Source organism: Pirellulales bacterium, assembly GCA_036267355.1.
GTDB lineage: Bacteria > Planctomycetota > Planctomycetia > Pirellulales > DATAWG01 > DATAWG01.
The window spans coordinates 1-57,671 of record DATAWG010000111.1 but is presented as its reverse complement, the minus strand read 5'-3'; the positions used below and the strand labels follow the sequence as shown (position 1 = coordinate 57,671).

39 protein-coding genes (1 of these 39 running past the window's edge) are annotated in these 57,671 nt (G+C 60.8%); 24 read left to right on the top strand and 15 right to left on the bottom strand.

The features are described from left to right. On the top strand, nucleotides 1-406 hold the 3' portion of the coding sequence (locus tag VHX65_17765) for an RsmD family RNA methyltransferase (protein ID HEX4000403.1). The gene continues 239 nt to the left of window position 1, outside the view; the window shows 406 of its 645 coding nt (coding positions 240-645); the start codon falls outside the window, past its left edge; its stop codon occupies nucleotides 404-406. A 283-nt stretch (nucleotides 407-689) separates the two neighbouring features. Next, nucleotides 690-3,749 carry a hypothetical protein gene (locus VHX65_17760; protein ID HEX4000402.1) on the top strand — a complete coding sequence of 1,020 codons (3,060 nt, stop codon included), beginning with the start codon at nucleotides 690-692 and terminating at the stop codon, nucleotides 3,747-3,749. A 215-nt stretch (nucleotides 3,750-3,964) separates the two neighbouring features. On the opposite strand, the gene VHX65_17755 is transcribed toward VHX65_17760, so the two are convergent. Continuing rightward, the gene (locus tag VHX65_17755) at nucleotides 3,965-4,939 is read right to left on the bottom strand and encodes a hypothetical protein (protein HEX4000401.1); all 975 of its coding nucleotides are present in this window, start codon (nucleotides 4,937-4,939) and stop codon (nucleotides 3,965-3,967) included. Between the two features lie 273 nt (nucleotides 4,940-5,212). Between VHX65_17755 and VHX65_17750 the strand changes: the two genes are divergently transcribed. Then, the gene (locus VHX65_17750) at nucleotides 5,213-5,995 is read left to right on the top strand and encodes a hypothetical protein (protein HEX4000400.1); all 783 of its coding nucleotides are present in this window, start codon (nucleotides 5,213-5,215) and stop codon (nucleotides 5,993-5,995) included. A 37-nt stretch (nucleotides 5,996-6,032) separates the two neighbouring features. Here VHX65_17750 and VHX65_17745 read toward each other — a convergent pair whose 3' ends face one another. The 4 genes from VHX65_17745 to VHX65_17730 form a co-directional block, all read right to left on the bottom strand. Beyond that, complete coding sequence (locus VHX65_17745; GenBank protein ID HEX4000399.1) at nucleotides 6,033-6,920, bottom strand: transglutaminase family protein; 888 nt, start codon at nucleotides 6,918-6,920, stop codon at nucleotides 6,033-6,035. Between the two features lie 167 nt (nucleotides 6,921-7,087). Next, on the bottom strand, nucleotides 7,088-9,658 hold the full coding sequence (locus tag VHX65_17740; GenBank protein HEX4000398.1) for a circularly permuted type 2 ATP-grasp protein: 2,571 nt from the start codon (nucleotides 9,656-9,658) through the stop codon (nucleotides 7,088-7,090). 171 nt (nucleotides 9,659-9,829) lie between these two features. After that, nucleotides 9,830-13,384, bottom strand: coding sequence for a transglutaminase family protein (locus VHX65_17735; protein ID HEX4000397.1), 3,555 nt, complete (start codon nucleotides 13,382-13,384; stop codon nucleotides 9,830-9,832). Nucleotides 13,385-13,619: 235 nt separating this feature from the next. Then, a complete protein-coding gene (locus VHX65_17730) occupies nucleotides 13,620-13,802 on the bottom strand; it encodes a hypothetical protein (protein ID HEX4000396.1) in 183 nt (60 codons plus the stop codon). A 362-nt stretch (nucleotides 13,803-14,164) separates the two neighbouring features. Between VHX65_17730 and VHX65_17725 the strand changes: the two genes are divergently transcribed. After that, nucleotides 14,165-15,100 carry a transglutaminase family protein gene (locus VHX65_17725; GenBank protein ID HEX4000395.1) on the top strand — a complete coding sequence of 312 codons (936 nt, stop codon included), beginning with the start codon at nucleotides 14,165-14,167 and terminating at the stop codon, nucleotides 15,098-15,100. 125 nt (nucleotides 15,101-15,225) lie between these two features. Here VHX65_17725 and VHX65_17720 read toward each other — a convergent pair whose 3' ends face one another. From VHX65_17720 to VHX65_17710, 3 genes are all read right to left on the bottom strand, one after another. Beyond that, entirely contained in the window at nucleotides 15,226-15,456 is a 231-nt protein-coding gene (locus VHX65_17720; GenBank protein HEX4000394.1) for a hypothetical protein, read from the bottom strand. A gap of 161 nt (nucleotides 15,457-15,617) precedes the next feature. After that, nucleotides 15,618-16,745, bottom strand: a complete 1,128-nt coding sequence (locus tag VHX65_17715; GenBank protein ID HEX4000393.1) for a Gfo/Idh/MocA family oxidoreductase — start codon at nucleotides 16,743-16,745, stop codon at nucleotides 15,618-15,620. A 94-nt stretch (nucleotides 16,746-16,839) separates the two neighbouring features. Continuing rightward, nucleotides 16,840-17,235, bottom strand: coding sequence for a hypothetical protein (locus VHX65_17710; protein ID HEX4000392.1), 396 nt, complete (start codon nucleotides 17,233-17,235; stop codon nucleotides 16,840-16,842). A 155-nt stretch (nucleotides 17,236-17,390) separates the two neighbouring features. Here VHX65_17710 and VHX65_17705 point away from each other — a divergent pair, with 155 nt between their 5' ends. After that, complete coding sequence (locus VHX65_17705) at nucleotides 17,391-21,818, top strand: PVC-type heme-binding CxxCH protein (protein ID HEX4000391.1); 4,428 nt, start codon at nucleotides 17,391-17,393, stop codon at nucleotides 21,816-21,818. 101 nt (nucleotides 21,819-21,919) lie between these two features. Here VHX65_17705 and VHX65_17700 read toward each other — a convergent pair whose 3' ends face one another. Further along, nucleotides 21,920-23,068, bottom strand: a complete 1,149-nt coding sequence (locus VHX65_17700; GenBank protein HEX4000390.1) for a DUF3592 domain-containing protein — start codon at nucleotides 23,066-23,068, stop codon at nucleotides 21,920-21,922. Between the two features lie 297 nt (nucleotides 23,069-23,365). On the opposite strand from VHX65_17700, the gene VHX65_17695 reads away from it, so the two are divergent. The 9 genes from VHX65_17695 (at nucleotide 23,366) to VHX65_17655 (ending at nucleotide 41,270) form a co-directional block, all read left to right on the top strand. After that, complete coding sequence (locus VHX65_17695) at nucleotides 23,366-28,573, top strand: bifunctional serine/threonine-protein kinase/formylglycine-generating enzyme family protein (GenBank protein HEX4000389.1); 5,208 nt, start codon at nucleotides 23,366-23,368, stop codon at nucleotides 28,571-28,573. Nucleotides 28,574-28,977: 404 nt separating this feature from the next. Beyond that, nucleotides 28,978-29,427, top strand: a complete 450-nt coding sequence (locus VHX65_17690; protein ID HEX4000388.1) for a hypothetical protein — start codon at nucleotides 28,978-28,980, stop codon at nucleotides 29,425-29,427. A gap of 396 nt (nucleotides 29,428-29,823) precedes the next feature. Then, a complete protein-coding gene (locus VHX65_17685; GenBank protein HEX4000387.1) occupies nucleotides 29,824-30,558 on the top strand; it encodes a DUF1559 domain-containing protein in 735 nt (244 codons plus the stop codon). Nucleotides 30,559-30,610: 52 nt separating this feature from the next. Beyond that, nucleotides 30,611-31,594, top strand: a complete 984-nt coding sequence (locus tag VHX65_17680; GenBank protein ID HEX4000386.1) for a PEP-CTERM sorting domain-containing protein — start codon at nucleotides 30,611-30,613, stop codon at nucleotides 31,592-31,594. 163 nt (nucleotides 31,595-31,757) lie between these two features. Beyond that, nucleotides 31,758-34,448, top strand: coding sequence for an autotransporter-associated beta strand repeat-containing protein (locus tag VHX65_17675; protein HEX4000385.1), 2,691 nt, complete (start codon nucleotides 31,758-31,760; stop codon nucleotides 34,446-34,448). Between the two features lie 255 nt (nucleotides 34,449-34,703). Further along, nucleotides 34,704-35,678, top strand: coding sequence for a GDP-mannose 4,6-dehydratase (locus VHX65_17670; GenBank protein ID HEX4000384.1), 975 nt, complete (start codon nucleotides 34,704-34,706; stop codon nucleotides 35,676-35,678). A gap of 771 nt (nucleotides 35,679-36,449) precedes the next feature. After that, nucleotides 36,450-39,245 carry a magnesium-translocating P-type ATPase gene (gene mgtA, locus VHX65_17665; GenBank protein HEX4000383.1) on the top strand — a complete coding sequence of 932 codons (2,796 nt, stop codon included), beginning with the start codon at nucleotides 36,450-36,452 and terminating at the stop codon, nucleotides 39,243-39,245. Between the two features lie 186 nt (nucleotides 39,246-39,431). After that, nucleotides 39,432-40,307, top strand: coding sequence for a hypothetical protein (locus VHX65_17660; GenBank protein HEX4000382.1), 876 nt, complete (start codon nucleotides 39,432-39,434; stop codon nucleotides 40,305-40,307). Between the two features lie 228 nt (nucleotides 40,308-40,535). Further along, complete coding sequence (locus VHX65_17655; GenBank protein HEX4000381.1) at nucleotides 40,536-41,270, top strand: sulfite exporter TauE/SafE family protein; 735 nt, start codon at nucleotides 40,536-40,538, stop codon at nucleotides 41,268-41,270. A gap of 118 nt (nucleotides 41,271-41,388) precedes the next feature. Here VHX65_17655 and VHX65_17650 read toward each other — a convergent pair whose 3' ends face one another. Next, a complete protein-coding gene (locus VHX65_17650; protein ID HEX4000380.1) occupies nucleotides 41,389-42,117 on the bottom strand; it encodes a PIG-L family deacetylase in 729 nt (242 codons plus the stop codon). Nucleotides 42,118-42,288: 171 nt separating this feature from the next. Beyond that, nucleotides 42,289-43,563, bottom strand: a complete 1,275-nt coding sequence (cbiE, locus tag VHX65_17645; protein HEX4000379.1) for a precorrin-6y C5,15-methyltransferase (decarboxylating) subunit CbiE — start codon at nucleotides 43,561-43,563, stop codon at nucleotides 42,289-42,291. Between the two features lie 244 nt (nucleotides 43,564-43,807). Between cbiE and VHX65_17640 the strand changes: the two genes are divergently transcribed. From VHX65_17640 to VHX65_17615, 6 genes are all read left to right on the top strand, one after another. After that, entirely contained in the window at nucleotides 43,808-44,938 is a 1,131-nt protein-coding gene (locus VHX65_17640) for an ABC transporter permease (protein ID HEX4000378.1), read from the top strand. 180 nt (nucleotides 44,939-45,118) lie between these two features. Beyond that, a complete protein-coding gene (locus VHX65_17635) occupies nucleotides 45,119-47,623 on the top strand; it encodes an alkaline phosphatase family protein (GenBank protein HEX4000377.1) in 2,505 nt (834 codons plus the stop codon). 152 nt (nucleotides 47,624-47,775) lie between these two features. After that, nucleotides 47,776-48,255 carry a helix-turn-helix domain-containing protein gene (locus VHX65_17630; GenBank protein HEX4000376.1) on the top strand — a complete coding sequence of 160 codons (480 nt, stop codon included), beginning with the start codon at nucleotides 47,776-47,778 and terminating at the stop codon, nucleotides 48,253-48,255. Nucleotides 48,256-48,303: 48 nt separating this feature from the next. Next, nucleotides 48,304-48,723 carry a peptide-methionine (R)-S-oxide reductase MsrB gene (msrB, locus tag VHX65_17625; protein ID HEX4000375.1) on the top strand — a complete coding sequence of 140 codons (420 nt, stop codon included), beginning with the start codon at nucleotides 48,304-48,306 and terminating at the stop codon, nucleotides 48,721-48,723. Between the two features lie 149 nt (nucleotides 48,724-48,872). Beyond that, nucleotides 48,873-49,496, top strand: a complete 624-nt coding sequence (locus VHX65_17620; protein ID HEX4000374.1) for a GNAT family N-acetyltransferase — start codon at nucleotides 48,873-48,875, stop codon at nucleotides 49,494-49,496. A gap of 56 nt (nucleotides 49,497-49,552) precedes the next feature. Next, the gene (locus VHX65_17615; GenBank protein HEX4000373.1) at nucleotides 49,553-50,683 is read left to right on the top strand and encodes a CHAD domain-containing protein; all 1,131 of its coding nucleotides are present in this window, start codon (nucleotides 49,553-49,555) and stop codon (nucleotides 50,681-50,683) included. 62 nt (nucleotides 50,684-50,745) lie between these two features. Here VHX65_17615 and VHX65_17610 read toward each other — a convergent pair whose 3' ends face one another. The 4 genes from VHX65_17610 to VHX65_17595 all read right to left on the bottom strand — a co-directional run bounded on the left by VHX65_17610 (nucleotide 50,746) and on the right by VHX65_17595 (nucleotide 53,247). After that, nucleotides 50,746-51,090, bottom strand: coding sequence for a hypothetical protein (locus VHX65_17610; protein HEX4000372.1), 345 nt, complete (start codon nucleotides 51,088-51,090; stop codon nucleotides 50,746-50,748). A gap of 116 nt (nucleotides 51,091-51,206) precedes the next feature. Then, entirely contained in the window at nucleotides 51,207-51,392 is a 186-nt protein-coding gene (locus VHX65_17605; protein ID HEX4000371.1) for a hypothetical protein, read from the bottom strand. 160 nt (nucleotides 51,393-51,552) lie between these two features. Beyond that, nucleotides 51,553-52,026, bottom strand: coding sequence for a hypothetical protein (locus tag VHX65_17600; GenBank protein HEX4000370.1), 474 nt, complete (start codon nucleotides 52,024-52,026; stop codon nucleotides 51,553-51,555). A gap of 177 nt (nucleotides 52,027-52,203) precedes the next feature. Next, nucleotides 52,204-53,247, bottom strand: a complete 1,044-nt coding sequence (locus VHX65_17595) for a polysaccharide biosynthesis/export family protein (GenBank protein HEX4000369.1) — start codon at nucleotides 53,245-53,247, stop codon at nucleotides 52,204-52,206. A gap of 543 nt (nucleotides 53,248-53,790) precedes the next feature. On the opposite strand from VHX65_17595, the gene VHX65_17590 reads away from it, so the two are divergent. From VHX65_17590 to VHX65_17575, 4 genes are all read left to right on the top strand, one after another. Continuing rightward, nucleotides 53,791-55,365, top strand: a complete 1,575-nt coding sequence (locus VHX65_17590) for a glycosyltransferase (protein HEX4000368.1) — start codon at nucleotides 53,791-53,793, stop codon at nucleotides 55,363-55,365. A gap of 260 nt (nucleotides 55,366-55,625) precedes the next feature. Next, a complete protein-coding gene (locus tag VHX65_17585) occupies nucleotides 55,626-55,928 on the top strand; it encodes a hypothetical protein (GenBank protein HEX4000367.1) in 303 nt (100 codons plus the stop codon). Between the two features lie 113 nt (nucleotides 55,929-56,041). Further along, nucleotides 56,042-56,482, top strand: a complete 441-nt coding sequence (locus VHX65_17580) for a hypothetical protein (GenBank protein ID HEX4000366.1) — start codon at nucleotides 56,042-56,044, stop codon at nucleotides 56,480-56,482. A gap of 117 nt (nucleotides 56,483-56,599) precedes the next feature. Continuing rightward, nucleotides 56,600-57,418 (top strand): purine-nucleoside phosphorylase, encoded by an 819-nt coding sequence (locus VHX65_17575; GenBank protein ID HEX4000365.1) that lies wholly within the window; start codon nucleotides 56,600-56,602, stop codon nucleotides 57,416-57,418. The last annotated feature ends 253 nt before the right edge of the window (nucleotides 57,419-57,671 follow it).

The window sequence follows — 57,671 nt, the reverse complement described above, 5'->3', positions numbered from 1 at the left end:
CGGAACCGGCGCGCTTGGTTTCGAAGGGCTTAGCCGAGGCGCGGCTGGAGCGACGTTTGTCGACCGCCATTTTCCGACGGCCGATTTGATCCGTCAAAACGCGGCGGCACTTGAGGTCGCCGAACGGGTTACGGTCTATCCGGCCAACGTGTTGCTCTGGTCCCGTCGGTTGCCGCCGCTTCCTGCTGCGGCCGCGTGGCTAGTTTTTTGTTCGCCTCCTTGGGATATCTACGTCGAACAATCCGAGGCGGTTCTTGGCCTTCTGCAAACGCTCTTGGACCATGCCCCCGCGGCGAGCATATTTGTTGTGGAAGCGGACGAGCGGTTCGACCTCGGATTGCTCCCCAGACCAGGGGAGTGGATGGTGCGAGAATATCCGCCCGCCATCGTGGCGATCCTCGGATAACTTCCGGTCCCCGTGGCACGCCGCTGAGCCCGCTGGGCTAGCAGGAAGCAGACCACTCGGCAGCCCATGATGGCAAATGGCGGCCCGCCTTCGGTCCCGCTTGACCTAAGCTGCCCATCTTCAGCCGGCAGTGCTAGCAACGAGAAAATTCGCAGGCTATTGCTCGAAATCGGGTTCGACTCGCCGGCAATGAATTTCCGATTCCTACGAGATGGAGGAGTCGGGTTCCCGCTACGCTGCTAGCTGTCGTGCCGTCGCTCGGCCGTGGAAGGAGAATGCAACCGTGAGTCAACGAACGCCGATTTGGCCGTGTGTGCTAGTTCTGGGATGTCTGTTCCTGCTAGCGCTGGTTGCTCCGCGGACATGGGACCGACTGAACGAGAGCCATGCGGAACAGCCGTCGGCGACCAATGTCGTTTCGTCGCCGAGCCAGTCGCTGGTCGATACGTCCGGCGACGGGGCCGCGTTGGTGTTGCCGGCCCAGGTGCAGACCGCCGGTTTTCTTTCCCCGACCGACTCCGGTCCCGATTGCGATTCTTCTCAGCCAGGTTCGGACCGGACGAATCGGGTCGGCCTTGCGGACAATTCGACGGATTTGACGGGTGACGGCTGGCAATTCGATGCCGCGGCCGAATTGAAAACCAATCGAACCGCTTCCGACGAACCGAAGCATTTGACGACCGGAACGGCGGAAACATCCGCTGATTCGAACGCGGCAATGGTTTCTTCCCCGGCCGAAAAGGCGGCGGCCCTAAACGCCGCGGCTGAAAACGCGGCGATCGGGACCGAACGCCGACCGGCGCTTCCTGCGGATCTAGCATCCGCTCCGGCTTTGAGCTCCGATTTCGGCAACTCACTGGCGGAAATTCCAGGCCCTGCCGTGTTGGAATTGCACCGCGATGTGTCCGTGCTGGGCGAGACGCTTGCCGGCGAAGTATCGCACACGCTCGAATCGCTTGAGATTCACGCCAAGAAACAATCGCCGCAATCGCTTACGCAAACGCGATCGACCGCAGCGGCCACGGCAAAGCCCCAGCCATCAGAAACGGCTGGCGTCGCGCCGCCAAAGGAGATCCCCGGTTCGACCGCGGCAGTAGAAATTGCGTCGCGAGCAAAAGCACCGGTTTCCACGGCGCTGCCGAAATCCGCGCCGCCGCCTCTCCCGTCGCTCGGCGATGGATCTTTCAAGAAGCCGACCGCGTCTGCGAATGCGAAGTTGTCGTCTGTCGGCAGAGCCACGGCCACCGATATGCCTTCGCCTCTCGACGCAATTGAATTGCCGCCGGCGCCGCATGCCTGGCCGTTGCCCAAGAGTCTGCTCGACGCCTTGCACGCGCTTTCGCAGCAGAACGATGCCGCGCTGCGCGGTTGGGTCGCGGATGCCGACGCCGAAATCAGCCGTCTCAATGCCCTCCAACCGCACGAGGTTCACCAGGCCGCGGCAGTGTTGAAGCAACTTCGCCTCGCGGTGGAGCAAGCGGCCACGCTCGCCGCGCGTGCCGGCAATGTCGCTTCGGCGGCGGCGATCCACCGGGTGCAATATGCGCTGGTGCGCCGGCTCGACGTTTGGGATGTCGTTTGTCAGCAGCGGCAAACCGCCATCGCAGCGAACATCCAGACACCCTTGAATCGCCGGCGGATGGAGCTCGCGCTGGCCGACATAACCACGACTGCCGAGCAAATCCCTGGCGCGACTGGACTGCGCGAACACCTGATGCTCGACACGATTGCGGAATTGACCAAACGCGACGAGCAGGCGAGCGCCGACGAGCGCCGGCACGTCGCCCGGGAGGTGCTTGGCAGAATCGCCGAGCGCCGGCAATCGGCCGGCCATTCGCAAAAAACGGAAGAACGATCGCTGGCGGAATTGGACAAGCAACTCCGCCGCTGGGCGGCAATTTCCGCCGACAATGAACCGGCGATCGGCGAAGATTTGCTGGCCCTCGTGGAACGCTACGAATCCGACGGCCGAGCGGTCGATGCTCGTCGCTTGGCTCTAATGCGCGCCGAACTCGGTCGCTCGGGCACCGCAGCCGACAACGATCTTGGCCGCCGGCTTGACACCCACTATCGCAACGCCAATGTGCGGATCGCCTTGACCGCGGATTTGATCAACCGATTGCTGCCGGAGCAAGCGACGATTGAAAGCCCGGTGAATGAGACGATCCTCGGCAGCCAGGTCCGCGGCCGAAGCAGCACGTCGACGCAACTTGCCGTGCGCCTGTTGCCCAGCCCGACGAGTTGGCAGTTCGCGTTCCAAGCGATGGGCGACGTCGAGTCGCAAACGCGATCGAGTTATGGCCCGGTCACGTTTATGAATCGCGGCACGGCGCAGTTTTGCGTGCAGAAGCGGATCCTGATCGACGCGGCCGGCATACATGCCGAGGCGGCCAAGGCGGCCGTCGACAGCAGCAGCACGGTCGAGGGACTTCACACGGAGTACGACAATATTCCGCTCGTGCGATCGATGGTGCGAAACTATGCCATGTCGCAGCGCGAGCAGAAGCAAAACGAAGCCAATCAGGAAACCGACGAGAAGATTCGTCAATCGGCCTGCTCGCGAATCGATGCTTCCATCGAGCCACGCTTGGCGCACGTCGAGCAGAATTTTCAGGATCGGATCTTGAAACCGCTCGATAAACTTGAATTGAAGCCCGTCGTCGAAACATTGGAGACGAGCGCCGAACGCCTCACGGTTCGCAGCCGGCTTGCGGGCGACGATCAGTTAGCAGCCTTTACGCCGCGTCCCGATGCTCCAGCCAACAGCCTGGCGAGCATGCAAATGCACGAATCGGCCGTGAACAACTTGCTCGACCATCTCGACCTCGCCGGCCGCACATTCACCCTTCCGGCGTTGCAACAGTATTTGAACGAGCGGCTGAGCCGCGCCCCAAAGCCGACGCCGGAAGATCTACCCGAAGGGGTCGAAATCGCCTTTGCGAAAACCGAGCCGTTGCGCATCCACTGCACGGGCGGTCGAATCGAGTTGGCGATCAATATCGCCGAAATTCGACAAGGAAAGCGTCGCTGGCACGATTTCGAAGTACGTGCCGCCTATCGGCCCGACCCGCACGGCCTCGCCGCCGATTTCCAGCGCGATGGATCGATCGAATTGGGAGGCCAATACAAAGGAAAGACCGAAGTTGCACTCCGCGGCATCTTCAGCAAGGTGCTGTCGCGGGACCGCAAAATCAGCTTGCTTCCGACCTCGATCACGACCGACCCGCGACTGGCGAATCTGCAGGTCACGCAGTTGGTGGTCGAAGACGGCTGGATCGGGATGGCAATCGGCCCCACAGGCAGGGTGGCTTGCAAACCGCTGCAATCGGCCCGTCGCTATTGAGCTGCCGCAGAAAATAATTCGGTATTTCGAATTCGGGTGCCATGCCCACGGCTCGGCGTGGGCAGCTTTTCACGGCTACATGCCCACGCAAAGCAGTGGGCACCGCATCCATCCTGCGCCAGCGGCCGAGCATGTTTTCTGGCTGATTCTAAGCGGGGACACCGCGTTGCTTGCCGCCGGTAATTGGGCCGAGGCGGTCTCAATCGAGCGCGTTCTCACCCGGACGCAGCCGGCCCGAATCCCGGCAATTCTTTCTGACGCGGCGGGTTGAGCCGATCGAACAGCCGCTGCCGATAACCGTCGGCCAAATGCATCATCACTTCGACCACCAGCAGATCGGCTCGGGTCATCACATGCCGAGCGCTGCGGCTGCCGAGGCCGCCAACCAATTCCTCGAGCACCTGTAGATGCAGCATCATGGTTTGCTGCGGCGTCACGCCCGCGGCCACCAAGAGCTCCGCCAGCACGCGCATCTGAGAGCCGAGATTGCCAGAGCCCATGATCACGTAGGCTCGCAACAGATCGGCATAGTGGGCGATGAGATTGGCCGGCAGCGGCGATGCGAGCGACACGGTCGCCGAAAACGGAACGGCGGCAGACCGTTTGCCGTTCGCGGGCGGCTCGTCGACGATCTCGATTCCCTCCAACTCGGCGATCAGCCCGCGTTGCTCTGCCAAGAGCCGGTCGGCTTCTTGATGTTCGTATTCCAATCGCTTCCGCTCGGCCAAGGCGAGTCGACGATTCTCTTGAACCAGCCGGCACCGCTCGATCGCTCGGGCTGCGATCCAAAGCAAGGCGCGGGTGGTCGACGCATCGACGCAAAGATAGGCATCGGCGCCGGCCTCGAAAGCTTCGGCTTCGACTTCCGGAGTGAGGGAAGAGCCCAGGATAAGGATCGCGCTTTCCAGGCCGCCGGCTCGAAGGCCTGCGGTCAGTTCCAAGGCGTCGAGTTCGTTCGCTTCGTGGCTTACCAGCACGATGTCGAACAGTTCGTCGCGCAGCCGTGCCGCGCCGGCCGCCGCGCCGACGGTTTCCTCAAGGAGCACCTCCGCCGCGCTATCCACGGCAAGCGCCTCGGCCAACCAACCGCCTGTGCGACCGCTGCCGGTGATAAACAATGCTCGCATCCGTAGCGGCAGTCCGCCCCAATGAGCGGTTGTCTGCGGCAAATCGCGATCCGCTGTCGCCATGGTCGGAAACCGGAGTTTGAATTGCGCGAGCCGCGGCCCATGCCTTTCGAGGGCGATACTTTAGCGATGTGCGTGGCAAGGGTCAATCTCGCGATGCTCGGTCGCAGGAAATTATCGCCAGCTTGCGAGAATCGGCGCCAAGCTATGACGACTGCAATGCTTGACAGTGGGATCGATTGCTAGCGACAATCGCGGTTGACGTTGCTTTTCGGGATTTCACTGCCGTTGGGACACGCACCCCGGATCGATCGTGACGGAGCGAATAGGTTTAAGATGGCCGAGATCGTAAGAGGCCGATGGCGGTTGCAAATCGCGGTGTTGGTAATTGTTGCTGTATCCCTCGCCGCCGCGTCCGGATGCGGGTCGAGTGCTTATGGCGAGAAATTTCAGCATCGGCTCGAACAGCTCCGCATCAGTTCGGAGTTCGCCGTGCTCCGCCGCCCCACCGACGACCTGGCGATCAACTTTCGCATTCCTCAATTGTTCAAGAAGGAATTCACTGCGATCTCGGCCGATCCGGAGAGAGAGAACACGCGAATTCTGCGGCAGAAATTCGCGCCGTGGTTCTTGCCGGATTTTCCCGGCTTGGAGAGGATGTTCGAAGGGGATTTCGTCGTGAAGGACACGACCAGTCCGCTCTTTTTGTATATCGGCGAGGGGGACCCGGCGGCGATTAAAGGAAAATTCCCGTATCAAGAATGGCGCGACCGGCTGAAGCGAGCTCGATTCGAGCCCGGCGCCTGGGAGCCCGTCGATGTGCAAACTTCCACCGGCGGCAAGCTTTCCTGGCAGCGGCTGACCGCAAAGGGGAAGTCGGCCTACGATGTTGTTAAGTCCGGCAAACCGGATATTCCGGCGGTCGATACGTTCTTTCAGATGTGGGTTTACGAAACGCCGCAGGCCGTTGCCGTACTCGGTTGGTGGTCGACCGAAGAAGCCCGAGTGCCGAGCGACATCGAGAAATTGGCGTCGCTTACGGCGGGGACGGCGATCGTTTCGTCTTCGGTGACAGTGGCACCGGCGCCTGTTGCCGCCGGAACAGTCAAAAAGAAATGAGCGCTGTGGCGGCGCGGGGACTGTGCCGCGGGGACGACTAGCCTGCGCCATCGGCCGGCAGCGGCATCACGTCGACGGCCACGGTCATGCCGTTGTGCCCCCCGCCGATATAGACTCCCTTGATTGGGCTCACGTCGCTATAGTCGCGGCCCCAGGCCAGCGAAACGTGCTTCAGCGACGGAATCAGATCGTTCGTCGGATCAACGTCGATCCAGCCATGCTCGGGCGAGAATGCCGAGATCCAAGCATGCGACGCATCCGCCCCCACCAGCCGGGGCTGCCCCGGCGGAGGCGAGGTGACCAGGTAGCCGCTCACATACCGCACCGGCAGCCCGAGCGATCGCAGGCAGGCGATTTGCAGATGGGCGAAATCCTGGCACACGCCCCGCCGTAGCCGAAGCACCTCGAGCGGCGACGTGCGAATGTTCGTGGCCGATTTATCGTACTTGAATTCGGAATAAATGCGGCGCGTCAGATGCAAGAGCGACTCGAGCCATGGCCGGCCGGGAGCAAACGATGTCGCGGCATAGGCGGCCAGTTCCGGCGCCGTCGGCACGTGCGGGGACTCAAACGCATATTGATACGCTTCGAGCACTGCCGGGCTGCGATCGATGGCCAATTGATCGCGCACCGCTTCCCACGGCATTTTGCTCGGCGCCAGTTGCGGCAACTCGGTCACGCGAACCTTGCTCAGGGCCGTAACCGATAGCCGCTGGTGCCCCTCCTCGACGGTGAAAAAGCTGACCGAATTGCCGAAATAATCGAGCACGCTTTCGATCCACTTCGGCTGCGGCTTGATGGCCAACCGGTTCGAAATACAACTTTGTCGCAGATGATCGCGCGGCGTGAGGTGAACTTCGTTGTGGCAATACGGCACCGCCTCGGCATAGCTGTAGACGGTTGTGTGCGAGATTTTGTAGTCCAAGGGAGAGGCAACGGTGAGGGTGAGGGTGAAGGGGAACGAAATGACGAAGGTCTAATGACGAATGTCTAAAAAATGACGAAGCACGAATGTCGAAGGGCTTTGCGAACGTTCGTCATTAGGCATTCGTCATTCTTTAGACGTTCGTGCTTCGACATTCGTCATCTTCTTCACATGGGGCTTGGGGCAACGGGGCGGATTTCGGTTAGCTGACGCGGCGGGCCGGCGTGGACCAGATACTTGTGCGTGATGCTGTCGGAGAGACTGCGCAATTGCTGGGCCACGCGAGTCAGCAGACGATCGAGATTTTGCCGATAGCCTTCGCGATCGACCGTCGCCAGTGAATTGATGTCGGCGAGGCGCATGCCGGTAAGCACGGCTAGCATCGTCCGCTGCTCGGTATTGAGCATTGGTTCGCTTTCGTCGCGCGGCAAATGCTCGGCATGATCGGCCAATGCCACGAGCTGAAATCCAACCGAGCGTGGATTCGTTTCGTCGGTCATCAACAGGTCCAACACCGGGGCCAATCGCGGCGCGGTCTGATACCGATTGCGGTAGGTCATCGAGCTATCGGCAATTTCCAGGAGGGCTTCGAGCACCGGGGTTTCGTCGGTCTGCGCGGTGACTAGCGTGCTTCGCAACAGGTTCATCGATTGCAGCGATCGCTCCAAGCGACGACCCATGTCGAGGAATCGCCAGCCCGGTCCGCGCGTCATGCTTTCCATGCCCAAGCCGCTGAACGCGGCCAGATCGACGATCATCGCGTTGAGCATCGCCAAGACGTCGCTGAATTGGATTGACGCCGGTTTTTCGCCGGGCAGAAAATCGTGTTGCACGCGGTGCAGGATCCGCCAACTGTCGAGCGAAATTCGATCGCGGACAATCGACGCGACGTGGTGCATCCGCGTCAACGTTCGCCGCAAGCTGCCGATCCGATTGGGATCGAAAATGAAGGTGAGAATTTCTCTTTCGATCACCGGGATTCGCTCGCCGGCGGCATGCACGACGAATTCCGGCCGAATTTGTCCCTGATCGGCGAGCGCGTGTAGCAGCGGGCTGAGATCCGTGAGACCGCTGGGCTCGGTTTCGCTCGTGAGCCGCAGCACGACGCTTCGCAAGAGGCGAATTGTTCCTTCGGCCCGTTCCACGTCGCGGCCGAGCCAATACAAATTGTCAGCCACACGGCTGGGCAAGTCGTTTCCACTGCGCCTGAGCGGCACCGGTGTTTCCGGCGGGTGAAGCAAACTCACTGCCGCCACCGGCCCCTCGGAGATCACCCACACGTCTTTGCTCCCTTCGCCGGCCAAAAGCGAATCGCCTAAGCGGTCGCCATGGGCCGAGGCCCGCATCAGGCCGCCGGGCATCACTTCATAGGAATCTTTCGTCGCCACGAGAAACGTGCGCAGCGCGACGTGCCACGGCCGCACGCCGCTCGCACAAAGCACCGGGGCCGTCGAGCGGCTGATGAATTGCTGCCCGACGAACTCTCGCGGACGGGCCTTGATCTTGGCGATCAGCTTGTCGCGATCGGCGGGCGACAGTTGGCCGACGAGAGTGGCTTGCGCCGACACGCCGCCGAACGCCGGCTTGATCGCCAATTGTTCGAAATTTTTTAGCACGTGGGTCAGATCGTCGGGCCTGGCGCACCACCAGGTTTTCACCGATGGAATCAGCAACTCTTCGCCCAATAGCCGGCGGCAAAGCTGCGGCAAGAAGCTCAACAAGGCCGACGCTTCCAAAACGCCGCTTCCGAGCGCGTTGGCGACGATCGCATTGCCGCCGCGCACCGCTTGCAGAAGGCCCGACACTCCGGTATCGCCCGGCAATTCCAACGGATCGCAATCTTCGTCGGCGATGCGCCGCAGAATCACATCGCTCTGGATCAGGCCACCGAGCGTTTTGAGATACACGCGGTTGTCGCGCACCGTCAGATCGCCTGCCTCGACAAGCGTGTAGCCGAGATAACGAGCCAGATAGGCGTCTTCGAAATACGTGACGCTGGTCGGGCCGGGGCTCAACAGCACGATGCGCGGGTTTTCGCGATGGTGGGCCGCCAATCCGCGGAGCGTTTCGCGCACCGACATGAAAAACGACGCCAATCGTTGCACGCGGCAATCTTGAAACTTGTTCGGCAACATCCGCGAGATGACGATCCGGTTTTCCACCGCGTAGCCCGCCCCCGAGGGCGCTTGCGTCCGATCGGCCAATACGATCCAGCGGCCATCGTCGGCCGAGCGAGCCAGATGCACCGCATAGAGGTGCAGATACGTGTCGTGCGGCACGCGTACGCGATGGCACGGGCGGAGGAAGTTCGGATGTGCGTAGACAAACTCGGCCGGCAAATCGCCCGAGGCCAGCAGCGTCTGCGGGCCGTAGATGTCGGCCAGAATCATGTTCAGCAGCCGGGCCCGTTGCGTGAGGCCGGCCGCGAGCGCCGTCCATTCGGCGGCCGGAACCAGAAGCGGCAAGGCGTCGAGTTCCCACGGCCGGTCGCGGCCCTGCTCGTCGCCATGCACGTTGTAGGTGACGCCGTTTTCGCGAATCAGCCGTTGGGCGATTTCCCAGCGCCGGCCCAACTCGGGCCGCCCCATCGCGTCGATCGCCTCGACAAACTGCGTCCAATGCGGCCGCACGACGCCCGGAGCGCTAAACATCTCGTCGAATTTGCCCGTCGGCGGGTTATATCCGTCAAACAGGCTCGTCGCCTGAGGATCGCGAGGAGACGAGATTGCAACGCTCATGCAGTGGGAACGCTAGGGCGATGGGCTGAGGGCAGATGCCGATGACGAAGTGCGAGATATGTTGTTATATGAAATCGAAGCCATTGGCGAAAAGACAGGTTCTCCGGAACGACAACGACTGCCTCAGGATGGCCCGGCGAATTCCGGATGCCGAATTTTTTCTGCGGCAACTTAGTTCCTCCGCAGATCGAGCGTCAGCGGGAAATCGCAATTGCACTCTTCCTTCGCCGCAGGCATCGGGCCGGGCGTGTGGCCCATTTTGAAGAACCTCGCGACACGGCGGCTCTCGGCTTCATTGGCATTCACGGGGAACGTTTCATAATTTCGCCCGCCGGGGTGGGCAACGTGCCAAGTGCAACCGCCGATCGATCGCCCACTCCACGTGTCGAAAATGTCGAACACCAAGGGCGCGTGGACCGGGATCCTCGGATGCAAGCAGTTCGCCGGCTGCCACGCCCGATAGCGCACGCCCGCCACGAATTCGCCCACCGTGCCGGTCGGATGCAGCGGCACGCGGCGCCCGTTGCAGGTGACAATATGCCGCGGGTCGGTCATGGCGCAAACTTTCACTTGCAGCCGTTCAACCGATGAATCGACGAATCGCGCCGTACTGCCGCCGGCCGGCTCTTCGCCGAGCACATTCCAAGGTTCGATCGCCGCACGCAGCTCCATCCGCAAGCCCGCGTAAGCCACCTCGCCATAAACGGGAAAGCGGAATTCCAGATGCGGCGCGAACCAGTCGGCGTCCATTGGGTATCCCGCCCGGTTTAAATCGGCGACCACGTCGGCAAAATTCTGCGCGACGAAATGCGGCAGCAAGTAGCGGTCGTGCAACACGGTGCCCCAATGTGCCAGCTTTTGCCGATACGGCACACGCCAAAACCAGGAAATCAATACGCGCAGTAGCAACTGTTGCGTCAGGCTCATCCGGGCATGCGGCGGCATTTCAAATGCCCGAAACTCCAGCAAGCCCAGCCGGCCGGTGGACGTGTCGGGCGAGAATAATTTGTCGATGCAAAACTCTGCCCGATGCGTGTTGCCCGTCAGATCCGTCAGCAAATGGCGGAACACGCGGTCGACCAACCACGGCGGGCAACCGCCTCGATCGGGAATCTGTTGAAACGCGATTTCCAGTTCGTACAAACTGTCATGCCGGGCCTCGTCGATCCGCGGCGCCTGGCTCGTCGGCCCGACAAACGTGCCGCTGAAAAGATACGATAGCGACGGATGGTTGTTCCAATACGCCAGCAAGGATCGCAGCACGTCGGGCCGGCGCAGAAACGGACTCTCGGCCGGCGTCGGCCCACCGAGCACGACGTGGTTGCCGCCGCCCGTGCCGGTATGGCGGCCGTCGAGCATGAACTTCTCGGTGCCTAATCGCGACTGCCGGGCATCTTCGTATAGTCCGGTGGTGTTTTTCACCAATTCGTCCCAACTATGCGAGGGATGGATATTTACCTCGATGACGCCCGGATCGGGAGTGACTTTGATCTGGCGAAGTCGATAATCATGCGGCGGTGGATAGCCTTCGATCACAACCGGGAGCGACAGTTCACTTGCCGTCGCTTCGATTGCCGCGACCAAGGCCAAGTAATCTTCAAGCCGGAGGATCGGCGGCATGAAGAGATGCAACCGGCCCTCGCGCGCTTCGATGCACAATGCCGTGCGAATCACCCCCTTGGCCGATTCACCCATCGCCGGCAACGGTGCCTCCGCAGCGGCCGCGGCCGAATCGCCGTGCCATTCATGCCCATTCTGCGTCGCGCCGTTTTGTATTGGCGCTCGATCGTTTGCTGTCCGTTCTTCGAATTCAACGCCCCCGCCGGCGCCGAGCATATACGAGGTGGCTACGGGGACGCCCGTGGCCCGCAGTGCGCTGGCCGCTCCTGCGACATCGCTTGCCGCAACCGCGCTGGCCGCAAGGCCGCCAACCGTCGAGCCGACGGGCGCGCGCAGGTGTGGAGGCGCAGGGGCGATCGACGGATGAACAGGCACTCGATCGATGTGATATTGCCGGGCAAGGTCGGCCGGCTCGGGCAGCGGGTCCCGCGGCGCGACCGGATCGAGCGCTTCGGCGAATTCACGGTCCTCGGCGGCCGACCAAGGGAGGCGATCGAGCGGCAAACGGTGTCCCATCGGCGAATCGCCCGGGATCAAATACATCCGCTCGCCGCGGAATCGCCATTCCCGGCTTTCCCACCGTATTGTTCCATCCGGGTTGCGTTGCGGGCTCAACGGCAGCGCGTAGCCGACGACATGCCCGAGCCCCTGCCCGAAAACCTTCGCCAGCCGTTTTCGCTCTTCCGCCGAGTCGAGTTGCGATTTTAGTGGGTCGACATTGACTGGCAGTCGGCCTTCCTTCCATAGATAATGCCACACGTCCTCATAACCGGGGCTGGCTACATCCGGCACGCCCAGCCGCCCCGCGAGCGCGGCCATGAACGAGCGCGCTTCGGCATCGCCATGGCCATACTTCTTGCGATCGTCGGCCAAAAGCGTGGAATCGTGCCAGATCGGCTGACCATCTTTGCGCCAATAGCAGGCCAGCGCCCAGCGGGGCAGTGATTCGCCCGGATACCATTTTCCCTGCCCGGTGTGCGAGAGACCCGTTGGGGCAAAACGTTTCCGCAACCGCATGAGCAGGTCGCCGGCCAAGAGCCGCTTTTTTTCGCCCAAGGCGAGCGTATTCCACTCGGGGCCATCCATATCGTCGATCGAAACAAACGTCGGCTCGCCCCCCATCGTGAGTCGCACGGCGCCCGCTTCCAATTCAGCGTCGACGCGATGGCCGAGCGACTCGATTCGCTGCCACTGGTCTTCGGAATAGGGCTTCGTGACACGCGGATCTTCATGGATTCGCGAAACCGACATCGAGAAATGGAACTTCGCTTCGCATGGTTCGACGGCGCCGGTCACCGGAGCGGCACTGGCCGGGTCGGGCGTGGCCGCCAACGGGATGTGTCCCTCGCCGGCCCATAGACCGGAAGTCGCATCCAAGCCAATCCAGCCGGCCCCCGGCAGGTAGACTTCCGCCCAAGCGTGCAGATCTGTGAAGTCGCTCGCGGGGCCTGAGGGGCCGTCGAGTGATTTGATATCGGCCGTGAGTTGGATCAGATAGCCCGAAACGAAGCGCGCGGCCAGCCCCAGCCTGCGGAGCGTTTGCACCATCAGCCAAGCCGTGTCGCGGCACGATCCGCTCGAAAGCCGCAATGTCTCTTCACAAGTCTGCACGCCAGGGTCCATGCGGATCACATATTTGATCCGCTCATGGAGCAAGTTGTTCAGCTTCACCAGGAACGTTACCGACGATGTTTTCGAGCGATCGACGCTGGCGAGCAATTCGGCAAGCAGAGGCTCGATGGAGCCAACGGCGAGAAACGGTTTCAATTCTTCCGCCAGAACGGGATCGTATTGAAACGGGAAACTCTCGGCCTCGGGTTCTAGAAAAAAGTCGAACGGATTGATCACCGTCATTTCGGCGACGAGATCGACTTCGATGGAAAACTTGCGCGATTTTTCGGGAAAAACGAACCGGGCCAGAAAATTCCCGTGCGGATCTTGCTGCCAGTTGAAAAAGTGTTGTTCCGGCTGCACCTTGAGCGAATAACTGACAATTGGCGTGCGGCAATGGGGGGCCGGGCGAAGGCGAATCGTCTGCGGGAAAATTCCTACGAGACGGTCGTATTCGTAATCGGTCTGGTGATTGATCGCGACGCGAATCGGCATGAAAAAAGCCCTTCAGAATCGATGAGTAGTCACCTTGACCCGAAACGGCCCGGTGCGCGCAGCCCATGCCCACGAATCGGGCAACCAGGGACCCAATCCTGAGCAAACAAGCGGAGATTCGCGATATTTCAGCCGTCGAGCCGTTAAAACGCAAACGCCGTGCCTATTCCGACCGGTGGGTGCCGAACTCACCGCCACGGCGCTTACAGGCTTCGAACGGCCGCCCCTCCAAGGCCTAATCGGCATGCCCAGCCGCAGTGTCATCGTGATAGAGGAAATTGACATCGGCTTCGTCGGTGTCCTCGCAGGGTTCATAATGAACGATCGCCTCAAGAGCGCTGCGGACCCGATTGTAGTCGTCGGGCCAATAGTCGTAGAGCACGGCCGCGACATTCTGCAAGTCAATTTGTTTCGACATGATGCGGACCTCCTTCTCCGAAAACTCGCTTCACACCTTTCGGTTGTGCACTTGGTGTGCCAAATGCAGGAGGCAGGTGAGGGCGAGGGTGATGTAGCAGGGCTTCCCCGCCGCTTGAACCTGTGCGACTTGTATTTGGAATTGGATGAGCACTTTTGACGTCGTGCAATGCGCACATGACTATCAGCGCGCCGGGCAATCGGCCGTTTTCCAAGGTCAATGGACACCCTGTCACGTCCGAAGGCGCGGAAAATGTCGCCGCTAAATCCAACCATTCAGCACCCTTCACGGCCTTGGTATGAAAGATGCAAAACATCGAAACGCCTGAAAACGATCCAATCGTTCAAAAAGGAATTCCTCCGATGGCCGGCGCCACGATGCTCGAACCGCCTCCTCCAACCTCGCCCGTGGCCGCGCCGGCACCAGCGAAAGTGCGCCGTTTGAAAGTGCGGCACGCAAACCGTTTTGAATATGGCATGGAGGTCAACCGTAGTGTCCATCGGCTCCAGCTTCGGCCAGTCCACGATCGACGGCAAACCGTGGTCTCGCACAATTTGCAAATCGATCCAGGTGTAACGACGCACGACTACGAAGATGTGTTCGGCAATTGGGCGACTCGATTCGAAATCAACGAGCCTTACACGAAACTCGCGATCGTCGCCGAATCGATCGTCGAGCTATTGGATGTCGACCCCTTCGCGTTCGCGCGGGTGGAAAAGCGGCCCACGTTTCCCGTGAGCTGGATGCCATGGGAATTCACGATGCTCGCACCGTATCTCGCGCCGGTGGAACTACCGGAGGCGCATCTGCGGGAGATTTTCGACTACGCCATGAGCTTCGTCGTGCGCAATAAATACGACCTGCTCGAAACGCTCTTCGACATCAATCTGACGATGTTTCGCGAATTCACGTACGTGCCGATGAGCACCACCAACGAAACGACTCCCTTCGAAGTGCTGAAGAGCAAACGCGGTGTTTGCCAGGATTTCGCGAACCTTGTGATCTGCATGGCCCGGATGCTGAATATTCCCGCGCGCTATGTTTGCGGTTATATTTTTACGGGCAATACCGGGCCGCAACGCGCCGTCGCGGATGCATCGCACGCTTGGCTGCAGTTGTATCTGCCGGGGGTCGGATGGAAGGGATTTGATCCGACCAACGGCTTGCTACCGACCACCGACCACGTGCGCGTTTCGGTGGGTCGCCATTTTCGCGACACGGCGCCAATCAGCGGCACGATTTATTCACCGGCCAACGAGCGGCTAATCATCGACGTCGAAGTCGCCGAAGTGGAATAGCGGGCTCCGCGCGATCGCCCGAAGCCCGGGGAAGGCTGCATTGCCGCTATCCGCTTGCGACCCGCACTCCCAGCCTTCCCTGGGCTTGCGCTACGATCAATGCTCCCGCGCACCGCCGCATTCGCTCATGCCCAATCGAGCCCGGTCGCTTTCTTGATGCGATGATCGAAGTCGCCCAATAGCCCGCCGATCACATCCCAGCCGTCGTGCCGGCGCACTTCGATATCACCTTGCTGATTGATCCGCACGAGGCATTTGTCGGTTAGCCCTGCGGAACGCAACTGTTCGGGCGGAGCCTCGTGCGGTTCCAATACTTTGGTCATCAGCGTCGAGCCAGACATTTCGATGAATTTCATATCGCTTGTTGCGCTTCCGCGCGAACGCCTTGAACCACAATGCTGTCAGCCCCGTGCCTTTCAGCGCTGTATCTATCAGAATCTTGCTCTGCCGCCACCGTGATTGCAAGCGGGCCAGGCGAGAGCAGCAAGGGCCGAGAACCCCGCTCGCACGACGCTAACTATAGCAGCGTGAATTCCGGCAACAGGATTTTCTCGCCGCCGGCCATCGCCGACTGGTGGGCCAGGATTCCGACGCAGGTCCAATTCGCCGATTGGGACGCATTGGGATGCGGATCGCGCCCTTCGACGAGCGCCGAGATGAATTCGTGGGCCAAGTGCGGATGCGAACCGCCGTGCCCCGATCCCTGCACGAATGACAAGTGCCGGTGTTCTTCGGAATCGTAGACGCCCCGCGTCGTGTATTGCTGAATATCTTTCGGCAGCCGGGAACCATAGTCGGGCACCTTCACGCGCCGCGGCGTTTCGCCGTTGAAGACGATCGCGTCTTCATGCTCGATCTGGGTCCACTCGAACGATTGCTTCGAGCCGTAAACATCGAAACTTTCGCGATACTGCCGGGCAGTGTTGAAGAGCGACCGGGTGATCTCCGCGGACAGATCGGAATCCTGCAATTGGATGTGGCAGGTTTCGACGGCGAAGGACGAACCGTATTTCGGAATCAGATTCTCGTCGATCCGGCCGGAGCCGAAGCAAGAAACGGCCGCCGCTCGGCGGTCGGGCAGCGCCAACACCGGTCCGACGCAATGCGTCGCGTAGTGCATCGGCGGCAGCCCTTCCCAATAGCCGGGCCAGCCGGCCATTTCCTGTTGATGCGATGCGCGCAAGAATTGCAATCGCCCCAGATCGCCCCGCTGGTACATCTCTTGTACGAAGAAAAACTCGCGCGAGTAGACCGTCGTTTCCATCATCATATACTTCAGCCCCGTCTGCCGGCTTAGCTCGACGATCCGCCGGCAATCGTCGACCGACGTGGCCATCGGCACCGTGCATGCCACGTGCTTTCCCGCCTCGAGCGCGGCGATGCTCATCCAGGCGTGGTCGGGAATGGGCGTGTTGATATGCACCGCATGAACGTCCGGGTCGGCGAGCAATTGCCGGTAGTCGCTGTAGCGCCGCTCGACTTTGAACGCATCGCCGATTTGATCGAGTTTTTTCCGGTCGCGCTGGCAGATGGCATAGAGCCGTGCATGCGGATGCCGCTGATAAAGCGGAATGAACTCCGCTCCGAATCCCAGGCCAATGATCGCCACATTGATTTCATTGCCGGCGCCTTCTCGATCGCTCATGCGCAGAAACTCCCTACGGCGTGAAAGTGTGCATTGAGATTCTTCCCCCGAATATCCCATGCGCATTGATCTTCGACCGTGCCGCCCGCAATCGTCATTTGATGTATTTCTTTGCCCAGGCTAGCCGTCGATTCATTTCTTTTTCCAAAAGTTCGATGGCGATATCGAGCGATCGCTTGAAATTTCCCCCGATCTCGGATTCGTCGACCTTCTTTTCGTAGTTGCGGAAAATCTTTTCGAGTTCGCCGGAATATTTTTTCATTTGGGCCGGATCGGGAAAGCAATTGTCAAATTTGTCGAGAACTTTCCCCAGACCCAGGTTGAACTGCTTGATTAGCTGGTTGGCATCCTTCTTGTCGTCGGCGTCGCCCGAGACCTTGATGCTGCCCTTCGCCTTCTTCCAGAATTGATGCATCGACACTTTCTTGAACGCAATGAAAATCTTCTGGTTTGCAGGATCTTCGTCGAGGTTGATTTCAACTTTTGGCACGCAGGGCTCCTTAAGACATGATTTCATTCGGGCGTCAATTGAGCTGCATTATTTCTACCAACCGTCGCAGACAGCAGCAACCGACAGCGGATATTTGTGCCCACCGAAGGAGCAGTGTACGATAATGCTCTGATTGCTTCGATCTAGGGGGATTCATGATATTACAAATCCGCTCGCCGCTTCGTTGCCTGATTTTCGCATTCCTTGCGCTCGCGCCCATCGAGACGATTGCCGCGCACGAACCGGCGGCGAGCGGCGCCGGCCGAATCCATGTGCTTTTGCTCGGCGATCGCACCGGGCATCATCGGCCCGAAGTGTTCGCCAAGGTGATTTCCGCCGCGCTCGGGCCGATGGGCATCGACCTGACGTTCACGCAAAACATCCACGACCTCAACGCCGACAAGCTGAACCATTTCGATTGCCTGGCCATCTACGGCGATAGCGGCGACCTGCCGCCCGCGGAAGAACGGGCCATGATCGACTACGTCGAGGCTGGCCATGGCCTCGTGGCCGTGCATTGCGCATCAAACATCTTCCGCAATAGCCAGCGCTACACGGCACTCATTGGCGGGCGGTTCGAGAAGCACCAAACCGGCGTGTTCCGCGCCCGAATCATCGACGCGCAGCATCCTGCGATGCGCGGCGTGCACAGTTTCGAAAGCTGGGACGAAACCTATGTCCACAATGAATTGAGCGACGATCGCATGGTGCTGATGGTTCGGGAGCACGACATGCAATACGAGCCGTGGACCTGGGTTCGCCGCCAGGGAAAGGGGCGCGTGTTCTACACCGCCTCGGGCCACGATGAGCGCACCTGGAATCAAACCGGCTATCACGAACTTCTGGCCGGCGGAATCCGCTGGGCCGCCGGCCAAGCGACCGACAACAGCCCACCGCTCGAATACGAGCAAACCGCCGTCGGCTTGCCGAACTATCGGCCGAACAAGGGTTCGGGCAACGAAGGCGAGCGCATTTCCGAAGTGCAAAAACCACTCAACCCGGCCGACTCGATCGCTCACATGCATCTGCCCGAAGGGTTTCATGTCGAACTGTTTGCTGCCGAGCCGGAGATCGTCAAGCCGATCGCGATGTCGTTCGACGAGCGCGGCCGGCTGTGGATCGCCGAAAGCACCGATTATCCGAACACGATCCACGAACATCCGGATCGCGAAGGGGGCGATAAGATCCTCGTTTGCAGCGACACTCAATCGCCAAATCCCGCCGACCACCAATTCAAGCTCTTCGCCGACAACCTGAACATTCCGACGAGCGTTTTGCCGATCGGCGGCGGAGCGATGGTGGCGGTTGGAGCGGATATTTTATTGTTGAAGGATAGCCGCGCGAGCGCGGCGGCCCTCGCCCCCAGCCCCTCTCCCAAACGGGGAGAGGGAAGAAGCGTGGTGCGACGCGCCGTCGTCAGCGGATTCAATCGTGGCGATACGCATGGTTGCGTTTCGAATTTGCACTACGGGCTCGACAACTGGATCTATGGCTCCGACGGCTACGACGGCGGCACGGTAAAGGCCGGCGGCGTCGAACATCGCTTCCGCCAAGGCTTCTTCCGCTTCCGGCCGGATGGCTCCGAGTTCGAGTCGCTCGGCCAGACGAGCAACAACACTTGGGGCCTGGGCATCGGCCCGGCGGGCGATATCTTCGGTTCGACCGCCAACAACGAACATTCCGTCTTTCTCGCCATGCCGAATCGCTACTACGAAGCGGTTCGCGGCTGGAATGGTCCGGCGGTCGTCGGCATCGAAGACCACAAGCTGTTTCACCCGGTGACCGACGACGTGCGGCAGGTCGACAATTTCGGCGGCTATACGGCCGCCGCCGGTTGCGAATTGCTCACCGCGCACGCGTTTCCCGCCGATTACTGCGATCGGGCGGCGCTCGTGTGCGAGCCGACCGGCCACTTGGTCCACCTCGATTGGCTCGCGCCGCAAGCCAGCGGTTTCGTTGCCCACGACGGCTACAACCTTATGGCCAGCACCGACGCTTGGACCGCTCCGATCGCCGCGCAGGTCGGGCCCGACGGGGCCGTATGGTTCATCGATTGGTATACCCCGGTTGTGCAACACAACCCCACGCCGCATGGCTTCAAGACCGGCGAAGGCCACGCCTATGTCACGCCGCTTCGCGACAAGACCCACGGCCGGATCTATCGCATCGTCGCCGACGGTTTTAAGACGCCCGTCTACCCGAAGCTCGACGTCGACAATCCGCAAACACTCATTGATGCTTTGGGCAATGAAAACCTCTTCTGGCGCTTGCAAGCGCAGCGGCTGCTCGTGGAGCGCGGCAAGAAAGACATACTTCGGAATCTGGCCGACATCGTGCAGCATCGCCCATCGCCTCCAGTTGGCCCGACATCGGCGGCGCCGCGGGCCGCGGTTCCAATGCCCGATAGGTCGGGCTACGCCGCGTTGCATGCGCTGCGAGCGATGCAAGGCTTAGGCGCGTTTGCCGGCGACCGCGGAGAGTGGGATGCGGCGCTTGTCGCGGGCCTGCAGCATCCTGCCGCAGGCGTGCGGCGATCGGCGCTTGCGTGCCTGCCGCACTCTGCCGGGTCGGTCGAAAAAATTCTCGCCGCTCGTTCGCTGTTCGATCCCGAGCCGCTGGTGCGCAAAGATGCCCTGCTGGCGCTATCGGAAATGCCCGCCACACCCGCAAGCGAAGCGGCAGTGATACAAATGTTTTCCGAAGAGCGGAACTACGCCGATCGCTGGATTCCGATTGCCGTCGTGGCCGCTGGGGCAAAAGGGAATATCGCATTTCTGACCGCGGCCGCCAGGGCCAAAGTGAAACCGGAGGCCAAATTCGCCCCGCGGCTTACCGAAGCGATCCGCATCGTGGCCGAAGATTTTGCCCGCGGCCCGGACCACCAACACGTCGCCGACATTCTTCGCGCGCTCAGCGGCAGCGATGCGACCGTCGCCGAGGCAACGGTAGCTGGGCTGCTCGCGGGTTGGCCGGCCGCCAAGCCGCCGGAGCTTTCCGCGGATTCGATCGAGGGGCTATCAAAACTTTTGGGCCGCCTTTCGCCGAGTGGACGGATGAAAGTCGTCGCGCTGGGCAAGCTCTGGCATGCCGGCGATAAATTCGACGCCGCGGCCGGCGCGATTCGCAAAACCCTCTTGGCAACAATTGCCGACACGAGCGCTTCGGATGCAGCTCGACTCGAAGCCGCCGGCCAATTGGTCACCGTCGGCCTCGACGATGAAGCTACTACCGCGCTGGTCGACGGAATCACGCCCAAGAGCAGCCCCGAACTGGTGGCGGGGCTTTTGGACGCCGTTTCACATAGCAATTCCGCCACCGTCGGCACCGCGCTTGTCGGCCAGTGGAATCAATTGTCGCAGTCCGGCCGGACGGCGGCAGCGGCCGTGTTGCTCAGCCGTCCGCAATGGTCGGCCGCGCTGGTCGAAGGATTGGAAAAGGATCGCGTCGCGCTCGGCGATCTTTCGCTCGATCAGGCCCAGAAGCTCTCGCAGCTTGCCGATCCGGCGCTTGCCGAGCGGGCAAAAAAGGTCTTTGCCCGCGGCGGACGACTGCCCAATGCCGATCGCAGGAAAGTCGTCGATCAATTCATGCCGCAAGTCGACCGCCACGGCGACGCCGCGAAGGGCCAAGCCATCTTCGAGCAGAATTGCGCCAAATGCCATCGGCATGGCAATATCGGCGCCAAGATAGCCCCCGATCTCACCGGCATCGCCGCCCGCAAGCGCAGCGATATTCTAATCGCCGTATTGGACCCGAACCGCTCGGTCGAGGGCAACTATCAGCAATACAACCTCACGACCGAAGATGGCCGAACGTTTGCCGGCCTGCTGGTGGGCGACAATCGCACGACGGTCGATCTGCTCGATGCCGAAGGGAAACACCACGTCGTGCTGCGCGAGAACATCGATTCGCTGGTGAACACGCGGCGCTCGCTGATGCCGGAGGGATTCGAAAAACTCGGGGCTGATGGCCTGGCGAATCTCTTGGAATTCCTGTCGGCGAAAGGCAAATACCTGCCGCTGCCGATCGGCCGCGTGGCGACGATCACGAGTGTTCGCGGCATGTTCTACAGCAAGGATGCCGACGAGCAGCGGCTGATCTTTCCCGATTGGGAGCCGAAGACGTTCGACGGCGTGCCGTTTCATCTGGTCGATCCGCGCGGCGGCACGGCGCCGAACGTGATCATGCTCTACAGTCCGAACGGCGAACTGACCCGCCCGATGCCCAAGAGCGTCAGCTTGCCCTGCAGCACGCCGGCCAAGGCGATCCATTTCTTGAGCGGCGTGAGCGGCTGGGGATATCCATCCAGCCGTGGGCACACCGTGTCGATGATCGTCCGGCTGCACTATGCGGGCGGGGCAACGGAAGACATCCCGCTCTACAACGGCGAGCAATTCGCCGACTACATTCGTCGCGTGGACGTGCCGGGCTCGAAATTCGCTTTCAAACTTCGCGACCAGCAGATTCGCTATTTCGCGGTCTATCCGCAGCGGAAGGATTCGATCGACACGATCGAACTGGTGAAAGGCCCCGACGCGACGGCCCCGATCGTCATGGCCGTGACCGTGGAAACGGGCGAGTAGGTCGCGCCGGCCGAGTCGTAGCAGGCACACTCCGTGTGCCGTCCGCGCTACGCTGTGCGCCGCGCACAGAGCGCGGCGGACGGCACACGGGAGTGTGCCTGCTACGTTAACCGCGACTCCGTCGCGGATGCCTGCTGACGCGGGTTAGCGTCTGGAGTCGGACCCAATCCCACGCGCTCGCGGAGCCAATCGACGAGTTCCCCGGCTTTCGCCCGAGTGTAATACTCGGCGATTTTTTCGCGGCGAGTTGGGTTCGCCGGTTCGGAAAAAACCACGGTCGGGGAAAAGGTCCAGCTTGCGCCCCCCTCGCCATCCGATTTCGCGCGCGCTTCGACTTCGATTCCGCTGACATCCTTGAATCGCATCCCGATCGCTTCCGTGCGGCCGAATGTCGCCGGCAGTGTCAACCGGCCGCGGGCCTCGTCGATCACCAACTGATTCTTGTCGGACGTGCCCTTGATCCAAGTCAGCAGGTACGCGAGCGCTCCGGCGCCGAAAATGATGCCCCAAGCCCAAAGCATGAAAGGAATCGGCGGATTCGCGCCGCAACTGAATCCGACTACGAAAATCCCGATGAAGGCGACAATTGCCACGACGCCTCCAGCATTGAATAGCGGCGACTTCGGCGCGAGTCGCACGCGCGTCGAATATCCATCCTCGACGATTTTCGCCCCGGCCGCCGGAATCCGAAGCAGCCGGCGAAAGAACGTTCCGCACGCCAACATCCACAGTCCGACCATGATGACATTGAACGGCATCATGGCCATTGGTCCGAAAAGGTCGATTCCCTCGATCCCAGTCTTCAGCACCGAAGTAGCCGGATCGCGCGGCGAGTAAAACACGTTGATTTGCCGGTCCACTGGATGCGCTGCCACAAGCCGGCGAACATTCTTCTCATCACCGAGGTTCATTCCGAAACGGTAGCGGTCACCTACGTACTCCCGCCCGCCAACACGATACTTGTAAACGATCTTCGCGCTATAGCTAGTCCCATCGTCGGAGTCGGGTTCGGTCTCGACGCGGCTTTCCGTTACCTGCCCCGCCGTCTTCGCGAATCCCAATGCCTGGATTTGGTGAACGGCGCCGCAGATCATGACGACGTCGAAAACGAGCGTGATGCTGGACCACAGCATTGCCCCGAAGATGAGCCCATTCGTTGACGGCTCGCGCGGCGGCGTCTTTGGCGTGTGTGAATCGTAGTCGAACTTCTTGAACGCAAGCGGCTTGTACGGTTTATAGGTAAGCGGCATTCGCACGGCTCCAAATGGGGCGCGCCGGCAACTCTTCCATAGCGAGACTACCCCTGCTCGAACGCGATTATACACCGCCCGACGATGCGGAAAAACGTGGAGCGCTAGCAAGGGAAGATTAGCCCGATTCCCTTGCTAGCGCGGCGGGCTCCTGTCGCAAACCGCACGCGCTGCGTGTTCCGCGTCGGATGCCGTTCGTCCATCCGATTGGCTCGCGGCCGGCGCGGCGGGTAAACTCTTAATTACCACGTTTATCTAAAAAGTTGCCCGGCACAAACTTCGTGCGAGATCCCACGCGTGGCTGAGCAGTTTCAGCGCGAGTATCTGGTTCGGCTTCCGCTGCCGCTCGCGCAGCTCTATAGCCGGGCGTTCAATGCCAAGGACGCCCGATCGCGGCACGACAATGCGTTTTACCTCTGCGAAGCGCTGGTGAAGCTGGCGGCGGCTCCGGCGGTCGCCTGTTACTTGCACGAGATCGATGCCGGACGTTCCAGGGCCCCAGCCATCGATCGATTGTTGGCCCAATTGGCCTTGCCCTCGCTCGGACAATGGACTGCAATGCTTCGCGAGTTGAGCCGTGAATTCGGCTCGCGGACCGATGCCCGAGCGCACCCCCTCGGCCATTTGTGGAGCCAACTGACCACGCCGCATCGCGATCGTGCCGGCATCGTGGCCCTGTTTCGGCGGATCAAAAACGGCCCGGACGGCCAGCCGGCAGGCGACCACAGTTGCACATTGCTGGAACTGTTCGACGCGCTGGTGCAATATCGCAACGGTGTGTTCGGGCATGGAGCGGCGCGGTTCGATTCGTTCTACGATCAGCAGATGGGGCCGCTTTTGTTTCCGGCCCTGAATGATCTGCTGGCCCCCGATGTGTTCGATTGGGCGGGCCCGCGCGGCAGCCGGCTGGTGTTCATCAGCGACATTCGCGCGCTGGCCGATGGGCAAACGCAGGTCGAGCTGCGCGAGCTCGTCGGTCTCGAAAGCGAACGGCTCGAACCACTCCGCTTCGATTCTGCCGCCGCGGTTTCGCTGCTGCCGGGAAAGGTTTCGCTAGTCTGGCCCGGACGACCGATGCCGTTGCGGCTCGATCCGCTCTTACAGTATCGCGAGACCGATCTGAACGAAGAGGTGCTGTTTCTGAATCGCGATCGCAACGGCCGGCAAGTCGAATATCTGAGCTATACGACCGGCCGCACGGAGCGCGATCGCTCGATGGTCGATGCCTTGGCCCAATTGCTGGGCCGGGTGACCAGCCGCGCAATCGATGAAGCCGATCTCGATCGGCTGGCCGCCGAATCGCTTGCCGGCGCCGCGGCCGGCGAAGCGGCCGACGGCGCGGCGGCTGCGGCGCAACAATTGCCGCAAAGCGATTTCGAAATCCTCGCCGAGATTGGCCGCGGTGGAATGGGCGTGGTGTATCTCGCGCGGCAGATGTCGCTGGGACAATTGGTGGCGCTAAAAATTCTGCCTGCCGAATTGGCCGGCGACGAAGTGGCGCTCATGCGATTTAGACGCGAGATTCGTCATCTTGCGCGGTGCGAGCATCCGAACATCATCAAGGTGTTTTCCAGCGGCACGCTGCCCGACGGCCAGATGTACTACACGATGGAGTACGTTTCCGGCAGCGATTTGGAAATGATCTGGCGCGAGCTTGCGGGGCCGCATCGGCACGGTTCGGCCGATTCGCTGAGCAATCTCACCTGGGCCCGCTCGGTGTTGGCCGCGAGCCGCAAACGGCGCGACAAGGCCGAGCGACCGGCGACGAAGCAGTTGCTTCCGCCGCTAACCGACGAGGCCGTGGCCGACGATCGACCGGGCGGATATGTTCGGCAGGTGGCCACGGTAATGCGCGATGCGGCGCTGGCAGTGCAGGCGGTTCATGAGCAGGGGATCATGCACCGCGATGTGAAGCCGGCCAACCTCGTGCTCACACCCGACAGTTCGCGCGTCGTGCTCATGGATTTCGGCCTGGCCAAGGGGGAAAGCATCTCGGCTTCGATCAGTCGTGCGGGCGGATTTCTGGGGACATTGCGTTACGCCGCGCCGGAGCAATTGGCGGCCGCCACGCTCAAAGTCGGCCCGACCGCCGATATTCGCGGCCTGGGGGCCACGATGTGGGAGCTGCTCACCCGCGAACGGCTTTTCGGCGACGCGGAAGACGAAGCGCAGCTCGCCTATCGCATCCACGAAGAAGATGTGCCGGCGCTGCGCTCGATCGACCCGAGCCTCGATCGTGATCTAGAGGCAATCGTGGCCCGGGCCACCGAGCGCCGCGTGGCCGATCGCATTCAATCGGCGGCACTGATGGCCGAATACTTGCAGCTTTATCTCGATGGCAAGCCGCTGCCGATCCGGCCGGCCGGATTCGTCGAGCGAGCCGTGCGTTGGGCACGCAAGCGCAAGGAACTCGTCGGCGCGATTGTCCTGTCGATCATTGCGCTGTTGGCCATCGGCGTGTGGTCGCTCGTGCAGATTCGCGAGCAGGAGGCGGCGTCGCTCGTGCAAACGCTCGTGTCTGCCGAACCGGAAACCGTGCCGCCGCTCGTCGCCGAAATCCAGCGGCATTGGACCCTGGCCGCGCCGATATTGCGAACACAGTTTGCGGCTGCGGCCGAGGGAACGGAAGAAAAGCTGAACCTGTCGCTCGCGCTGCTGCCGCACGATCCGAGTCAGGTCGATTACCTGTTGCAACGCATGCTCGCCGCCACGCCGACCCAATTGCGGATCATCCGCACGGTCTTGGAACCGTCGGCGAAAGAATTGGCACCGAAGCTTTGGGCGATGCTCGCCACTGTCGCAGCCTCGGGCTCGACGACCAATTCGCCAGATTCCACCGCTAGGGCCGGCGGCGAACAGAAACCTCGTGGAGAGCTATTGCGAATCGTTTGCGCGCTGGCCGATTTCGACCCGCGAAATTCTCGCTGGACGGAAATTGCCACGCGCGCGGCCGGTGACTTGGTGGCCGAAAATGTGTTGTTGGTGGGGCAATGGCAAGAGATGCTGCGGCCGGTGCAAGCCTCGCTCGTGCCGCCGCTCGCCGCCATTTTCGCCGATCCAAGCCGCCCAAGCGGCCAGCGTGATTTGGCCATCGCGCTGCTCTCCGACTATGCGGCCGACGATCCCGACACGCTGGCCCGGCTTGTCGTGGCCGCCAATCCGCAGCAGTATCTCGGCCTGTTTCCGCTGCTTAGCAAGAATCGCGCGCGGATTGTGCAATTGATGACCGCCGAGCTGGCGGAGACGACGCATCCGGATTGGAAAGACCAGCCGCTGAATCCCGCCTGGAAAGCGCCCGATGCCGCGACCGCGAAGCAGCTTACCGATAACCAAGGGATTTTGGCCGATCGATTCGCGATCTGCCACACGCTGCCGCTCGACAATTTTGCGGCGCTCGCGGAATCTTTGCGCACATGCGGTTATCGGCCGATCTGCTTCCGGCCATATGCGGCCGGCGCGACGGCGTTCGTCGCAACCGTTTGGCTGCGCGACGGCGGCGATTGGCGGGCGGCGCAAGACCTCACCTTCGACGAACTCAAATCGCAGGATGGGAAGCAGCGGCAGAGCGGTTTTTGGCCGCTCGATGTCGCGTGCTATCCGGCAGCGCAAACGACGGGCGGCCGGACGGAAGCGCGCTACGCCGCGCTGTGGTCGCGCCCATCGCCGGAACTGCTCGATGCACAACTCGATGTGGGCATCGCCGGCGCGGCCGCTTTCAAGCAACTGCGGACCAGCCGGGAGCAAGCCGGCTATATTCCGCACACGCTCGATTGCACGCCAAACTTCGCCGCCGACAGCCAGCCGCCGCTCTATTGCGCGGTGTGGCTGAAGCCGCGAAAAACCGTCGATCGCGAATCGCTGGTTTACGATTGCGGCCGCGATCGGATTTGGTACGACAGCAAGCAATCGCCGAGCCGGGTGCAAGACGACGTAAGGCTGTCGGTCGCCGCGGTTGATTTAACGGCGGGCAACGCTTCAACAACGAATGGTGCCGGCCCAGTCCCAAGAACCACCAATTCGTTGCATTTCGCAGCCGTGTGGCATGAATCGCCGAAATTCATCTCGCAAGACGTTTTCGGGCTGCGGCCGGACGCAGAATTGAAAACCTGCCAGCAGTTGGCGGCTGGCGCTTGGCGACCCGTCGCGGCGACGGCAGTCGTTCGCGGCGGAATCGACCGTGAGCCGACGCTCGCCGCGGTGTGGCATTTGCCGGCCGTGCCCGACGCGACAACCGAGCGATTGGCGCAAGAGCAAGCGATGGCGGCCGCCACGCTTTTGCGACTCAATCAGCCGGAGCTTGTTTGGCCGTTGTTCCGCCATTTGCCTGATCCGCGGCTGCGGACCGATCTGATTCATCTTCTGAGCCAACTGGGGGCCGCGCCCGAGCCGCTCATCGATCGTCTGGCGGCGGAGAGTGATGTTTCCGCGCGGCGGGCGCTCGTTCTCTGTCTCGGCGAATTCAAATCGAAACAATTTCAGCCCGACGCGTGGAACCATCTATTGGAAACGCTGCGCGGCTTGTATGCCGAAGATGCCGATGCGGGCATTCATTCCGCCGCCGCTTGGACGCTGCGTCATTGGGGCTACGACGACGACGCGCGCCGCATCGACGGCGATCCGGCCTTGCGTTCCGCCGGCAGCCGCGGTTGGTACACGACCGACCACGGCTACACGATGGCGATCATTTCCGGCCCCGTCGAATTCATGATGGGCTCGCCCAACACCGAAACTGATCGCTACAAGCAAGAAGAGACAATGCACCGAGTGCATATTCCGCGCTCATTTGCCATGGCGATGAAAAAGGTGTCGGTCGCCCAGTTTCAGCAATTTCAGCCGAAGTTTTCCTATCCGATCAAATACAGTTCAGCGACCGACGGGCCGATCGTGAGCGTCACCTGGTTCGACGCGGTGCGCTATTGCCAATGGTTGAGCCAGCAGGAAAACATTCCATTGGCCCAATGGTGTTACCCGCCGCTGGCCGAGATCAAAGAGGGAATGCAGCTTCCGAAAGATTATTTGTCGCGCACCGGCTATCGTCTGCCGACCGAGGCGGAATGGGAATACGCCTGCCGGGCCAGGGCCGAGACGAGCCGCTATTTCGGCGAATCGCGCGACATGCTCGATAACTATGCTTGGTCATTTCACAACTCGGCCGAAGGCGACCTCGGCGAACACGCCTGGCAGCTCGGCCGATTGAAGCCGAACGATTTCGGTTTGTTCGACATCCATGGCGATGTTTGGGAGTGGTGCGAAGACCGATACCTGCCGTATCCCGAGCTGCCGCGAAGCACGGCGGCCGAAGACGTGGAACAGAGCGAACTAGTAATCCAGGACACGGAAGCCGACCGTCGAGTGCTGCGCGGCGGCTCTTTTTTGAACCGCGCGCCGATCGTCCGCAGCGCCGCAAGAAATCGTTACCGCGCATCGACGGCGAATTATTACGTCGGACTGCGCGTGGTGCGCACCATCGCGCCGGATGCGGCGGCGCTGCACGCGGGACAATAATCGCGGGCTAAATAGTGCGCAAGGGCCACCTGCACATGCGCGTGTCGTAAGCGATCGCGGCCAACGGTCGCGATCCTACTGCTGAGCGATCCGCAGAGTCGCCCGCCGCGTTTCGTTGACGGGGCAAACTGGGCGAACTAAAATGCCCGCTCTCGATTCCGTAGCGAAAGGCTTGGTACGCGATGCGGCTTTGGCCACGCAGACTGGCGATCGGTCGGCGCGCTCGGCGCGGGTTTGTTGCTGCGCTGCTGGTGATTAATCAGTTTGTCGTGGCGAGCGGGTTGCCGCTGCCAGTGTCGGCCGCGACGGTGAAGAAAGATCTCAGCAAGCCGTTTCCATGCATGGACAGGCCGTGCGGTTGCACGAATGCCGATCAATGTTGGCATTCTTGCTGTTGTTTTTCGATGCGGGAAAAACTGGCTTGGGCCGAGGCCCATGGCATCGAACCGCCGGCATTCGTGCGCGAAGCCGCGGCCGAGGAAGCGCGGGCGGATGCCGCGAATTCGGCACTCCACGACGCGCTGCGCGGCAAGAAACATTGCTGCTCTTGCTGCTGTGGCAACTGCCAGCGGGCGATCTCGGCCGCGCCCGCGGCGCCGCAGAAGCCGTCCGCAGAATCGCTGCCGCCGCCGGACGGCAAATCGGTGATTTTTCTGATGGCCCTTGGCTGCCACGGACAGAGCGTGCTCAGTATTTTGGCGCAAGCATTGCCGGCCATTGTGCTGGCCGTTCGGCGATACGAATTCCTGCCGCTCGCCAATGTCTGTATTTGCAGACAGTCGTTCGAATCGATCCGTTTCTCTCCGCCCGTGCCGCCGCCGGAACGCTCGGCAGCGGCATATCTCAGAGGCTGAGCAAGGCTGCAGTCTTGAGGCTGAAGGCTTGAGGTACGGCTTAATGGCCGCGCCTGGAACAACGCCGGCCGATCTTGCTGGGCTTCGGATGCCGCCGGTTCACCGGGTGCGATGCCCACTGTCCTGAGTGGGCATGCGATGTGCCCGCTTGGGGAACACGCCCACCCAAGGCCGTTGGGATGGCACCCCACTGCCTATCGCCTAACCAATACCGCATTGATTGGCTGCGCGGAGATTTCGCGCAGCCCAAGTGGTTCACTTTGGAGAATTGCAATGGATGCCTTGATGACGGCAAGCGGAGCCGCTGCGCCGGATGAAATGCAGGATGCCGTGCCCATTCCCCTGAGTGGGCAGATGAACGGTCCGCCGGCGCCCTGCCCACGCAAAGCCGTGGGCATGGCAGCCAGTGAATGCGGTGTTCGATTGCCGCGCCGTGGGTTTACGCTCATCGAGTTGCTGGTGGTGATCGGAATCATCGGCATTTTGCTTGCCCTGCTGCTGCCGGCGGTGCAGGCGGCTCGAAGCGCGGCGCGGCGCGCGCTGTGTTTGAGCAATCTGCATCAGATCGGATTGGCGATGCTGCAATTCACCAACGAAAACCACGGAGCGTTTCCCTGGACCTACGATCAAGGCACGACCTCGTCGTGGGTTGTCACGCTCAAGCCCTATATGGAATCGAGCGACGACATTCGTCTTTGCCCGGAGGATCCGATGGGCCCGCAGCGTGTGCTGGCCAACGCGAATGGAATCTGCAGCAGCAGCTACGTAATCAACCAGTACGTGGCGGAAGCGGCGCCGGACGGTTATTCCGTTCTCAACGTCAATTGGATTGCCGATAAACCGAAGCTGATTGTCCTATTCGAAGGAGCCGACACGGGGCGAACCGTTTTGGACGACCACGTTCACACTGCGACCTGGTTTGCACCCGGCGACATCGCCAACGGCAACGTTTGGCCTGTCATCACCGCGGAGATCAATCCGACGCAGCACGTCGATTGCGCGAATTATCTGTTCGCGGATGGCCATGCCGAGACGGTGTCGATCAACACGTTCAGCACCTGGGTGCAACAGGACATTAATTACGTCATCAAAGGCAAGAACCAGAATTTCGCCCGGCCCACGCGGCAATGAGCGGCAATGACGGTGAGCCGCCGCGAGGATTCATAAACTCACGAGAATACTGATGCGATTATCAAAACGGAATCTATTCTCCATGCTTTCGGCTGCGGCGACGCTTCTCGCCGCAACGACCGCCGGGGGCCACGGATTCGCTGTCTACCAAAACGCGTATGCGACGCCGCCAACCGCGCTCGGGCTTTTGTCGGAGCAGCCCGACCTCGACAACTACTATCCGCCCGCGGGTCAGGGGGGCCCACCGAACGCGACTCCCGCTCCGAGCAATTGGAATATCTTTACCGATGCCTTCGACAGCACACCAACGGTCGGGAACGGCGGCGCAAACTACTACGGAACGGTGGAAGGATTTGTTGCGCTCGAATCGAACCCGTACAACTCCAACATCGGCGCGTATGGAATTCAGTCGGCCATGTTCAATCTTCTCAGCCCACTGTATTTCGCCGACGGCAACGGGAGCGCGGCGGTTCCGGCCTCCAACGGCACGTATCTCGAATTCTCGGTCAACCCGGACCCGACTTATGCTGGCGAAACTCCTACGGCGCCGCTCGCCGGCCCCTCTTCGGAATCGCCGCCGCCCGCGGGCGAGTCAGGGCTTGCGGTGATCACGGGCAACAGTTCGTTCGTCCCCGGTTTTGCGGTGAGCGGCTCGATTTACCACGAACTGTTGAAGGAACTTTACATCGCAGGCGATTCGCAGACATACGGCGAGTACGGCTATGCGTTCGACGTGACGTACACGCTGAACGTGCCGCCGCCGTATGGCGGAGGAACGGTCACGCTGACCACGCCGCCGATGGTCGATGTGTTCGGGCTGACCGATCCCGATTTGGGCGACTATGGCGACGACGCGCCCTACCAGCAGCAGGATTTCGCGACGTCTCAGATTTTCAACGCGGCCATGGCCTCCGCGCAAGCAGTGCCCGAGCCGTCAACATTCCTGCTCGGCGGGATTGGTTTTGTCGCATTTGCGTTCGTGGCGTGGCGAAGAGGATCGGCCGCCCGCGTGTTGTCCCGCGGCCGAGCGCGCTAGCCGCCTGGCGGGCGTCGTCGGTTTGCATTGTACGGTTGTGGGCTGGGGCGCGACCTTGCCGCCCCGGCCCAACGTTTCTCGATATCGCCGGCGCCGGTTTGCGTCGCTGCTCCGCGGCATGCGTCGTGGCCGGCATTGCGGGCCAGGAACCCAGGGTGGCACCATGAAAACATTGCAACTCGCCCTATTTGCCGCCGTTTTTCTAACCGCGCCCGGCGTCGTACTCGGACACGGATTCGACATCGAACTCAACTCGACGTGGACCGGCGTGACCGTCGCGTCGGACGAACCGCAGCTTGACAACGGCGGCACGGTCGGTGGCGGAACGAGCACAGATTTGAACACCCTGTTCCTCGCAGATTTCAACGGAACTTCGTCGACTAACCTGACGGGGAGCGCTTACTACTCGGTCGCGCATGGTTTCGCCTATCTGGGGGCAGGGCCAGGCGGGGTGCCGCCCGCAGATTACCTCACCGCAACGTTCAACATCATAAGCCCCCTGTACTTCTCGGACGGCAGCGCCGGATCGACCGCTTCGGGAGCGGTCGTCGCATCCAGCGGCACTTCTATTCAGATGTACGATGCCGACTACTCCACGTTCACCGGTCCAAACTATGTCGGCGCTTCGCCCGGATATGTGAGCATCGGTGGCTCGACGCCATTTGCCGCCGGCTTTCAAACGTCGATGGATGACCCGCACGAAATAGTAAAGGAGCTCTATTTGGCTCCCGGCTCGACCCAGACCTACGGCGAATACGGTTTCGCTTTCGACGTGACCTTGACGCTCGGCAACGGCGCGACAATCGTGACGCCGCCATTGGTCGATATTTTCGCGGTCGCGGATCCGAATCTCGGTGATTTCGGCGACAACGCGCCCGACACCGTGCAGGACGCGGCGACCCTGTCGATCTTTTACGCCGCCACGGCTTCCGGCAATGTGGTCTTGGGCAACACGTCATCTTGGAGTGGCCCGGCCAATTCCACCTGGGCCAATGCAAGCATTTGGGAAAACGGCATCGTGCCGGGCAGCACCGCCGGAACGACCAGTAACGACACCGTGGTGTTTTCTTCGGGCAGCACCAGTCCCCTAGTCGACATTGGCCGCAACGTGCAAACCATCCTCTTCGAGCTGAACGTCGGCGCGCTGACGCTCGGCACCACCAATGGCAACGCCTTGCTGCTCACAGGTGGCGGCTCGATCCAAGTGACGTCGACCGTGGCGAATCCACAGGTCGTCAACGCTCCCTTGGTGGTCGAAGGAGCCAGCGCGCTCTACACGTTTAGCAACGACTCCTTGACTTCTTCGGCCACGCTCAGCTTCGGCGGCAGCATCACCGGCGGCGCGGCCGGAAATACCGTCCTCACACTCGGCGGCGACAACACCGGCAACAACACGATCTCCGGCGCCATCTCCAACGGCTTGGCCAGTTCGCTGGCGATCGTCGAAAACGGCGGCACCTGCAACTGGATTCTTTCCGGACCGAACTCCTACACCGGCGGCACCACGGTCAATCAAGGAACGCTCAACGTCACGGCGACCGGCACGCTCGGCTCGTCCACCAGCCCGCTCACCATCGCGTCCGTGGCCGCTTTCGATTCGGCGATAGTGAATATCAACGGCAATCAATCGGTCGGCAATTTATCGGGCACAATCAATGGCTTGGATTCGACCGGGGCGCTCAATATCGCGGCCGGCTCTTCGCTCACCGTCAATCAAACCGCGACCACGACCTTCGGCGCCGCGCTCACCATCGCCGCCGGCACCGCCGGCAATTCCGGCAGTTTTTCGTTGCAAGGCTCGGGCACCTTGGAAATGGATGCCGCGCCGTCGCTCGGCGATAATAGCGTCGTCAATGTCGGGGGCGGCACATTGCGTTTCAATCCGGCCGACGGCCCTGGCACGATCGGGGCGAATGTGGTTGTCACCGTGGCGAGCGCCGCCACACTGCAATTGGCCGGCTCGTATGCGGCACTTTCTGGCGGCGGAACCGCGAATATCGTCAACAACGGCTCGACCGCCAACCGCGGCGGGTTTCTGGTGACCGGCACGAATCAAGTCGTCGGCTCAATCAGCGGCATGGCTTCTTCGTCGGGTCCCACCACGTATAGCGGCGACACGATCGTGGGCGACGGCTCTTCGGCCGCCCAACTGACGGCCGGCCAGATTCTGCAAAACTCGCTAACGATCAACGCGGGATCGACCGTCACAATCGCTCCGTCGGGCGCCGGCTCAAACGATGTCACTACCGCCGGAATTACTGCCGCCGGAATCACTACTGCCGGTGCAACTGCCAGTGCCGCGATGGTCGCCTCCGGCGAAGCGGGCGATTCGATTTCCGCCGCGGATAGCGCTCCGCTGATGGCGATCCAAAACGCGATTGCCGGCGGCGCGATCACGGCCGCGACGGGCAAGATGTTGGCATCGCGCATCGCTGCCATCGAGCGATTGGCAGCCGCCGACCCTGGCTTCAACGCGAGCTTGGTTGACGAGCGGGTCTTGGCAGCGATTCCGGCATCCGATTGGCCGGCCGATTCATCAATTTTATCTACGGCGAGCGAATCGAGCGTCAGCTTACTCAGTTCCGTTTCGATGGCCGAAGATTCAGACGAAGAAATTGGCTCGCCCAACGACATGACAAACGCGTTCGGCGCTGCGACCGCCGTTCGCCCGGGGGCGGTGCCCGAGCCGTCGGGCTTGCTCTTGGCCATTGCCGCAGGCGTCGTCATCGTGGCTCTGCTGGCGAGAAAACGTGCGCGGGGTGCCATGCCCACGGCTCTGCGTGGGCATGTTTTCTTATCGACGCACATGCCCACTCCGGGCAGTGGGCAGGACACCGAACGGCCCCGATCGTAGCAGGCGCACTCCGTGTGCCGTCAGCGCTACGCGGTGCGCTGCGCATGGTGCAGGGCAGACGGCACACGGAGTGTACCTGCTACGCTGGTTACGGCTGACGGCCGCCATCGTCGCCGCCCAGCAATCGTGCGTCGCCGCGGGGTGCCGATCCCTGTTTCAACAGGCTGCTAGGACGCTCCCGCCCCCCGTGCGTCGGTCTACCGCCGACGCTAAACTGGAGGCATATTCTGCCCGGACCCCGCAAGAGATTGACGAATGAAGCGCGCTTTGATTACCGGCATCACGGGCCAAGATGGTTCGTATTTGGCCGAATTGTTGCTCGAGCGGGGCTACGAAGTTCATGGTCTGGTCCGCCGCGTCGCCTTGGAAGATCCGTCGCACCGCTTATCGCGGATCCTGGGCATCGTCGATCGCTTACAGCTTCATGCCGCCAGCTTGGAAAGCTTTCCGAGCCTGTATACGGTGATCTCGAAAATTCGGCCGGATGAGCTCTATCATCTCGCGGCCCAGAGCTTCGTAGGCTATTCATTCGAAGACGCCTTTTCGACGTTTCGGGCGAACATTGACGGCACACATTTCGTTTTGGAATCGGTTCGCCAATGCGCGCCGCAGTGCAAAGTCTATTTCGCCGGTTCAAGCGAAATGTTCGGCAATCCGATGCAAACACCGCAGAACGAGCAAACGCCGTTCGCTCCGCGCTCGCCCTATGGCGTTTCGAAGGTCACGGGCTTTCATTTGGCCCGCAATTATCGCGATGCCTACGGCATGTTCGTGGCATCCGGCATTCTGTTCAACCACGAGTCGCCGCGGCGCGGATTCGAATTCGTTACGCGCAAAATCAGTTCCTACGCCGCCCGCATCAAGCTGGGGCTTATCCACGAATTGCCGCTGGGCAATCTTGAAGCCAAGCGCGATTGGGGACACGCGCAAGACTACGTGCTGGCGATTCACCAGATGCTGCAACAGGGCACCCCGGACGACTACGTGGTCGCCACGGGAAGCACTCATTCGGTGCGCGAGTTTTGCGAATTGGCGTTTCGCATCGTCGGCTTGGATTATCGTGACCATGTCGTTTCGCGGCCCGAATTCTATCGCCCGGCCGAGGTTTATTTGCTGCAGGGCGATTACCGCAAGGCAAAGGCCCAACTCGGTTGGGCTCCGCGGTGCGATTTTCGCCGGCTGGTCGAAGTGATGGTCGAGCATGATCTCCAGCTCGCTTCTCGCGGGTAGATTGACGCCTGAGTTTCCAGTGCCAGCGATTCATCATTCAGATACGCGGCTGCTGGCGCCGCGACTCCATTAGGAACGTGTTAAGTTCCACCACGTATTTCCCCTTGCCAGAGACGCGAGGCCGACCAACAATGTCGGCTCGTCGTCGGAGGAATTGTCGCCACTGGCTGCCGTGCCCACTGCCCTGAGTGGGCATGCGTGCCAAGCCTTCGAAACAGGCTACGAAACACTAGCCCGAAGCGTAAGCGAGGGTGCGCTCCGTTGCGGGGCGGCCTCGCTAACGCGTCGGGCTAGTGTGGCGCTAGGAATCGTCCGGGGTAGGTCCATTGCATCACGGAAACATCCCCACTGCCCTGAGTCGGCATGCGTTAGCCCGGATTATTCAGAGTGCCAAGCCTTCGAAACACGCTATGAAACACTAGCCCGAAGCGTAAGCGAGGGTGCGCTCCGTTGCGGGGCGGCCTCGCTAACGCGTCGGGCTAGTGTGGCGCTAGGAATCGTCCTGGGTAGGTCCATTGCATCACGGAAACATCCCCACTGCCCTGAGTCGGCATGCGTTAGCCCGGATTATTCAGAGTGCCACGACTTCGAAACACGCTACGAAACACTAGCCCGAAGCGTAAGCGAGGGTGCGCTCCGTTGCGGGGCGGCCTTGCTAACACGTCGGGCTAGCGTGGCGCTAGGAATCGTCCGGGGTAGGTCCATTGCATCACGGAAACATCCCCACGCAAAGCCGTGGCATGGCACCCGAGAAATAATCGAGAGAACCGTATGCCGATTTCGCCGACCAACGTGTTGCCCAAAGGGCTATTGAACCTCTGGAAGAAACCGACGCAGCCGATTCGCGTCGCGCCGGTGCTGATGGAATTGGCGTCGATGGAATCCGCGGGCGCACTGAAAAAGCTCGACACGGCTCCGGCCGGATTGGCCGAAGAAGAGGCCAACCAGCGGCTCGAGCAATATGGCTACAACATCGTCGCCCCGGCCGAGCACCACAGCAAGTTGAAGCTCTTGCTGCATGCCGTCATCAATCCGCTCGTGATCCTGCTGGCGGTGTTGGCGGCCATCTCGTTTCTCACCGGCGATCCCGGCAGCGGCACGGTGATGGTCGTGATGATTTTCCTCGGCGTGTCGCTACGATTTTGGCAGGAATCGAAGGCCGACGACGCCGCGGCAAAGCTGAAAGCGATGATCAGCGTGACCGCCACCGTGGTGCGCGACGGCACGGCGCGCGAGGTGCCGCTCTCGCAGCTCGTGCCGGGCGATGTCGTCAAGCTCGCGGCCGGCGACATGATTCCCGCTGACCTGCGGCTCCTTTCGTGTAAAGACCTGTTCTTGATTCAAGCCAGCCTGACGGGCGAATCGTTTCCGGTCGAAAAATTCGACGCGCCCGAGCCAGCCGATGGCCGTTCGCCGTTGGAGCGCAAGAACATTTGCTTCCTGGGCACGAGCGTCGAAAGCGGCTCGGCGCTGGGCGTGATCGCCGCCACCGGCACGAACACTTATCTGGGCGGAATGGCCTCGGCCATCATCGGCCAGCAAGTGCAGACCAGTTTCGACAAGGGTGTCGCAAAGTTCACCTGGCTGATGATCCGCTTCATCATGGTCATGGTGCCCGCGGTTTTTTTGATCAATGCCGGAACGAAGTTGGATTGGCGGGCGCGGCCGTTCTTGGAATTCCACAAGAAAGAGCCGGCCGGCATGCTGCAAAAGGTCGAAGGCGACAACCGCACCGATGAAGAACGCGAGGAAGAGCGGCAGAAGAACGAGACACCCGGCGAGAGAAACGTCGACACGCTCTGGGAAGCGTTCTTCTTCTCCGTTGCGGTGGCCGTCGGGCTCACGCCTGAAATGCTGCCGATGATCGTCACCGTATGTCTTTCCAAGGGCGCGATTGCGATGTCGCGCAAGAAAGTGATCGTCAAGCGGCTGAATTCGATTCAGAATTTCGGCGCGATGGATATCCTCTGCACCGATAAGACCGGTACGCTGACGATGGATCGCGTCATTCTGCAGCGGCATTGCGATGTCGTGCAGGAAGAAGACGACGGAGTGTTGCTGCTGGCCTATTTGAATAGCCATTTTCAAACCGGGCTGAAAAACGTGCTCGATCGAGCTGTCTTGCAGCACGAAAAGAGCCAAGGGCTCACCAATATCCAGTCGTATAAAAAGATCGACGAAATTCCATTCGACTTTTCGCGGCGGCTGATGTCGGTCGTGGTGGAAACGCCGGAGGGGAAGCATCAACTGGTGTGCAAAGGCGCGCCGGAGGAAATCCTCAAGCGCTGCACCACGTTCGAATTGGACGGGAAGAATTATCCGATCGAGCCTGTGCTGATCGAAGATTTGCGCGAGGAATACGAACGGTTGTCGGCCGACGGCTTTCGTGTGTTGGCCATCGCCTACAAGGAATGCAGCGGAAAGGCGATCTACTCGAAAGACGACGAAGCGGCCCTCGTGCTCCGCGGCTATATCGCGTTTCTCGATCCGCCGAAGGAAACCGCCCGGCCGGCAATCGAGGCCCTGCGCAAGCACGGCGTGGCAGTCAAAGTGCTCACCGGCGACAACGATCTGGTGAGCCGCAAGGTTTGCTTCGAAGTCGGCATTCCGACCGATACGACGCTGCTCGGCGTGCAGGTCGAGCAAATGAGCGATGCCGAGTTGGCCGACAAAGTCGATCAAGCCACGCTCTTCGCCCGATTGTCGCCGGCCCACAAGCAGCGCATCGTCCGGGCGCTCCAGGCCAAGGGGCACGTCGTCGGCTTCATGGGCGATGGGATCAACGACGCGCCGGGGCTGCGGGCGGCCGACGTCGGCATCTCGGTCGATTCGGCCGTCGATATCGCCAAGGAATCGGCCGACGTAATCCTCTTGGAAAAGAGCCTGCTGGTGCTTGAAGAAGGGATTTTGGAAGGGCGCAATGTCTTCGCCAACATCCTCAAATACATCCGCATGGGGGCCAGTTCGTCGTTCGGCAATATGTTTAGCATGCTCGGCGCGAGCGCCTTCCTGCCGTTCGAGCCGATGCTGCCGATCCAAATTCTGATGAACGGCTTGCTCTACGATTTCTCGCAGGTGGCAATTCCCACCGACGACGTCGACCAGGAGCAAATCGCCAAGCCGCACCCCTGGTCAATGGGCGACATCACGCGCTTCATCCTGTTGATCGGCCCCTGCAGCTCGATTTTCGACTACGTGACCTTCTTCGTGATGATGTATTTCTATCACACCTGGCAATTCGGGCAGCCAAAGCCCAACGAATGGCACCAAAACTTCTTTCAAACCGGCTGGTTCCTCGAATCGCTGCTCACGCAAACATTGATCATCCACGTTATCCGGACCAACAAGATTCCCTTCTTGCAGAGCCGGGCGAGTTGGCCGTTGATCGTCACTAGCGCCGTCGTGATGGCAATCGGCATTTGGCTACCGTTTTCGCCGATGGCCAAGGCATTGCATTTCACGCCCGTGCCGGGCACATTTTGGCCCATCGTCGTGGGGATTCTGCTATCGTATATCGTGCTGACGCAGTTGGTGAAAATGTGGTTGATCAAGCGGCTGTGGATTTGAAATGTGCTGTCATGCGGCCGTATGGCAGCAGGCACACTTCGTGTGCCATCCGCGCTCCGCAGCGCGTTGCGTTGCTTTTTGCAATACGCTGGGGCAGCGCAAAGAGCGGCGCAGACGGCACACGGAGTGTGCCTGCTACGTTGATTGCGGCGAATGGTTTCCTACAAACTTAATGGCAATTGAGCGATGCTCGGTGTATCAATTCTCCACGTGGTCCGAACATGCTGCATTCTTTGCGCCGCCATGCTTGCCGCCGGCGCGGCGCCGGTCGCCGCCGCAGGGCCATCGGCCAATGCTGCAGCGAAATCGGACACCGCTAAGCCGAAGCTGCCGGAAATCAAAGTTTCGGGCGATTGGGGCAGCGCGTCGCCCGACGATGTGCATGCGGTGCTCGCGTCGTGTGCCAAGAATTTGTTGCGCTATAGCCCCGATCGACGGCTGACGACGATTCTGGTCCGCCCGCATGAAGGCGTGCCGATCACGCTCTATGAAAAGGGGCCGGCCGGCGAGTATCGGGTGCTGCTCAGCGCGCGCGGTCAATACTGGAGCCAATACGCCTATCAATTCTCGCACGAATTGGTCCACATCCTCAGCAACTATGACCACCGCAAGGCAGGCCGAAATCTTTGGTTCGAAGAATCGCTTTGCGAAACGTCGTCGCTGTTTACGATGCGGCGGATGGCGATCACTTGGAAAACGGATCCGCCCTATGCGAACTGGAAAGGCTTCGCCCCACACTTGGACCAATATGTCGACACGCTTTTGGCCCCGCGCCGCCGGCGGCTGCCGCCCGACCGCACGATGCCACAATGGTTCGCGGAGCACCAGAAATCGCTCGAAGCGCAGCGCGAGTTGACGCCGGATTCGCAGATGGTGGCCGTCTATCTGCTTTCGTTGTTCGAGGATGAGCCGACCGGCTGGGAAGCGCTGACCTGGATCAATCTCGGCCCGCATGACGCCGATGTGGATTTGCGCGATTATTTGAAGGGCTGGAAAGAGCGCGTGCCCGAGCGTCACCGAGCATTCCTCGCCAAATTGCAAAGCCTGTTCGGCTTCGAATAATTGCCGCCAGCGCGTCCGCCATTTTCGCCCGCCGATATTTCCTCCCTTCTCTTCCGCCGTCCTCTGATCCTGCTTCGTTTTCTTGATCCGCGTCATTCGTGTGATCCGTGGTTCCCCTGCTTCCGGATCTCTCGTCTTTCGTGTGTTTTCGCGTCTTTCGTGGTTTCCTTGCTTCGTCGATCTTCTGCCTCACCCGTGTTTTCCCTCGGCATCGGAGGTTATTTCGCGGTGGCGGTCACTGTCTATGTGGTTATCGTCGTGTTCTTCGCGATGCTGGTGCAATCGGCGCTCGGCTTCGGCTCGGGGCTCGTCGGCCTGTCGCTACTCGTGTTTCGGATTCCGTTCGAAGTGGCGGCGCCGCTGATCGTGCTGCTGTCGATTACCGTGGGGTCGATCATCGTGATGCAAGATTGGTACGAGGTGCACTTGCGCAGCGTGAGTTGGCTGTTGGTTTCGAGCCTGTTCGGAATGCCGCTTGGGCTGTGGCTGCTTGTACACAGCGATCCGCATCTGTTGAAGGAAGCGTTGGGGCTTTTTCTGATTGGCTTTTCGGCCTACTGCTTGTTTGTCGGCTCGCGGCTCGAGCTGAAAAGCGACAGTTCGGTGTGGCTTTGCCTTTGCGGATTTTGCGCCGGAGTGCTTGGAGAAGCGTTCGGCATGAGCGGGCCGCCACTGCTTATTTACGGCGCAATGCGGCGCTGGTCGGCGCAGCGGTTCCGCGCGACGGGCCAAGGATTTTTCTTGCCGTCGAGCGCGATCATCTTGGCCGGCTATTGGCTGACGGGGCTGTGGGTGTGGACCGTCACGTTGTATTACCTAATTTCCCTGCCCGCAGCGATCGCCGCGCTATTTTTGGGCCGCAGCGTGAACCGCCGGTTGCGCGGCAAAGCATTTCATCATTATTTGTACGCTACGATCATCGGGATCGGCGCGGTGTTATTGATTCAGTCGCTACGGCGATGAACTCGCTTGCGAACCAGTTTCTACCGTGTGCCATCGAGTCCGCTAGTGCGTCGAGCCCCAGCGCAAGCAAGAAAGCGACCCCCTCGCTATCGCTGCGGGAGCGGTCTTGAGCGCGCGATCACTTGGCGAAGAGAAACCCCATCAGATCTTTCGTGCCGAGGGCCCGCGGGCTGGCAAAGAGTTCGCCGGCCGCGAAACCGGCGGCGGCGCCTTGAGCGAGCGCCAATGCCCGAACACGATCCAACACGTACGCTTTTTCGGGCGGGAACTGCGTCAAATAGCAGCGCACGGCGGCAAGCTTCGTGTCCAACGTGTCGCTGATATCGGAAATCAAATGTCCGGCCCCGGGAGGCACCGTCAATCCGCTGAAGCTCAGCGAATAGTAGAGATATGCCGGCACCGTGTGGACCAGCAAATTTTCGAAATGTTGATCCCACTTCGTGAGCCGCGAATAGAAAATGCCCGCGTCGGTGATTTGCATAGCCTGATAATGATCCGGCGAAGCGAGCGGCGTCTTTTCGCCGAAGCCCAGCACCAGCCGCGGCCGATGGCGGCGAAACACCTTTCCCAGCGCGACCCGGGCCTCGAACGTGTCGAAGAGTCGCCGATTCGGTAGCTCCAAGTGGATGCGCTTATGAACGCCCAGCTTTTCGGCGGCTTGTCGAGCCTCTTCCATCCGCACTTCCGGGCCCGGCGAATTCGGCGTCGGTTCGCCATCGGTGAGGTCGACGATTCCGACCCGGTAGCCCTGCTGCACGAGCCGGGCCAGCGTGCCGCCGCAAGCGATTTCCACGTCGTCGGGATGCGCACCGACGGCGATCACATCAAGCTGTTCGTGCTCAGCCACGGCCTCGTTCCTATGGGTGACTATATCGTTTGAGCTTTGCCGGAAACGATGCGTCCGTCATCGTGCGTCCCTCGCTGACGCTTCGGGCTAGTGTTGCGATACTAGCCCGAAGCGTTAGCGAGGGACGCGCGGCTACTATGCCATGCCAATCGCGTCCGTTGTCTCTCGTCCCTAGCCCATCGTCCCTCGCGCCTTGCCGTCCTTCACCACCGCCAAGAGAAATGTTGGATTCAACGATTCGAATCGCACGCGTTCGAGTTGTTCCACGCCGCGGGCCACGTTGATCATCCAGATCCGCACATCGTCGGTGTAGTGCCGCAGGGTTTCATGCACGGCCGAAAGATTTTCGATGCTGCCGACATTCGCGACGAGCCGGCCTCCCGAGCGCAGCCGTCCATAGGCCAACTCCACCAATCGGCTGATTTCCCGGCCGCTGCCGCCGACGAACACACAATCGGGATCCGGCAGCGGTTGCCAGGCGTCGGGCGCTCGGCCAAGCACGGGCGTCAGATTCTTGACTCCGAACCGCGCTGCATTGGCGGAGATCAGTTGATGATCTTCGGGGTCCATTTCGATGGCGTAGACCATTCCACCCGCCGCGATTTGCGCCGCCTCGATCGAAACCGATCCGCTGCCGGCGCCGATATCCCACACGATGCTCGTTGGTCCGAGATCCATTTGGGCCAGCGCGATGCCCCGCACCTCAGCGGGCGTCAGCAGCCCGTGTTTCGGCCGGGATTGCAGAAACGCCGCGTCGGAATTACCAAATAGCCGCCGGCCCGCTGCGTCACTCGGCCGGTCGGGCAAATCGGGCTTGCGAACCAGAATCATCACATTCAGCGGCGAAAAATTTTCCTTCGCAATTTCCGACAGCTCGCCGTGCGTTACCCGTTCGTCGGGCGATCCCAAATTCTCGCAAATATAGGCCGTGAAATAATCGATGCGATAATCCAACAGCGATCGGGCGATCTTTTCGGGCGGCTGAGATTCGCTCGTAAAAAGCCCTACTTTATCGGCAACGCGAATCTTATCGAGCACGCTTTCCAAATCGTGGTTCGCAAGGTTCGTCAGCAGTGCTTCTTCCCAACTTTCCTTCACCCGGGCAAATGCGAGCTGCATGCTGCTGACATGCGGGATGACCTGGAAGCGATCTTTGCCGAGCTTGTCGCAAAGATACCGCGCCATGCCGTAGAACAGCGGATCGCCCGAGGCGAGCACCACAAGCCGCTCTCCCTCGGCCGCGGTGATTCGCGCCACGGCGGCAGCAAGATCGTTGCCGATCACGGCCCGCTTGCCACCCAGTTTTTTCACAAGTGCGAGGGTCGGCTCATCGCCGAGCAGCAAATCGGCTTCCTCGATCAAGCGGCGCGCGTTGGCAGTGAGGCCATCGAGCCCATCGTCGCCGATGCCGATGATATGGATAAGTTGCGATTGCGATCCGTTCATGAATCTGGGCGTCAAGGGCGGAATGCGGGCCGGAATGCGAACTGCCCGCGATTGTAGGCCAAAGCGGCTAGAGTGGCCAGCACCGCTTGCCGCGCTCTTCACCCACGGCTTCGAGACGCAGCGACAAATCCTCATGTTTTCCGAACCGAACGCAAATTTCCCGATTCCGCCCCGCGGCGCTTGGCATCGCTCGGATGATTTCGTATGTTGCGTTTGCCCACCCGATCCCAGCCCAGGCGAACGCATGTCGACCTCCACCGCCGCGCCACCGCAGCCGCGCTACCACCCGTTGTGGCAACTCGTGTTGGCGCGATTGCGGGAGTTTTATCGCGAACCGGAGGCCGTGTTTTGGGTCTACGGGTTTCCGATTCTGATGATCGTTCTGCTGGGGATCGCGTTTCGCAATAAGCCGGTCGAAAAAATTTCAGTCGACATCGAACAAGGTCAGGGGGCGGAGCGTATCGAAGCGGCGCTGCAGGCTGGTCCGGCGCGAAATGCTCATCTTGATACCGATGCCAAAGGCAACGGTGGGCAACCGCGCTTTGAAACGCAAATCAATCCCGACGATCTTTGCCGGCGGCGGCTGCGAACCGGTAAGACCGATCTGATCGTGGAGATCGGCCCGCAGCAGTCGGGCAAGCCGACTTACCAATATATCTTCGATCCCAGCCGGCCGGAGAGTGTGCTGGCGCGCGACGCCGTGGACAACACGCTCCAGCGCGCCGCAGGCCGAGCCGATGCCGTCGCTGTCGAAAACGAGTCGTTCGACGAACCCGGCGCGCGGTACATCGATTTCCTCGTGCCCGGACTCTTGGGCATGAGCCTCATGGGGGGCGGACTGTGGGGCGTCGGCTACGTCACCGTCGATATGCGGATTCGCAAATTGCTGAAGCGATTCTTGGCGACTCCCATGCGGCGCAGCGATTTTCTTGCGGGAATTATGGTCAGCCGGCTGCTATTCATGGTGCCGGAGGTGCTGGTTTTGCTCGTGTTCGCGCGGCTAGCGTTCGGCGTGACCGTGCATGGCAGCCTGTTGGCCGTAGTGGCGCTGATTCTGCTGGGGGCGGCGATGTTCGCCGGCATCGGCCTGTTGGTGGCCAGCCGAGCGCGAACGCTGGAAACCGTCTCCGGATTAATGAATCTTGTGATGCTGCCGATGTGGATGATGTCGGGCATATTTTTTTCGTCCGATCGATTTCCGGCGTTCGCGCAACCGCTGGTGAAAGCGCTACCGCTGACGCCGCTCATCGACGCTCTGCGGGCCGTGATGCAGGAAGGAACATCGCTCGCCGCGATGCCCGGCCGGGTGTGTGCGCTGCTAGGATGGACGGTCGTCTCGTTTGCGCTGGCGCTGCGATGGTTCAGATGGATGTGAGGAGGAAGGGTGAGGGCGAGGGTGAGGGGATAGGGGAAGCGGGCGACCGTTAAATCGAATGGATGAGGCAACCTGATGTTGCGGCGAACAAATGAGCGGACCGTTGGATTGGTCTTGGTTGCCGCAATTTCGTGGTTGGCGATTATGGATATGGTCCGGGCTGAGCCGCCGCAGGCAACGATGCAGACAGGGACACCGCGGGCGGCGAAAGGGGCCACGCGCTGGCCTGGGCCGCAGCCGGATGGGAATACGCTGCTGTCCAATGGATGGTCGCTGCATCCGGCGGGGCGGCAGCTTCCGCTGGGGCATTTTCCCGTCAATATCGCCATGCACCCGTCGCAGCCCTGGGCGGCTGTATTGCACTGCGGATTTCGAAACCATGAAATCGTCATCATCGATTTGAAGCATCAGGAAGTGGCGTCGCGCGTCACCGTGCCGCAAGCGTTTTATGGGATCACGTTCGACACGGCTGGCGAACGGCTGTTTGCCAGCGGCGCGGAATTCGAAGTGGTGCACGAATACGATTTCGCCGACGGCAAATTGTCGAATCATCGCGAGATCAGAATCGCCGACCAAAAAGCAAAGCAAATCCCTGCCGGCTTGGCATGCAGCCCCGACGGCAAGATGCTCTATGTCGCTTGCGCATGGGGCAGCTCGCTCGCCCGCGTGTCGCTCGACAAACCGGAGCAAATCGATCGCTTGCAGTTCGAGAAAGACAGTTATCCTTATGCGATCGTGCCGAGCCGCGATGGCCGGCGGTTGTTCGTCAGCTTGTGGGGTAAGAGCACCGTGGCGGTCGTTGATGCGCAGGCTTGGAAGGTGATTAGCGAGTGGCCAATCAAGAAAGCGCTGGCGGAACGCTCACGACCGTCGATCCTCGTGGCAGCCGCCGACTCGCATCCTACCGAAATGGTTCTCTCGCCGGATGACAAATTGCTGTACGTCGCGTGCGCCAATCTGAACGACGTTTTCGTTCTTAGCACTATCGATGGTGAATCGCAGGAGGAGATGACCATTTCCATGTGGCCCAATTCGCCAAACGGCAGTATTCCGAGCAGCCTGGCGCTCTCCGCCGATGGCAAAGTGCTGTTGGTTGCCAATTCGGGCAATAACAATCTAGCTGCATTCGATGTGAGCCGGCGATGCAAGAGCAGGTCCCTTGGCTTTATTCCGACCGGCTGGTATCCGACGTCGGTTCGCTTTGGATTGGCGGAGAAGCCTGATCTCGGGGAAGAGATTTATGTCGCAAGCGGCAAGGGCCTCGGTTCGCGAGCCAATCCGAACGGCCCCGGTCGTCCCGAGCCCACGCGCTCCGAGATCAAGGGAAAGAAAACGCCGGATGAATATATCGGCGGATTGTTCAACGGCACATTCGGAATTATCGATCCGCCATCGCCGGAACAAATGGCCCGCTATTCACAACAGGCGCGATCGTGTTGTCCGGTTGCAAACGATCGCCGGATAGCCGCCGCACCGCGTGGCGAAGGCAACCCGATTCGCGATGGCAGCCCGATTCGCCATTGCATCTACATCATCCGTGAAAACCGCACCTACGATCAGGTGTTTGGCGATGTGAAAGAAGGCAATGGCGATCCGCGGCTGTGTTTGTTCGATCGGCATATCACGCCGAATGCCCATGCGCTCGCGAAGCAGTTCGTGCTGCTCGATAATTTTTACGCCAATGCCGAAGTCAGCGCCCAAGGGCACGAATGGAGCACCGCCGCCTATTGCTCGGATTTCGTCGAAAAAACATGGCCGCTCAGCTATCGCGGCAAAGCGCCGGATAAGATCGGCTATCCGTCGGAGGGAAAATATCCGATCGCCTTTCCCGCCGTCGGCTATATCTGGGACCGCTGCAAGGAAAGCAAGGTCACGTATCGCAGTTACGGCGAGTTCATCGACAACGGCGCCCACGCCGGCGAAGCGAGCCATACGAACATGAAAACGCTCGTCGGCCATTTCGATCCCAAGTATCGCGGCTGGGACCTCGACTATCCCGACGCCAAGCGCACCGACGAGTTTTTGGCGGAGCTTGCACATTTCAATAAATCGTACGACATGCCACGGTTCATCGTGTTGCGGCTGCCGAACGATCACACGCACGGTACCGTCCGCGGCAAACCGACCCCCGCGGCAATGGTCGCGGAAAACGATCTGGCCCTCGGCCGGCTGGTCGAGGGCGTCAGCCATAGCCACCTTTGGCAAGAGACGGCGATTTTCGTCGTGGAAGACGATTCGCAAAATGGTTCGGATCACGTTGACGCCCATCGCACCGTGGCGCTGGTGATCAGCCCTTATTGCCGCCGCGGCGCCGTCGATTCGACGCTCTATGCGACGACCAGCATGCTCCGCACGATGGAACTGATCCTCGGTTTGCAACCGATGAGCCAATTCGACGCCGCAGCCACGCCGATGTACGGCTGCTTCCAAGCGACGCTGAATTTGGAGCCATATGTGCACGTTCCGGCGGAAGTGTCGCTGACGGCGGTAAACGAGGCCGGAGCATGGGGAAGCGAAGCGTCGGCCAAGCTGGATTTCAGCCATGAAGATGCCGCGGATGAAACCACGCTCAACCAAGTGATTTGGCACAGTGTTCGTGGCGCGGATTCCGCCATGCCGCCACCCGTGCATGCCGCCTTTGTTCGTACACGCTCAGCAGCGCCAGCCGGCGACGACGACGATTGAGAGGAAGGCTGTGAGGCTTTGAAGGACGGATGACGAACGGCGGTTTTTCTTGTCCTCGCCCCGCGCCCCTCGGTAAAGCCGCACCGGGCCTTGCCTTGGCCGATACACTGGATATTGAACGTTCGGGGGCGTCGAGGGGAGCTTGAGAAACGATGAATCTTGCCGGGGTTCTGAATGACGAAATTCGCCGACTGGCGCGGAAAGAGATTCGAGCCCAGATGGCGGCCATTCGCCGCGCGTCCGCGGCCCAACGCCGCGATATCGCGCAACTGAAACGTCAACTCAAATCCTGTGAGCGGCGCATTGCGCATGTCGTGCGCCGGTTGGTCCATGGCGGCGCGCCGTCTGCCACGATCGAATCCGATGCCGCCGCGAATCGCTTTTCGGCAAGGTCGGTGCGGGCCCAGCGGCGGCGGTTGAAGTTGTCGGCAGCGGAGTATGGTAAACTCGTCGGCGTGTCGAGCCAGACGATTTATCAGTGGGAGCATGGCAAGTCGCGCCCGCGGACAGCGCAGTTGCATGCGCTGGTGTCGGTGCGATCGATTGGCCGCCGCGCAGCGCTCGCCCGATTGAATCAGCCGTCGGTTGGCGATCGCCCCCGTTCGCCACGCAATTCCCACGCAGAGAAGTAAACCCTCGCCGTATTGCGAATCACGAGCCACGAAACCCGAGCCACGACTATGACCGAACCGAATGAATCCAAACGCGCGGTACAAAAGTCCGCTGCAGAATGGCACCGGCAGCTCACGCCCGAGCAATACCAGGTGACTCGGCAAAAGGGAACCGAGCGTGCCTTTACGGGCCAGTACTGGAACAACCACGAACCGGGGATTTATCGGTGCGTGTGCTGCGGCGAACCGCTGTTCGACTCGGAAAGCAAGTTTGATTCCGGCTGCGGTTGGCCAAGTTTCTTTCAGCCGTTGGATGAGGAAAACATCGAGAAGGCCGATGATCGCAGCCATTTCATGCGTCGCACGGAGGTTATCTGCCGCCATTGCGGAGCGCATCTTGGCCATGTGTTCGACGATGGCCCGAACCCCACCGGTTTGCGCTATTGCATCAATTCGGCGTCGCTGAAGCACGAGCCGAAGAAATCTTAGCGACGGGCGGAATTCTTCTGACTTACGCCACGATCGGCGAAAAGCCGATCGCAGACACTTGCCATTCGCAGCGGCCGCTTGAAATAATGCAGAACTTTGCCGGCTAGGCAAAGCGGCGAAACCACTATTCGCGAGCGCACGGAGCTGAATTGACGATCCACATCGTGCCAATTGCCGAGCGCCACATCGCCGGCTTCCACGCCGTTTTGGACCGTGTCGCGCGCCAGCGAAAATACCTCGCGCTGGTCGAAGCGCCGCCGCTGGAAGCAGTTCGCGAGTTGGTATTGCGGCATATCGGGCAAGCGGCGCCGCACGTGGTGGCGATCGATGGTGGAGCGGTGGTCGGTTGGTGCGATATCGTGCCCGACCTGCGTGAATCGTCCCGCCATTGCGGCCGGTTGGCGATGGGAGTCGATCCCGATTATCGCGGAAGAGGCATCGGTCGGCGGTTATTGCGAGCAGCGCTGGCCGCGGCCCGCGCGCGCGGTTTGGAACGGATTGAGTTGAACGTAGTTGATACGAACGAGATCGCCATACGTCTCTACAAGCGATTCGGTTTCGAAGAAGAGGGCTTGTTGCGCAATGCCAGAAAACTCGATGGCCAATACGATAACAAGCTCACAATGGGTCTTTTGCTGAACGGCCCGGGAACTACGAATCGGTCAGCGGAGAAGAACATCGAGGCTGCAGAACCCGCAGCACGCGGCGCGGAAACGAATGGCGACCGGCTACGCGACGGCCAGACCGAGCAAGGGCCGGCTCGCCGGCGTTAGGGGGCGGCCGCGAGGTTTGTTTATCAGTTGCCACACTTTTTAGAGACATCACTCGCTTGACGACCACCAATAGCAAGTGGATCGCCGTCGAATCGCTAGCGGAACCAGTCACTCGGGTGGCTCGGCGTGCGCTGAAGGCGCGTTTGCGATGGCTGTGGAGCCGGTTGCCGTTGGCGGCCGAGGCAAAAGAAGACGTTGAACACATTCATCAACTTCGTGTCGCCAGTCGGCGCGCGCATGCGGCCATGAAGACGTTTGCGCCCTATCTGCCGTCCCGGCGAGCCGCTTGGTTCGATCGGCAACTGAAGCGAATTCGCCGCGCCGCCGGCGAAGCCCGCGATCTCGACGTGATCGCGATGCGCTTTCGCAAAGAATTCGCCGACCGGAGCGCTGCAGCCGCCGCGATCGTGGATCGCATTGCCGCAGCGCGCAAGGCTGCTCAGCCCGCAATCATTGAGGTTTATCGGGGATTGCAACCCAAACGATTTCGCCGACGGATCCACAAGCTTCTGCGTCGAGTACGAATGCGAAGAACGACTGCAGACGATTGCTGCGGCGAAGCAGGATGTGGCGCCGCGAGTACGAGCGACGGATCTGCGACAGCGAGTTCGGCGGGCACCGGCCTCGGCACGACCGCTTCGGGCGTTGCAGCACATCAAGCGGCGACCGCCGGCGCTTCGGATACTTCGCACGATCAAGCCGCCCACGACACCGGTTTGTGCGACGGCGAATGCTGTTTGGGCCGCGAGCCGTCGATCGCCGAAGCGGCGCGCCATGAAATCCGGCACTTGGTCGATGCGTGGTTTACCGCCGCGGATGCGGACCTTTCCGACACCGGCCGGCTGCACCGGTTTCGCATTGCCGGTAAAGAGCTGCGCTATGCGATGGAGATCTTTGCCGCGGCGCTGGGCAGCAATTGCCGCAAGGCCCTCTATCCACAGGTGATTGAAATCCTCGAACACTTAGGCCACATCAACGACCGGGTGGCATCGGAAGGCCGGTTGCAAGCCTGGCTGAACGAAACCGAGTGCCCGGAGGAGCGCGCTTTGCTCGGGCGATTGCTTGCATCCGATGCGGAGGCAATCACGAACGGTCTGCATGCCTTCTTCGCACTCTGGACTCCCGAGCGGCGCGATGCTTTGCGACGCCAATTCGCCGACGAATTGGCGGATGCAACCGGCCGCTAGCGCCTTGCCGCTGTCGCGCGATCAAATTCCCATGAGCGGCGATATGTTGGCCGCCGGTCTCGTTAGATCTGATACTCCGGCAGCGCGAGGGCGCGCGGCAGGGTCGGCTGGCCGATCGGAATGGTTCGCAGAAACCGCCCGCCGCTTTCATACCATCCGTGGCGCATGAAGCGGCACCATGTGAGATCGACCACGAGGCTGAACCAGCGGCTGTCAGCCGTTTCCAGCGAGGCGATCATTTGCCGATGGGCGAGCGGCGCCGCATGGAAGAATCCAAAGCCGCCTTCCGACAATTCTCGTCCCACCGCCACCATCGCCGGACCGCCCGGTGTCCGGCCGTCGCCGGCCAGCGGCGTCAGATGCACCAGATGTGGGAAGGGAAATCTCCGCTCGCGACGCCGATCCATCGCATACGTGCGTCCGAAATGCGACGCCAACAGACTGCGCACACAGTCGCGGATCTCCCGTTCCGAAACACTCGAACGGATATCGAACTGTGGCCGTCGACAGCTGAACTGTGTTTTCATCGGTGCAAGCTAGCAGGCGGAGTGTTGGGAAAATCGGGAACGACGATGCCGGAATCGCAATGGATGCAGCTTCCGTGTCTGGAGGGGCCAGACCGCCATGCGACGACGGCAAATGCGGGAGCAAAACTTAGCGCGACGGTTTGGTTCAGCGAGCGACGAATGTCGGATTTGGCGAGTGCCATTGAATATTTAGCTCGAAAACATCCATGAGTCAAATTGGCGGCGAATGCCCGAGACTTCGCCACGGGGCGGTCGTCGGGCGCGAGCGGCGACGACGAGCGCAACAAAAAACCCTCGGCGTGAGCCGAGGGCTGAACATCGCTTCTTGGGAGAAACGCCCACTCAGTGGCGCGTGTTTGCACCGGTGTAAAAGTGCGAGTAGTTCAAATACGTGGCCGCTTGCCCGGTCGGACGGATGCGGCCGGCGAAACCGGTCGTGCCCAAGCCGGTCGACTCGCGAACTTGGTTCAACTGCTGTTGCAACAGGCTGATCTGGTTGGATTGCGCGTAGTTGTTTTGATACTGCTGTGCGTTGAGCTGATTTTGATCCAAGAACGGGCGCACCAGCGTATTGTAATTATTCAGCGCTCCAAAGCCGTTCGTTCCATTGTTGCCGAACAACAAGAGATAGGGGCTTAACGTTGGGCTCGGATTGTATTGCAAATTCGAAGGCCCGGCAAATTGAGCGAATGCCGCCGATCCGCTCAATCCGATCGCGATCCATCCCGCAGCCGCCAGAATCGCCCAGCGCGCTACGCCAGCGGACAATCCACGCCGCGCCGTTCCGGGTAGTGCGTTTGAAATTGTGGCTGCCATGGTCGAATCCCTTTCTATGCGCCCCACGCTCAGCGATCTCATTTTGAGCCACCTTCCGCGCTTGAATTCTACCGCGCTGACCGATCGCGTCAAAGCATTCGGCGACGACCGTCACTGTATTGCCAACAAACACATAGTGCGAATTTAGCTCGACATTGAACGAGTCGCTGGTTCATCCTATCGTCCTGCGAATGCACTCGACGGACGTTTGATTTCCTCCACGCTTTCTGCGCCCAAAGTCGCAAATCCAAACGCCCGTTCGATGGGATTGAGGATCTTGCCGACCAGCGAATCGGTGGCGATCAGCTTGTTTTCGGCCAGAAAGATGCGGTCGCCCGGCATGATCTGGTAGTTGGTCTTGGTCTCGCCCTTTTTCGTGATGTCGTTCCAATTCACATACAAACGCTGAACACAGCCATTGGGCGCGGGGCGAGCGATCCAAATCCGCTTGCTCGCCAGCCGAGATAGACCATTGATTTGCGAAATGGCATCGAGCACCGTTTCGTTGCCGGTGATCTGCAATCGAATAAGGCTGTCGCCGAAGCCGGCCCCTTCGCCAATGACGTAGTACACCTTGCTGGCATAAGTGAAAACGTCGACCGAAACCTCGGGGCTTTCGAGGAACTGCGTCAAATGCGATTCGATCGCTTGCTTGGCTTGATCGACCGTCAGCCCGGTGACCTGCACGGTGCCATATTCCCCGAGATTGACCGTGCCATCAGGGCCGACGCGATGCTGGCCCTGGATCTGTTGCTGGCCCGAGGAAGCGGTCAAGGTTACGGCCACTTGCGGTTGCTTCAGCGTGCGGCTGAGTTGCCGGTTGATGGCTTCGCTGGCCTCTTCCAATGTCAGGCCTGCCACCTGCGCCCGGCCGTATGATGGTCCGAGATTTACTCCGCCGCCGGGCTCGACGCCGTAGGTGCCAATAATTGGCTGGTCTGTAAGCGTTCCGGTCACGTGAATTCCCAGATAATCGAGCGGCTCGATCTTGTAGGGCGCCTTGGGAACTACCTTGAGCGCATCGATTTCCAGAATATCCGGAGGCTCGATAATGTAGGGGGGCAACGAAACCTTGCTGATTTCGGTTCCCACCGGTTGGACGGGAATCGGCGGCGGCACGGCCGGAGCGGGTGAAGGCTGAATTGCCGCGCAGCCCGAGAGAATCCAACACGCCACCAGCGCGGCGCACCACGAGCATGTTGTCTGGCGACGAATATGCATTGCGAAATTTGCCGGACTGAACGCGAAACCGCCGCCAACGACTGTCTGCCGTCTTGCAGATCGCTAGCACGCTCATCAAAGTTTGCCTAATCTCGACAACCGCAATAATCGGCAAATCCGCCCGCAAACTTTGCCAAGTCTTCCGAAGCCGACAATTCCAGCACTCACCTCGTAGCGGGAACGGAGGGCGGAGATAAGTTGCATAAACTGGCCAGGTCGGGGGGACTGATGGCATTGCCCGGCTGCCATGACCGCTGCTCTCCGTGAGCATGTTGCAGTATTCGACCCCGCACAGCGGAATCATGCCCACGCAAAGCCGCGGGCAGGGGCGCCCAAGAAGCAGACTCCGCCGCTATTCCGACTCCCCTTCCGGCATCTGCCCTGAATCGCTACACTTCGCCCCGCTCTTCGATTGCCGACCACGTAGGCCACGTTTTCCAGCGGGACATATCCGCGACTCGTCCAAGACCAGCGGCGCCGTAACCGTCAAATCCGTGTTGGGCGTTGCCGCGACGCCAGGAAACCGAACACCGGGTGCTTCCCATGCCATCGGAACCAAAACGGCTTACGGTCGCCATGATCGTGCGAGATGCCGAAGCGACCATCGCTGCTTCGCTCGGCAGCGTCCGGCCGATCGCCGACGAAATTGTCGTTGCCGACACCGGTTCGCTCGACCGCACACGGCAGATCGCCCTGAGTCGAGCGACGACGGTAGTCGATGTCCCTTGGACCGATGATTTTGCCGCCACCCGAAATGCGTGCCTGGCGAGTTGCACCGGGGAGTGGATTCTCTGGCTCGATGCCAACGAACGTCTTGCGGCGGATTCCGCCCTGCAGATTCGCCGCTTGGTCGACGAGGGAGCCGATCCGGCGAAAGTCTACCTGCTGTTGATCCAACTTCCCCCTGCCGGCGAGCATGGCATGAGCGAGCAGGTCGGACGCATTCGCTTGATGCCGAATCGGCCGGCGCTTAGCTTCACCGGCCGTGTACGTGAAAATCTTCATCCGGCATTGATCGCGGCCGGCATGCGGGTGGAGTTGAAGCCGTGGCACATCCATCGTGATGCGGAAGATCAAGAGCGGGCGGTAAAGACTCGCAAAGCCCGCCGTGATTGGAAACTCGCTGAATTGGAATTGTGCGATCGCGGAGAATCGGCGATTCCGCTGGTGGCAATGGGTGAATCGCTCATGAATCTTGGTGATGCGCGGCAGGCCGCCGATTGCTTTCGTCGGGCATTGGCGGTCGCACGGCCGGCGTCGACTGAAATGCTCGAAGCCTATTACGGACTACTAACGACCTACGATGGCCAGCCGGACGGGCACGATCAGCAGGTGAAAATCTGCGTTCAAGCACTGGAAGCATTCCCCTTCGATGCCCAGTTGCTCTGCGCGATCGGCAGCTATATGCAGCGGGCCGGACGACTGGATCTGGCAAGCCGCTCCTATCGGACGGCCGTGCGCCATGGCCAACTCAACCTGGAAACATGGCACATCGCCGCGATCCGCGATGTGGCGACATTATGTTTGAGCCTTTCGCTCGAGTTGCTCGGCGAAGACGACGAGGCGCGCGAAGTCGTCGAGCAATCGCTGGCCGGCCAGCCCGACCCCGTCCGGCTCCGCCGCCGCTTGATCGATCTCTACGTGAAGCACGACCGGCGCAAGGAGGCGCTCGATCAAGTATCTTTATTGCCGGCCGACACGCCGCATCGCGATGCGCTACGCGGCGCGGTGCGCGGCGCTTGCTTGGCAGCACAAAAGAATTGGGTCGCCGCCCGGGCCTATTTGCAAACCGCCTACGACGCCGGCTGCCGCGACGTGCTCTGCCTGCGATGGCTTTCCGTCGCGCTATTTTCAAGCGACGATTTTTCGGCGGCCGAACCGATCCTGCGCCAATGGCATGCCGCCGCGCCCGGGATTGCCGAACCAAAGCGGTATCTCGAATTGATCGCCAAGGGCAAAGCGGTGCAGGGCGTTGGCGCCGCACCTCCTGAAGACCAAGCGACCATTTCCGCCCGCCGACTGCGCATCGATCCGCCCGCCCGCCCATCCGCGATGAATCTTCTCCCAAGCAGCGGCCAGCTCAATGCGCTGCAGCGCGAGGACGCCGGCAAGCGCTAATAGCGCCGCACGTCCGAGCGCTGCTCCGCATCGCTTCTTGCGCACCAGCCTCCTAGACCGATCCGCAATCGTGCGGCAGCCGTATCGAGTTTCTGATTCGATTCGCCCTTTCGGCGAACGATCGACGATCGCTCAGCCGACAGGGGTTGACGATCGCAGCCGGGGAGCGAAAATTGGCTAGCGTGAATCGAGGGGCGGCCTGCTCGCTTTTCGATCGGTTGTAGCAGAGTCAATCCAACCTGGTTTCGAGGAACCGAGTCATGCCGCATGTGATCCATCCGAATTCCGATCTGGAAGAACCAAGCCTTCTCGGCCAGCCGCCGCAGGTACTGGCTGTGGATGAGGAACTGGACGATGATGAAGAGATCGAAGAAGATCTCGACGCCGACGAATCGGAAGAGGACGATGAATTCGATGAGGAAGACTTTGACGACGACTTCGACGACGACTTCGAGGAAGACGTCGACGATTCCGACGTCGATTCCGACGATGAAGACGAGGAAAAAGAACCAGGCGACGATGAAGAGCCCGACTTGGACGGGGAATTCGACGATAGCGAATAATCTGTAAGCTATCGGCTATGCGGAAGACGATGCTTTGAAAAGCGTGGTTTTGGGGCGGTTCTAAATAATGTAGAGTCCATTTCCACCCGGTTTGGCCCCATCCAGGTTCAACCATGTCCAACGCCGACAAATCTCCATCACGCGCAAAGCCGACTCGCCCGGCCGGCGAGCCGGCCGAATGGTTTGGCGATCTAGGTTTGGTCGACTTGCAAATTGACATCTACGAACGGATTCTGGCCCGCAACCCGAATTATATCTTGGTGCTCCGGGCCCTTGGCGAATTGTTGGCGCTCAAGGGGCGATACGACCGATCGCTCGAAATCGACCGCCGGTTGGTGTCGCTTGCTCCGCGCGATTGCGTCGCTCGCTATAACCTGGCCTGTGCGCTTGCCGTGCAGGGGGCGCCGCGGCAGGCGATCGAGGAATTGGGTGTCGCCATGCAGTGCGGCTACGACGACTTCGGCCATCTCGAAATTGACCCCGATCTCGACAGCATCCGCCATCTCCCCGCCTACCGCGCCCTGCTGCGGCAATACGGCATCGAAGGGGAATGACGAACGTGTCACTTGGCGCTCGTCATTCGAGCTTCGTCATTAGACATTCTTTAGTCATTCGTCCTTAGTCATTCGTCCTTAGTCATTCGTCCTTAGACATTGGTCATTCGCGCCACGATGCATCTCGCCGAGCATATTGACGAGGCCGTGCAGTCGATTCGGCGATATTGGAGTGCAGCGGCCGATGTCGGAATCATCTTGGGCACCGGCTTGGGTGCTCTGGCCGGTGAAATCGAAGCCGACGCGCGGATCGAATACCACGCCATTCCGCATTTCCCGCGCTCGACCACGCACAGCCACGCCGGCCAGTTGGTTTGCGGACGCTTGGCCGGCCGCTCGGTTGTGGCAATGGAAGGCCGGCTGCATGCCTACGAAGGCTACACCCAACAGCAGATCACGTTTCCAGTGCGCGTCATGCGGGCTCTCGGGGCACGAACGCTGATCGTGTCGAATGCCTGCGGTGGCATGAATCCGCAATATAGCCGCGGCGACATCGTCGTCATCGACGATCACATCAACCTGATGAACGGCAACCCGCTCATCGGCGCGAACGACGATCGCCTCGGACCTCGATTTCCCGATATGTCGGCGCCGTACGATGCGGCCCTCATCGAGCGAGCGCTGGCCATTGCCGCACGGGAAAATTTCGTGGCCCGCCGCGGGGTGTATGTCGCCGTGACTGGGCCGAATCTTGAAACGCGGGCCGAATACCGCTTCCTGCGCACCATCGGGGCCGACGTGGTCGGCATGTCCACCGTGCCCGAGGTGCTCGTGGCGGTTCACGCCGGAATGCGCGTGCTCGGGCTATCGGTTGTCACTGATATTTGTCTGCCCGACGCCTTGCAGCCGGTCAGCCTGCCGGAAATACTGGCCGTGGCGGCCGCCGCCGAGCCGAAGCTGCGCAAACTCGTGCTCGGCGTGCTCGAGCAAGACTGACGGCCTGTCCAGCAGCCTATTGAAGCATTTCGACGCGCGCATATCTTCGTGTGCCACTGGCTCTGCGAGTGTGAGCCGCGAGTTGATATCGTCCCAACGAAGGGCAAAAAGGGGACGCAGCAGAACGCAGCTCGTTTCTGTTGCCCGCCGAAGAACCCGCCCGACGATCAGTCGTGAAAAAGAGCTGCGTCCCCTGGTATGTCCCCAAAATCCTTTAAATCAATGAAAAAGGACCGTCCCAGCGCTTCTATTG

Excerpts from the sequence above, each read along its gene's own strand:
- msrB (HEX4000375.1), top strand. The coding sequence starts at position 48,304 with ATGACCGAACCGAATGAATCCAAACGCGCGGTACAAAAGTCCGCTGCA.
- VHX65_17680 (HEX4000386.1), top strand. The coding sequence starts at position 30,611 with ATGCGATTATCAAAACGGAATCTATTCTCCATGCTTTCGGCTGCGGCG.
- VHX65_17640 (HEX4000378.1), top strand. The coding sequence starts at position 43,808 with ATGTCGACCTCCACCGCCGCGCCACCGCAGCCGCGCTACCACCCGTTG.
- VHX65_17750 (HEX4000400.1), top strand. The coding sequence starts at position 5,213 with ATGGCCGAGATCGTAAGAGGCCGATGGCGGTTGCAAATCGCGGTGTTG.
- VHX65_17610 (HEX4000372.1), bottom strand. The coding sequence starts at position 51,090 with ATGGATCGGCGTCGCGAGCGGAGATTTCCCTTCCCACATCTGGTGCAT.
- mgtA (HEX4000383.1), top strand. The coding sequence starts at position 36,450 with ATGCCGATTTCGCCGACCAACGTGTTGCCCAAAGGGCTATTGAACCTC.
- VHX65_17755 (HEX4000401.1), bottom strand. The coding sequence starts at position 4,939 with ATGGCGACAGCGGATCGCGATTTGCCGCAGACAACCGCTCATTGGGGC.
- VHX65_17730 (HEX4000396.1), bottom strand. The coding sequence starts at position 13,802 with ATGTCGAAACAAATTGACTTGCAGAATGTCGCGGCCGTGCTCTACGAC.
- VHX65_17720 (HEX4000394.1), bottom strand. The coding sequence starts at position 15,456 with ATGAAATTCATCGAAATGTCTGGCTCGACGCTGATGACCAAAGTATTG.
- VHX65_17630 (HEX4000376.1), top strand. The coding sequence starts at position 47,776 with ATGAATCTTGCCGGGGTTCTGAATGACGAAATTCGCCGACTGGCGCGG.
- VHX65_17585 (HEX4000367.1), top strand. The coding sequence starts at position 55,626 with ATGCCGCATGTGATCCATCCGAATTCCGATCTGGAAGAACCAAGCCTT.
- VHX65_17685 (HEX4000387.1), top strand. The coding sequence starts at position 29,824 with ATGGCAGCCAGTGAATGCGGTGTTCGATTGCCGCGCCGTGGGTTTACG.
- VHX65_17700 (HEX4000390.1), bottom strand. The coding sequence starts at position 23,068 with ATGCCGCTTACCTATAAACCGTACAAGCCGCTTGCGTTCAAGAAGTTC.
- VHX65_17705 (HEX4000391.1), top strand. The coding sequence starts at position 17,391 with ATGATATTACAAATCCGCTCGCCGCTTCGTTGCCTGATTTTCGCATTC.
- VHX65_17735 (HEX4000397.1), bottom strand. The coding sequence starts at position 13,384 with ATGCCGATTCGCGTCGCGATCAATCACCAGACCGATTACGAATACGAC.
- VHX65_17580 (HEX4000366.1), top strand. The coding sequence starts at position 56,042 with ATGTCCAACGCCGACAAATCTCCATCACGCGCAAAGCCGACTCGCCCG.
- VHX65_17725 (HEX4000395.1), top strand. The coding sequence starts at position 14,165 with ATGGCCGGCGCCACGATGCTCGAACCGCCTCCTCCAACCTCGCCCGTG.
- VHX65_17575 (HEX4000365.1), top strand. The coding sequence starts at position 56,600 with ATGCATCTCGCCGAGCATATTGACGAGGCCGTGCAGTCGATTCGGCGA.
- VHX65_17635 (HEX4000377.1), top strand. The coding sequence starts at position 45,119 with ATGCAGACAGGGACACCGCGGGCGGCGAAAGGGGCCACGCGCTGGCCT.
- VHX65_17670 (HEX4000384.1), top strand. The coding sequence starts at position 34,704 with ATGAAGCGCGCTTTGATTACCGGCATCACGGGCCAAGATGGTTCGTAT.
- VHX65_17690 (HEX4000388.1), top strand. The coding sequence starts at position 28,978 with ATGCGGGAAAAACTGGCTTGGGCCGAGGCCCATGGCATCGAACCGCCG.
- VHX65_17660 (HEX4000382.1), top strand. The coding sequence starts at position 39,432 with ATGCTCGGTGTATCAATTCTCCACGTGGTCCGAACATGCTGCATTCTT.
- VHX65_17740 (HEX4000398.1), bottom strand. The coding sequence starts at position 9,658 with ATGAGCGTTGCAATCTCGTCTCCTCGCGATCCTCAGGCGACGAGCCTG.
- VHX65_17600 (HEX4000370.1), bottom strand. The coding sequence starts at position 52,026 with ATGGCAGCCACAATTTCAAACGCACTACCCGGAACGGCGCGGCGTGGA.
- VHX65_17675 (HEX4000385.1), top strand. The coding sequence starts at position 31,758 with ATGAAAACATTGCAACTCGCCCTATTTGCCGCCGTTTTTCTAACCGCG.
- VHX65_17605 (HEX4000371.1), bottom strand. The coding sequence starts at position 51,392 with ATGGCACTCGCCAAATCCGACATTCGTCGCTCGCTGAACCAAACCGTC.
- VHX65_17595 (HEX4000369.1), bottom strand. The coding sequence starts at position 53,247 with ATGCATATTCGTCGCCAGACAACATGCTCGTGGTGCGCCGCGCTGGTG.
- VHX65_17715 (HEX4000393.1), bottom strand. The coding sequence starts at position 16,745 with ATGAGCGATCGAGAAGGCGCCGGCAATGAAATCAATGTGGCGATCATT.
- VHX65_17590 (HEX4000368.1), top strand. The coding sequence starts at position 53,791 with ATGCCATCGGAACCAAAACGGCTTACGGTCGCCATGATCGTGCGAGAT.
- cbiE (HEX4000379.1), bottom strand. The coding sequence starts at position 43,563 with ATGAACGGATCGCAATCGCAACTTATCCATATCATCGGCATCGGCGAC.